Source organism: Actinoplanes rectilineatus, assembly GCF_000962825.1.
GTDB lineage: Bacteria > Actinomycetota > Actinomycetes > Mycobacteriales > Micromonosporaceae > Actinoplanes > Actinoplanes rectilineatus.
In genome coordinates this window covers 1-54,374 of the sequence record NZ_JZKF01000050.1, presented here as the reverse complement: position 1 = coordinate 54,374, position 54,374 = coordinate 1, and the positions used below count along the sequence as shown (strand labels likewise).

At 71.1% G+C, this 54,374-nt stretch carries 61 protein-coding genes (1 of these 61 running past the window's edge); 28 read left to right on the top strand and 33 right to left on the bottom strand.

Annotated features, from left to right (window positions below):
- The 5 genes from WH85_RS30510 to WH85_RS30490 all read right to left on the bottom strand — a co-directional run.
- On the bottom strand, nt 1-1,110 hold the 5' portion of the coding sequence (locus WH85_RS30510) for an MFS transporter (protein ID WP_083449375.1). Its footprint begins 126 nt before the window's first position; 1,110 of the gene's 1,236 nt are visible here — the first part of the coding sequence; the start codon lies at nt 1,108-1,110; the stop codon falls past the left edge of the window.
- A gap of 207 nt (nt 1,111-1,317) precedes the next feature.
- A complete protein-coding gene (locus WH85_RS30505; RefSeq protein ID WP_045745495.1) occupies nt 1,318-1,893 on the bottom strand; it encodes an NADPH-dependent FMN reductase in 576 nt (191 codons plus the stop codon).
- A 135-nt stretch (nt 1,894-2,028) separates the two neighbouring features.
- Entirely contained in the window at nt 2,029-2,736 is a 708-nt protein-coding gene (locus WH85_RS30500) for a hypothetical protein (protein ID WP_045745494.1), read from the bottom strand.
- Complete coding sequence (locus WH85_RS30495; RefSeq protein ID WP_045745493.1) at nt 2,733-3,614, bottom strand: ATP-binding cassette domain-containing protein; 882 nt, start codon at nt 3,612-3,614, stop codon at nt 2,733-2,735. The genes WH85_RS30500 and WH85_RS30495 overlap by 4 nt, the downstream gene beginning before the upstream one ends.
- Nucleotides 3,611-3,994 carry a GntR family transcriptional regulator gene (locus tag WH85_RS30490; protein ID WP_342669809.1) on the bottom strand — a complete coding sequence of 128 codons (384 nt, stop codon included), beginning with the start codon at nt 3,992-3,994 and terminating at the stop codon, nt 3,611-3,613. Before WH85_RS30490 ends, WH85_RS30495 begins: the two co-directional genes overlap by 4 nt.
- Before the next feature lie 423 nt (nt 3,995-4,417).
- On the opposite strand from WH85_RS30490, the gene WH85_RS30485 reads away from it, so the two are divergent.
- The gene (locus WH85_RS30485; protein WP_157411303.1) at nt 4,418-4,933 is read left to right on the top strand and encodes a hypothetical protein; all 516 of its coding nucleotides are present in this window, start codon (nt 4,418-4,420) and stop codon (nt 4,931-4,933) included.
- On the opposite strand, the gene WH85_RS30480 is transcribed toward WH85_RS30485, so the two are convergent.
- Both WH85_RS30480 and WH85_RS30475 read right to left on the bottom strand, forming a co-directional pair.
- Nucleotides 4,858-6,435: an FAD-dependent monooxygenase gene (locus tag WH85_RS30480; RefSeq protein ID WP_045745490.1), complete on the bottom strand. Its 1,578-nt coding sequence runs from the start codon at nt 6,433-6,435 to the stop codon at nt 4,858-4,860. The two genes, WH85_RS30485 and WH85_RS30480, sit on opposite strands and share 76 nt — an antisense overlap.
- 66 nt (nt 6,436-6,501) lie before the next feature.
- On the bottom strand, nt 6,502-7,122 hold the full coding sequence (locus WH85_RS30475) for a TetR/AcrR family transcriptional regulator (RefSeq protein WP_045745489.1): 621 nt from the start codon (nt 7,120-7,122) through the stop codon (nt 6,502-6,504).
- A 131-nt stretch (nt 7,123-7,253) separates the two neighbouring features.
- Here WH85_RS30475 and WH85_RS30470 point away from each other — a divergent pair, with 131 nt between their 5' ends.
- The 4 genes from WH85_RS30470 to WH85_RS30460 are packed head-to-tail and all read left to right on the top strand — an operon-like array spanning nt 7,254 to nt 10,298.
- On the top strand, nt 7,254-8,690 hold the full coding sequence (locus WH85_RS30470) for a SulP family inorganic anion transporter (protein WP_045745488.1): 1,437 nt from the start codon (nt 7,254-7,256) through the stop codon (nt 8,688-8,690).
- A 19-nt stretch (nt 8,691-8,709) separates the two neighbouring features.
- On the top strand, nt 8,710-9,123 hold the full coding sequence (locus WH85_RS30465; protein WP_063775559.1) for a MerR family transcriptional regulator: 414 nt from the start codon (nt 8,710-8,712) through the stop codon (nt 9,121-9,123).
- Nucleotides 9,124-9,126: 3 nt separating this feature from the next.
- On the top strand, nt 9,127-9,252 hold the full coding sequence (locus WH85_RS53840; protein WP_281179098.1) for a hypothetical protein: 126 nt from the start codon (nt 9,127-9,129) through the stop codon (nt 9,250-9,252).
- 17 nt (nt 9,253-9,269) lie between these two features.
- On the top strand, nt 9,270-10,298 hold the full coding sequence (locus tag WH85_RS30460) for a hypothetical protein (protein ID WP_045745486.1): 1,029 nt from the start codon (nt 9,270-9,272) through the stop codon (nt 10,296-10,298).
- On the opposite strand, the gene WH85_RS30455 is transcribed toward WH85_RS30460, so the two are convergent.
- On the bottom strand, nt 10,281-11,009 hold the full coding sequence (locus tag WH85_RS30455) for an SDR family NAD(P)-dependent oxidoreductase (RefSeq protein ID WP_052720910.1): 729 nt from the start codon (nt 11,007-11,009) through the stop codon (nt 10,281-10,283). The genes WH85_RS30460 and WH85_RS30455 overlap by 18 nt on opposite strands.
- A 30-nt stretch (nt 11,010-11,039) precedes the next feature.
- On the opposite strand from WH85_RS30455, the gene WH85_RS30450 reads away from it, so the two are divergent.
- Nucleotides 11,040-11,636, top strand: a complete 597-nt coding sequence (locus WH85_RS30450) for a hypothetical protein (protein WP_157411302.1) — start codon at nt 11,040-11,042, stop codon at nt 11,634-11,636.
- On the opposite strand, the gene WH85_RS30445 is transcribed toward WH85_RS30450, so the two are convergent.
- The gene (locus WH85_RS30445; protein WP_045745484.1) at nt 11,595-12,434 is read right to left on the bottom strand and encodes a helix-turn-helix transcriptional regulator; all 840 of its coding nucleotides are present in this window, start codon (nt 12,432-12,434) and stop codon (nt 11,595-11,597) included. The genes WH85_RS30450 and WH85_RS30445 overlap by 42 nt on opposite strands.
- Between WH85_RS30445 and WH85_RS30440 the strand changes: the two genes are divergently transcribed.
- Nucleotides 12,433-13,146, top strand: coding sequence for an NADPH-dependent FMN reductase (locus WH85_RS30440; RefSeq protein ID WP_245674153.1), 714 nt, complete (start codon nt 12,433-12,435; stop codon nt 13,144-13,146). The two genes, WH85_RS30445 and WH85_RS30440, sit on opposite strands and share 2 nt — an antisense overlap.
- 6 nt (nt 13,147-13,152) lie before the next feature.
- A complete protein-coding gene (locus tag WH85_RS30435; RefSeq protein ID WP_045745483.1) occupies nt 13,153-14,115 on the top strand; it encodes an aldo/keto reductase in 963 nt (320 codons plus the stop codon).
- A 95-nt stretch (nt 14,116-14,210) separates the two neighbouring features.
- On the opposite strand, the gene WH85_RS30430 is transcribed toward WH85_RS30435, so the two are convergent.
- Nucleotides 14,211-14,540, bottom strand: coding sequence for a hypothetical protein (locus tag WH85_RS30430; RefSeq protein WP_157411301.1), 330 nt, complete (start codon nt 14,538-14,540; stop codon nt 14,211-14,213).
- Nucleotides 14,541-14,664: 124 nt separating this feature from the next.
- Here WH85_RS30430 and WH85_RS47545 point away from each other — a divergent pair, with 124 nt between their 5' ends.
- On the top strand, nt 14,665-15,393 hold the full coding sequence (locus WH85_RS47545; protein WP_342669808.1) for a dihydrofolate reductase family protein: 729 nt from the start codon (nt 14,665-14,667) through the stop codon (nt 15,391-15,393).
- Here WH85_RS47545 and WH85_RS52415 read toward each other — a convergent pair.
- From WH85_RS52415 to WH85_RS30410, 3 genes are read right to left on the bottom strand one after another with little or no spacing between them, the layout of a single operon-like run.
- The gene (locus WH85_RS52415; RefSeq protein ID WP_045745481.1) at nt 15,390-16,181 is read right to left on the bottom strand and encodes a cysteine/serine endopeptidase inhibitor; all 792 of its coding nucleotides are present in this window, start codon (nt 16,179-16,181) and stop codon (nt 15,390-15,392) included. The genes WH85_RS47545 and WH85_RS52415 overlap by 4 nt on opposite strands.
- On the bottom strand, nt 16,181-17,296 hold the full coding sequence (locus WH85_RS30415; RefSeq protein WP_083449372.1) for a chitinase: 1,116 nt from the start codon (nt 17,294-17,296) through the stop codon (nt 16,181-16,183). The genes WH85_RS52415 and WH85_RS30415 overlap by 1 nt, the downstream gene beginning before the upstream one ends.
- 42 nt (nt 17,297-17,338) lie before the next feature.
- Nucleotides 17,339-17,947: an HAD family hydrolase gene (locus WH85_RS30410; RefSeq protein WP_045745480.1), complete on the bottom strand. Its 609-nt coding sequence runs from the start codon at nt 17,945-17,947 to the stop codon at nt 17,339-17,341.
- Between the two features lie 223 nt (nt 17,948-18,170).
- Here WH85_RS30410 and WH85_RS30405 point away from each other — a divergent pair, with 223 nt between their 5' ends.
- Nucleotides 18,171-18,989, top strand: coding sequence for an MBL fold metallo-hydrolase (locus WH85_RS30405; protein ID WP_045745479.1), 819 nt, complete (start codon nt 18,171-18,173; stop codon nt 18,987-18,989).
- Here the strand turns inward: WH85_RS30405 and WH85_RS30400 are convergent.
- Nucleotides 18,930-19,868: a LysR family transcriptional regulator gene (locus WH85_RS30400; protein WP_045745507.1), complete on the bottom strand. Its 939-nt coding sequence runs from the start codon at nt 19,866-19,868 to the stop codon at nt 18,930-18,932. The two genes, WH85_RS30405 and WH85_RS30400, sit on opposite strands and share 60 nt — an antisense overlap.
- A gap of 72 nt (nt 19,869-19,940) precedes the next feature.
- Here WH85_RS30400 and WH85_RS30395 point away from each other — a divergent pair, with 72 nt between their 5' ends.
- Nucleotides 19,941-20,795, top strand: a complete 855-nt coding sequence (locus tag WH85_RS30395; RefSeq protein WP_045745478.1) for a dihydrodipicolinate synthase family protein — start codon at nt 19,941-19,943, stop codon at nt 20,793-20,795.
- On the opposite strand, the gene WH85_RS30390 is transcribed toward WH85_RS30395, so the two are convergent.
- The gene (locus WH85_RS30390) at nt 20,764-21,897 is read right to left on the bottom strand and encodes an ankyrin repeat domain-containing protein (RefSeq protein ID WP_045745477.1); all 1,134 of its coding nucleotides are present in this window, start codon (nt 21,895-21,897) and stop codon (nt 20,764-20,766) included. The genes WH85_RS30395 and WH85_RS30390 overlap by 32 nt on opposite strands.
- Before the next feature lie 93 nt (nt 21,898-21,990).
- Between WH85_RS30390 and WH85_RS30385 the strand changes: the two genes are divergently transcribed.
- From WH85_RS30385 to coaD, 3 genes are all read left to right on the top strand, one after another.
- On the top strand, nt 21,991-22,806 hold the full coding sequence (locus WH85_RS30385) for an SDR family oxidoreductase (RefSeq protein ID WP_245674152.1): 816 nt from the start codon (nt 21,991-21,993) through the stop codon (nt 22,804-22,806).
- Between the two features lie 42 nt (nt 22,807-22,848).
- A complete protein-coding gene (locus WH85_RS30380; protein ID WP_045745475.1) occupies nt 22,849-23,214 on the top strand; it encodes a DUF6204 family protein in 366 nt (121 codons plus the stop codon).
- 240 nt (nt 23,215-23,454) lie between these two features.
- Nucleotides 23,455-23,889, top strand: coding sequence for a pantetheine-phosphate adenylyltransferase (coaD, locus tag WH85_RS30375; RefSeq protein ID WP_045745474.1), 435 nt, complete (start codon nt 23,455-23,457; stop codon nt 23,887-23,889).
- Here the strand turns inward: coaD and WH85_RS30370 are convergent.
- Complete coding sequence (locus tag WH85_RS30370; RefSeq protein ID WP_045745473.1) at nt 23,879-24,328, bottom strand: MarR family winged helix-turn-helix transcriptional regulator; 450 nt, start codon at nt 24,326-24,328, stop codon at nt 23,879-23,881. The genes coaD and WH85_RS30370 overlap by 11 nt on opposite strands.
- Here WH85_RS30370 and WH85_RS50820 point away from each other — a divergent pair.
- The 4 genes from WH85_RS50820 to WH85_RS50815 all read left to right on the top strand — a co-directional run bounded on the left by WH85_RS50820 (nt 24,328) and on the right by WH85_RS50815 (nt 26,870).
- The gene (locus tag WH85_RS50820; protein WP_157411300.1) at nt 24,328-24,777 is read left to right on the top strand and encodes a hypothetical protein; all 450 of its coding nucleotides are present in this window, start codon (nt 24,328-24,330) and stop codon (nt 24,775-24,777) included. The two genes, WH85_RS30370 and WH85_RS50820, sit on opposite strands and share 1 nt — an antisense overlap.
- A gap of 131 nt (nt 24,778-24,908) precedes the next feature.
- Nucleotides 24,909-25,136, top strand: a complete 228-nt coding sequence (locus tag WH85_RS30360) for a hypothetical protein (RefSeq protein WP_157411299.1) — start codon at nt 24,909-24,911, stop codon at nt 25,134-25,136.
- A 621-nt stretch (nt 25,137-25,757) separates the two neighbouring features.
- Nucleotides 25,758-26,714: a tyrosine-type recombinase/integrase gene (locus WH85_RS30355; RefSeq protein ID WP_083449371.1), complete on the top strand. Its 957-nt coding sequence runs from the start codon at nt 25,758-25,760 to the stop codon at nt 26,712-26,714.
- A gap of 12 nt (nt 26,715-26,726) precedes the next feature.
- On the top strand, nt 26,727-26,870 hold the full coding sequence (locus WH85_RS50815) for a hypothetical protein (RefSeq protein ID WP_157411297.1): 144 nt from the start codon (nt 26,727-26,729) through the stop codon (nt 26,868-26,870).
- On the opposite strand, the gene WH85_RS48240 is transcribed toward WH85_RS50815, so the two are convergent.
- Both WH85_RS48240 and WH85_RS30345 read right to left on the bottom strand, forming a co-directional pair.
- Nucleotides 26,867-27,304, bottom strand: a complete 438-nt coding sequence (locus tag WH85_RS48240; RefSeq protein ID WP_045745470.1) for a GNAT family N-acetyltransferase — start codon at nt 27,302-27,304, stop codon at nt 26,867-26,869. The genes WH85_RS50815 and WH85_RS48240 overlap by 4 nt on opposite strands.
- Before the next feature lie 3 nt (nt 27,305-27,307).
- Nucleotides 27,308-27,958 (bottom strand): pentapeptide repeat-containing protein, encoded by a 651-nt coding sequence (locus WH85_RS30345; protein WP_045745469.1) that lies wholly within the window; start codon nt 27,956-27,958, stop codon nt 27,308-27,310.
- Nucleotides 27,959-28,045: 87 nt separating this feature from the next.
- On the opposite strand from WH85_RS30345, the gene WH85_RS53835 reads away from it, so the two are divergent.
- Nucleotides 28,046-28,888, top strand: a complete 843-nt coding sequence (locus WH85_RS53835; protein ID WP_052720908.1) for a class I SAM-dependent methyltransferase — start codon at nt 28,046-28,048, stop codon at nt 28,886-28,888.
- 108 nt (nt 28,889-28,996) lie between these two features.
- Nucleotides 28,997-29,491: an RBBP9/YdeN family alpha/beta hydrolase gene (locus WH85_RS49140; RefSeq protein ID WP_169792500.1), complete on the top strand. Its 495-nt coding sequence runs from the start codon at nt 28,997-28,999 to the stop codon at nt 29,489-29,491.
- Between the two features lie 436 nt (nt 29,492-29,927).
- On the opposite strand, the gene WH85_RS30330 is transcribed toward WH85_RS49140, so the two are convergent.
- The 9 genes from WH85_RS30330 to WH85_RS30290 form a co-directional block, all read right to left on the bottom strand.
- Nucleotides 29,928-30,935, bottom strand: a complete 1,008-nt coding sequence (locus tag WH85_RS30330; protein ID WP_045745467.1) for a DUF3626 domain-containing protein — start codon at nt 30,933-30,935, stop codon at nt 29,928-29,930.
- Nucleotides 30,936-31,772 (bottom strand): undecaprenyl-diphosphate phosphatase, encoded by an 837-nt coding sequence (locus WH85_RS30325; RefSeq protein WP_045745466.1) that lies wholly within the window; start codon nt 31,770-31,772, stop codon nt 30,936-30,938.
- 56 nt (nt 31,773-31,828) lie between these two features.
- Nucleotides 31,829-32,782 carry a tyrosine-type recombinase/integrase gene (locus WH85_RS30320; RefSeq protein ID WP_045745465.1) on the bottom strand — a complete coding sequence of 318 codons (954 nt, stop codon included), beginning with the start codon at nt 32,780-32,782 and terminating at the stop codon, nt 31,829-31,831.
- A gap of 4 nt (nt 32,783-32,786) precedes the next feature.
- A complete protein-coding gene (locus WH85_RS30315; protein WP_045745464.1) occupies nt 32,787-34,403 on the bottom strand; it encodes an ABC-F family ATP-binding cassette domain-containing protein in 1,617 nt (538 codons plus the stop codon).
- Between the two features lie 268 nt (nt 34,404-34,671).
- Entirely contained in the window at nt 34,672-35,523 is an 852-nt protein-coding gene (locus WH85_RS30310) for a sigma-70 family RNA polymerase sigma factor (protein ID WP_045745463.1), read from the bottom strand.
- A gap of 120 nt (nt 35,524-35,643) precedes the next feature.
- The gene (locus tag WH85_RS30305; protein WP_045745462.1) at nt 35,644-36,255 is read right to left on the bottom strand and encodes a response regulator transcription factor; all 612 of its coding nucleotides are present in this window, start codon (nt 36,253-36,255) and stop codon (nt 35,644-35,646) included.
- On the bottom strand, nt 36,252-37,337 hold the full coding sequence (locus WH85_RS30300) for a sensor histidine kinase (RefSeq protein ID WP_045745461.1): 1,086 nt from the start codon (nt 37,335-37,337) through the stop codon (nt 36,252-36,254). Before WH85_RS30300 ends, WH85_RS30305 begins: the two co-directional genes overlap by 4 nt.
- Nucleotides 37,318-38,043, bottom strand: coding sequence for an ABC transporter permease (locus tag WH85_RS30295; RefSeq protein WP_045745460.1), 726 nt, complete (start codon nt 38,041-38,043; stop codon nt 37,318-37,320). Before WH85_RS30295 ends, WH85_RS30300 begins: the two co-directional genes overlap by 20 nt.
- Entirely contained in the window at nt 38,040-38,948 is a 909-nt protein-coding gene (locus WH85_RS30290) for an ABC transporter ATP-binding protein (RefSeq protein WP_045745459.1), read from the bottom strand. Before WH85_RS30290 ends, WH85_RS30295 begins: the two co-directional genes overlap by 4 nt.
- A 58-nt stretch (nt 38,949-39,006) precedes the next feature.
- Between WH85_RS30290 and WH85_RS30285 the strand changes: the two genes are divergently transcribed.
- Nucleotides 39,007-39,228 (top strand): hypothetical protein, encoded by a 222-nt coding sequence (locus WH85_RS30285; protein WP_045745458.1) that lies wholly within the window; start codon nt 39,007-39,009, stop codon nt 39,226-39,228.
- Nucleotides 39,229-39,315: 87 nt separating this feature from the next.
- Here WH85_RS30285 and WH85_RS30280 read toward each other — a convergent pair whose 3' ends face one another.
- Both WH85_RS30280 and WH85_RS30275 read right to left on the bottom strand, forming a co-directional pair.
- On the bottom strand, nt 39,316-40,401 hold the full coding sequence (locus WH85_RS30280) for an erythromycin esterase family protein (RefSeq protein ID WP_045745457.1): 1,086 nt from the start codon (nt 40,399-40,401) through the stop codon (nt 39,316-39,318).
- A gap of 85 nt (nt 40,402-40,486) precedes the next feature.
- Nucleotides 40,487-41,422 (bottom strand): AraC family transcriptional regulator, encoded by a 936-nt coding sequence (locus WH85_RS30275; protein WP_045745456.1) that lies wholly within the window; start codon nt 41,420-41,422, stop codon nt 40,487-40,489.
- Nucleotides 41,423-41,500: 78 nt separating this feature from the next.
- On the opposite strand from WH85_RS30275, the gene WH85_RS30270 reads away from it, so the two are divergent.
- Nucleotides 41,501-42,169: an NADPH-dependent F420 reductase gene (locus WH85_RS30270; RefSeq protein ID WP_045745455.1), complete on the top strand. Its 669-nt coding sequence runs from the start codon at nt 41,501-41,503 to the stop codon at nt 42,167-42,169.
- Nucleotides 42,170-42,183: 14 nt separating this feature from the next.
- Nucleotides 42,184-42,531 carry a PH domain-containing protein gene (locus WH85_RS30265; RefSeq protein ID WP_045745454.1) on the top strand — a complete coding sequence of 116 codons (348 nt, stop codon included), beginning with the start codon at nt 42,184-42,186 and terminating at the stop codon, nt 42,529-42,531.
- 1,158 nt (nt 42,532-43,689) lie between these two features.
- Here the strand turns inward: WH85_RS30265 and WH85_RS30260 are convergent.
- From WH85_RS30260 to WH85_RS30250, 3 genes are read right to left on the bottom strand one after another with little or no spacing between them, the layout of a single operon-like run.
- On the bottom strand, nt 43,690-44,355 hold the full coding sequence (locus WH85_RS30260) for a nucleoside/nucleotide kinase family protein (RefSeq protein WP_045745453.1): 666 nt from the start codon (nt 44,353-44,355) through the stop codon (nt 43,690-43,692).
- Nucleotides 44,352-44,906: a hypothetical protein gene (locus tag WH85_RS30255; protein WP_045745452.1), complete on the bottom strand. Its 555-nt coding sequence runs from the start codon at nt 44,904-44,906 to the stop codon at nt 44,352-44,354. Before WH85_RS30255 ends, WH85_RS30260 begins: the two co-directional genes overlap by 4 nt.
- Complete coding sequence (locus tag WH85_RS30250; RefSeq protein WP_045745451.1) at nt 44,903-47,347, bottom strand: LuxR C-terminal-related transcriptional regulator; 2,445 nt, start codon at nt 47,345-47,347, stop codon at nt 44,903-44,905. The genes WH85_RS30255 and WH85_RS30250 overlap by 4 nt, the downstream gene beginning before the upstream one ends.
- A gap of 161 nt (nt 47,348-47,508) precedes the next feature.
- Between WH85_RS30250 and WH85_RS30245 the strand changes: the two genes are divergently transcribed.
- The 5 genes from WH85_RS30245 (at nt 47,509) to WH85_RS30225 (ending at nt 52,995) form a co-directional block, all read left to right on the top strand.
- A complete protein-coding gene (locus WH85_RS30245; RefSeq protein ID WP_045745450.1) occupies nt 47,509-48,981 on the top strand; it encodes a dynamin family protein in 1,473 nt (490 codons plus the stop codon).
- Nucleotides 48,978-50,747 (top strand): dynamin family protein, encoded by a 1,770-nt coding sequence (locus WH85_RS30240; protein ID WP_045745449.1) that lies wholly within the window; start codon nt 48,978-48,980, stop codon nt 50,745-50,747. The genes WH85_RS30245 and WH85_RS30240 overlap by 4 nt, the downstream gene beginning before the upstream one ends.
- The gene (locus WH85_RS30235) at nt 50,744-51,178 is read left to right on the top strand and encodes a hypothetical protein (RefSeq protein WP_045745448.1); all 435 of its coding nucleotides are present in this window, start codon (nt 50,744-50,746) and stop codon (nt 51,176-51,178) included. Before WH85_RS30240 ends, WH85_RS30235 begins: the two co-directional genes overlap by 4 nt.
- Nucleotides 51,179-51,250: 72 nt before the next feature.
- A complete protein-coding gene (locus tag WH85_RS30230; RefSeq protein ID WP_045745447.1) occupies nt 51,251-52,639 on the top strand; it encodes an MFS transporter in 1,389 nt (462 codons plus the stop codon).
- The gene (locus WH85_RS30225; RefSeq protein ID WP_045745446.1) at nt 52,639-52,995 is read left to right on the top strand and encodes a GntR family transcriptional regulator; all 357 of its coding nucleotides are present in this window, start codon (nt 52,639-52,641) and stop codon (nt 52,993-52,995) included. Before WH85_RS30230 ends, WH85_RS30225 begins: the two co-directional genes overlap by 1 nt.
- 229 nt (nt 52,996-53,224) lie before the next feature.
- On the opposite strand, the gene WH85_RS47535 is transcribed toward WH85_RS30225, so the two are convergent.
- Nucleotides 53,225-54,025 carry a DUF4184 family protein gene (locus WH85_RS47535; protein ID WP_052720905.1) on the bottom strand — a complete coding sequence of 267 codons (801 nt, stop codon included), beginning with the start codon at nt 54,023-54,025 and terminating at the stop codon, nt 53,225-53,227.
- Nucleotides 54,026-54,374: the final 349 nt, after the last annotated feature.

Here is a 54,374-nt window from a genome sequence, read left to right as displayed (position 1 = left end):
GGCGGACGCGGCGATCTGGCCGAGAGGTAAGGCCAGGAACGACCAGAACTCGTCGTGGGCGCCCACCCGGGAGAGCAGACGTTCCGGGATGTGAGTGTTGGTGACGGTCACCCAGACGACGGTGAAGAACTCGGCGACGACGCCGGCGGTGAACGTGGCGGCCGACAGCCAGGCCAGGTTCGTACCGGTGCCGAGCAGCAGGAGCGGAAGGGCGGCCAGCGCCATGGCCGTCAGGGCCGGTGTCATGGGCCGCCGCATGAGCGGCACCCTCACCAGGATCAGGCCGGTGCTCAGCGCCCCGGCCCCGCGGGCGCTGAGCGCGAGTCCCCACCCGGTGGGTCCGATCGTGTCGCTGGTGAGCACCGGGCCGAGGACCTGCCAGAAGCCCATGGTGGTGGCGTTGAAGACGGCGAAGGCCAGGGTCACCGACCAGATCCACGTCCGGGTCCGGAAATAGGTCCAGCCCTCGGCCAGGTCGCCCAGCATGGACCCGGCCTGTGGCGGTGGGCCGGGCAGGGCGATCCGCGCGAAGCAGGCGGCCGCGACGAGGAAGGTGACGGCGTCGACGGCGATCGCCCAGCCGCCGCCGACCGAGGCGGTCAGCAGCCCGGCGGCGCTCGGCGCGAGGATGCGGGCGGTGTTGCCGGCGGTGGCGAGCAGCGAGCCGGCCTGCTGCAGGGCGCGGCCGGACACCAGGTTCGCGAGGATGCCGCGCAGGGCGGGCGTGGTCAGGCCCTGGAAGACGCCGTTGAGCGCGGACAGTGGTAGCAGCAGTGCGGGTGGCTGGTGGGTGAGCAGGACGACGGCGACGCCGGCCTGGGTGACGCCGGCGCCGAAGCTGGTCAGGCGGAGCACGGCGTCCCGGGGGTGGCGGTCGGCGACGGCTCCGCCGATCAGCATGGTGGCGACCATCGGGATCACGGCGGCGGCGAGAACCGCGGACAGCCAGGTGCTGCTGCCGGTGAGGTCCAGAACCCCGAACGCGAGAGCGACCGGCGCCATGAAACTGCCGACCGTGGAGATCGAGCGTCCGGCGAAGAACCACCGGAACGCCGGCGTGCGCAGTGGCCACTCGGCACTGCGGTCCGCTGTCGTCTCGAGTCCGGGCACGAGGACTCACCCTGCCAGCACGAAACGGACGCATCAATCCGATTGCCCGGCCCTACGAAGGAATGCCGGGGCCACATCCAGTACGTTCCCGCGCAGCCGGCTGGACTGGCGGCACCACCCGGAGACCATCTTCTCCGGCGACGGATGCCTCGGTCTCCGGGTGGTTACCAGCCGTTACAGCCGGCCGGCTGTGTCGCCGGCGAGGAGTCAGGGTGCCGGGGTGGCGGGTGGGCGCAGGGTGGCCAGAGCGGTGCTCCAGGAGACGACCTCGTCGAGGAGCGTGGCGAGTTGAGGGAGCTGGTACGCGCCGGGCTTGAACACGCTGTAGTTCTCGAACTCGCTGTTCAGGGCGAGTGTCACCTGCTGCCTCACGTCGGCCATCTTCAGCTCGCCGGCGATCAGCCGCAGGTGCTCGACCGCCCGGGCGCCGCCGACCGACCCGTACGAGACGAACCCGACCGCTTTGTTGTTCCACTCGGCGAACAGGTAGTCGAGGGCGTTCTTCAGCACCCCGGAGGTGCTGTGGTTGTACTCCGGGGTGACGATCACGTACCCGTCGAACGAGGCGATCTTCTCCGCCCATTTCTTGGTGTGCTGATTCTGGTACTGGCCCATCGACGGCGGGATCGGCTCGTCGAGGTGCGGCAGCGGGAAGTCCAACAGGTCGACCAGTTCGAAGGCGGCGTCGCTGCGCTGCTTGGCGTTGTCGAGCACCCAGGTGGCGACCTGTTCGCCGTTGCGCTGGGGGCGGGTGCTGCCGAGGATGATGCCGATGCGGATCATGATGTGCTCCCGGGTTCCGGTGACTGGCCTTACCCGGACGTTACGTAGCCGTGGTGGCGGCCTGGCCGGTTTCGGTGAACCCGGCGGCTGCTGACCAGCCCACAAGTAGTCGGGGCGGATCAGCAAGCTGATTCCTCAGGACGTCCGGGTATGCAGTGGCATGTCCCGGGCGATCGCCCAGCACAGGACGGCAGCGACGACGGTGCCGCCGGCGGCCAGGGCCAGCGCCACCGGCACGCCGAGGTCCTGATGCCACTGACCGGCGTCGACGATGGGAAGGTCACCCGTCGCGTTCGCCAGGAGCAGACCCAGCGCGACCGGCAGGGCCAGCACACCGCCGACCTGGAAGCGGTAGAAGGCGGCGCCCAGGAACCACCCGGTCACCATCCAGCCCAGCAGCATCGTCCAGTAGTTTCCGAAGATCAGAAGGTAGTCCCCGGTGTTGTCGTAGAGCCGGTCCTGCGCGAGCTGGTGGGGCCAGCCCGCGGCACGGTAGAGCACCGTTTCCGCCGCGTAGCCGAGCGTCGTCATACCGGCCAGCACAGCGGTGGTGACGAGCTGGAACACCGGAACCTGGAGCAGGTATTCGCGGCGTGTCCGACCGTGCACGAGGAAGGTCGGCAGCATCGTCGCGAGCAGGTGGTAGCCGTAGCCGAGGGCGAGCCATCGCAGGAACGGGCCGCCGACGTCCAGGGCGCTGATGCGTACCGAGCCGAAAGCACTCACCCCGCCGAGTATCAGCCAGGCCAGCAGGATCAGGCCCGCCAGGCAGACCGCCAGGAACGGCAGGTGGGTGGTGAGCAGCAGGTGAGCGATCGGCCATCGCCGGGCCGGCCGGTTCATCGGGTGGCTCCGGTGGGCTGGGTGAGGTGGATGAAGAGGTCCTGTACCGCGACCGGTCCGATCTCCAGGCCGGCCGCTTCGGCGGCGCGGCGTACCTCGTCGGGTGCGCCGGACACGGTGACTGACTTCGTCGGTCCGAGTTGCTGCTGGTTCAGTATCGTCAGCCCGGCGACGACGCCGTCGACCGTTGCCGCCGGCCCGGTCAGCGACATGCCCTGGGCGCGGAGGTCGTCGAGGTCCTCGTGCACCAGCAGCCGGCCCTCCCGCAGGATCAGGACCCGTTCGAACAGGGGGCTGTGCTCCTCCACCAGATGGGTGGAGATGATGATCGTCCGGGGCCGGGCGATGAAGTCTCTCAGCAGTTCGTCCTGGAAGGCCTGCCGGGTCGGCGCGTCCATCCCCAGGTGGGCCTCGTCGAACATGGTGACCGGGGCTCGGGAGGCCAGCCCGACGGCGACGCCGAAAGCGGAACGCTGCCCCAGCGACAGCTCACTGACCCTCTTCCGTGGCGGCAGCCCGAACAGCTCGATCAGGGTGGTGGCGTACCCGGCATCCCAGCCGGGCCGCAGCCGCCGGGCGACGTCAAGCGTGTCCCGGACGCTGTCGGTGGGGTCGCCGACGATGCCGCTCTCCCGGATCAGGCAGACCTGCCGGGTGATCCGGGAGTTCTCGAAGACCGGCAGGCCGTCGACGGTCACCGTGCCGGCGGACGGCTTACGGAACCCGGCGAGGACCGCGAGAAGGCTCGTCTTCCCGGAGCCGTTACGGCCGAGCAGACCGTAGATCTTGCCGCCCGGCAGTTCGGCGCTGAGATCCTGAAGGCCGACAGTCTCCCCGTACCTCACCTGAAGATCGTTCACTGTGATGGTCAACGTCATCGTGCCTCCCCCGTGGCGTCGGTCGGCTGCTGAATGTGGTCGACGATGTCGGCGAGCGGGATCCCGATCGTCTGCGCCTCGGCCACCATCGGCCGGACCACATCGGTGAAGAACCGCTTGCGGCGCTCAGCGCGCAACGTCTGCTGGGCGCCGGGACTCACGAACATCCCGACACCGCGGCGTTTGTAGAGAAGCCCCTCGTCGACAAGCTGCTGAAACGCTTTGGCAGCCGTCGCCGGATTGATCCGGTAGAACGCCGCGTACTGGTTCGTCGACATGATCTGCTCGTCGGCGTGCAGCACCCCGCGCAGTACGTCGTTCTTGATCTGCTCGGCGATCTGCCGGTAGATGGGCCTCCGCTCGTCAAACACGCCCCACATCCAGCCTCTTCGGTTCCTTACTTCAGTAACGAACCATATCGGCAACCGCCGTTCCCCGTCCATCCTGGACCGCGGTCAGATAGCCCTCGGGTTGCCATATGGCCGGCGCCCGGGCGTGACGAAGTCCAGCTCCCACAACGGGAGCGCCGCGCGGATCTGTGCCGGATCGATCACCCTGACTCCTCGGTACGGCGGAACAGCCGTTAGCGCCTCCGGCTTGCGTTCAGCCACGAGGAGACACCTTGCCAGCGCAAAACGGACGCATCAACCCGATTGCCCGGGTCGTTTCGCAGTCGGGGTCTGCCTGCGAAAGGTGTCCAGACGATCTTGTCGCTTTCCCGTAACGGGCTCCACACCTCGCCTGCATTCGTCTACTGTCGACGGTCATCGATCATCGTGGTCGGTGACGGCGAAGGAGACGATGTGCGGAGACTGATCACCGCCGGCCTCGGGTTCGTGACCGCCCTGGCCGCCTCACTGGCGTTCCCCGGCCCCGCCTCGGCGGTCGACAACGTCCAGGACTGGCGGTGCACCCAGACCACCACCAGCCTCGGGAAGATCTGCGTCGAGGTGATGTTCGACAACACCAACTGTGACCGGTTGACGACGAACAACTGCGTGGGCCTGAACGGTGCCACCGTCCGGTACGTCTACATCTGGCTGATCGGCGCCACCGGTGAGGTGGACACGTCGGCCACGCTGCGGGTCGCCTACGACGTCTACGGGGACGGCACTTCCGCATACACCCGCAAGGGCACCGCGGCCTTCCGTGAGGAGGGCAGCGCCTGGATCTGGTACCCGCCGACGCCGCAGCACGACATCAACCGGGTCTGTGTCCGGGTCCGGTCCGCCACGGCCGCCACCTACGACTCCGGGGTCAACGTGGGTGGCATCAACCCGTACGGGCTCGTCGACGACGGCGCCTGCGGACTTCCGTGAAACCGGGTGAGCGCGGCCCGCAACCGGTCCGCGCTCACCGTCGCACCGGTCTCTGCCTCGGCTGACCAGGCCACGAAGCAGTCGGGGCGGATCAGCAGCGCGGACGCGGTCGTGCCGTGCAGCGTGCCCGTGACCACGTCGACCCGGTCTTTCCACGGGGCGGCGATCTCCGCGTACGCCCCCACGGAGTCCAGCAGCAGCGGCCGGGCCGTCCGCGTCAGCTCGGCGAGCCGGACCGGCCCCGCACCGCTGTCGACGGTCACGTCGGGGGCGGTACGGCCGGCGAGCGGGTCCGCCGGGTCGGCCGGGTAGCGGACGTCCGCGCCGGACATCAGCGCGGCGATGTGCCCGGTCACCTCCGGTTTGGTCAGCAGTTCGGCGAACAGGTCCCGCAGGCCGGTGACGTCGTCGCCGGGGGCGATCAGCGCCGACTGTGCCCGGGTGGACATCACGACCCGTTCGGCGATCGGGCGGCGTTCCGTCTCGTACGTGTCGAGGAGTCCTTCCGGCGCCCACCCGTGGACCGTGGCGGCGAGTTTCCAGCCCAGGTTGACCGCGTCCTGCAGGCCCAGGTTGAGGCCGGGGCCGCCGATCGCCGGGTGTACGTGCGCGGCGTCGCCGACCAGCAGCACCCGGCCGTCCCGGTAGCGGGCGGCGATCCGGGTGTTGCCGCTGGTCAGCCGCCGCAGCAGGCCGGGGCCGTCCGGTGCGGTCAGGGGCAGTTCGGCGCCGAGCACCCGGGTGACGCTGGACCGTAGCTCCGCCAGGCTCATCGGGGTGTCGTCCGTCTGGGGTGCCGCCGGCCATTCGGTGGTGCTCAGCAGTGCCGGGCGGTTGGGGAACGGCGCCCAGGCGATCAGGCCGTGCGGGGTGCGGGTGTGCTGGAACGGCGGGACCAGGCCGTACCCGGGGACGAGTAGCCCGCCGGTCTGCGGGTCGACGAAGGACGCGGGCACGGTCACGGTGGCGGACCGGGAGACGGACCGGTCGTGGGTGACGCCGGGGAAGTCGATGCCGGCCAGGCGGCGTACGACACTGTGGCCGCCGTCCGCGCCGACGAGGTACCGGGTGGTGAGCCGGGTGCCGTCGGCCAGCACCGCCTCGACGGTGTCGGTGTCCTGCCGCAGGTCGACGAGGTCCCGGCCGCGGCGCACGTCGACGCCGAGTTCGGCGGCCCGTTCGGCGAGGACGGTCTCGAGCCGGGCCTGCGGCACGCCGAGCACGTAGTGCGGGTTGTCCGCGAGCATTGTCAGGTCCAGGGGGAACGCGCCGAAGACGAAGGCCGGCAGGGGCTGCGGCGGGGTGTCCGTGCCGCTGAGCCGGGCGTGCAGGCCGCGCCGGTCGAGCAGCCGGACGGCCTGGCCGACGATGCCGTTGGCGCGGGGTTCACCGGTGGCTTCGCGGCGGCGTTCCAGGACGACGGGGTGCAGGCCGGCGAGGGCGAGTTCGCAGGCGAGCATCAGGCCGTTGGGTCCGGCGCCGGCGACGATGACATCGATCATGGTCGTGATCCCTTCAGGGCGTACGGCATCGACGCGTGACCGTCGACGGGTGGCGCGGGGGATGCTTCAGCGGGTAGGTGCGGGCAGACCTGCGGCGATCTGGGCGAAGGCGCCGGTGATGAGGGCGTCGATCGGGGTGGGCGGGTCGCCGCTGTCGAGGTGGTGCTGCATGGCGACGCCGACGGCGGCGGTCGCGGCGGCGGCGACGAGCCGCGGGAACATGTCGGTGGCGAGGTCGGTGCCGGTGCGGTCGGCGACGGCTGCGGCCAGTTCGGCTTCGGCCGCGGCTGCGGCGCGCAGCCGTTCGCCCTGCAGGGCGGGTTCGGCGAGCATGGTGCGGATGCCGGCGGCCCAGGAGGCGTGGTCGGGTGACGGCATCGCCTCGACCTCGGGTCCGCGGGTGAACTGTGCCAGTGCGGCCACGGTGAGTGCTGTCCAGAGGGGTTCGGCGGCGGGGCGTTCGCGCAGGGTGGCGGCGGTGCGCAGGCTGCGGTCGAGGTGGCGGGAGGCGATGGCTTCGGCCTTGCTGGAGAAGTAGTTGTTGAAGGTGCGCGGGGAGACGCCGGCGGCTTCGGCGATGTCTTCGACGCGGACGTTGTCGTAGCCGTGTTCGGCGGTGAGGTGGATGGCGGCCCAGCCGAGCGCCGCCCGGGTCTCGGCTTTCTTGCGTTCCCGCAGTCCGCTCATGCCCCCACGGTAGCTATTTTTGCGTGTCCCGCAAAGATGCGTGGCGCGCAATTTTTCAGCCCGGCGGAAATCTACCCTTACCGGAGAGTAGAGTCGCCCGGCCCGCTCCGCTCCACCGACAAGGACACCGCATGTCACTCACCTCACCCCGCGTGCTGCGTACCGAGGTGCTCGCCGGCCTGGTCGTCGCCCTGGCGCTGATCCCGGAGGCGATCTCGTTCTCCATCCTGGCCGGGGTCGACCCGCGGGTGGGCCTGTTCGCCTCGTTCACCATGGCCGTCACCATCGCGTTCTGCGGCGGCCGGCCCGCCATGATCAGCGCGGCCACCGGCGCGATCGCCCTGGTCGTCGCCCCGCTGGTCGCCTCGCACGGCCTGAACTACCTGATCGCGGCGGTGATCGCCGGCGGCCTGCTGCAGATCCTGCTCGCGGTGCTCGGCGTGGCCCGGCTGATGCGGTTCATCCCGCGCAGCGTGATGGTCGGCTTCGTCAACGCCCTCGCGATCCTGATCTTCACGGCGCAGGTGCCGCACCTGATCGGCGTGCCGTGGGCGGTGTACCCGCTGGCCGCCGTCGCGCTGGCGATCATGGTGTTCCTGCCGCGGCTGACGACCGCCGTACCCGCGCCGCTGGTCGCGATCGTGCTGCTCACCGGATTCACGGTGCTGACCGCGGTGACCGTGCCGACCGTCGGCGACCAGGGCACCCTGCCGGACAGCCTGCCCACCTTCGCCCTGCCGGACGTCCCGTTCACCCTCGACACGCTGCGGGTGATCGCCCCGTACGCCCTCGGCATCGCCCTGGTCGGCCTGATGGAGTCGCTGATGACGGCCAAACTGGTCGACGACATCACCGACACCGGCTCGGACAAGACCCGCGAATCCTGGGGCCAGGGCGTGGCGAACATCGTCACCGGCCTGTTCGGCGGCATGGGCGGCTGCGCGATGATCGGCCAAACCATGATCAACGTGAAGGCGTCCGGCGCGCGGACCCGGCTGTCGACCTTCCTGGCCGGGGTGTTCCTGCTGATCCTGGTGGTGGCCCTCGGTGACGTGGTCGCGCTGATCCCGATGGCCGCCCTGGTCGCCGTCATGGTCATCGTCTCGGTGTCGACGTTCGACTGGCACAGCGTCGCCCCGGCCACCCTCCAACGGATGCCGGCCGGCGAGATCGTCGTCATGCTGGTCACCGTCGCCGGCACCCTCGCCACCCACAACCTGGCCGTCGGCGTGATCCTCGGCGTGCTCACCGCGATGGTCGTGTTCGCCCGCCGGGTCGCCCACTTCACCCGGGTCACCCGCGACGGCGACACGTACCGCGTACACGGCGAACTGTTCTTCGCCTCCAGCAACGACATCGTGCACCAGTTCGACTATGCGAACGACCCGGATGCGGTGACCGTGGACCTGTCCGCCGCGCACATCTGGGACGCCTCCTCGGTCGCCGCCCTCGACGCGATCAGCACCCGGTACGCCCAGCGCGGCAAGACCGTCACCTTCACCGGCCTGAACGAGGAGTCCGCGGCCATGCACGGCGCACTGGCCGGGCAGCTCAAGGTCGGACACTGACACCGGGCAGGATGGTGCGATGACCGCAGGACTCATGCAGATCGGCGAAGCGGCCGATCGTGTCGGCCTCAGCATCCGGACCATCCGCCACTACGAGGAGGCCGGCCTGGTCCTGCCGTCGGCCCGCAGCGACGGCGGGTTCCGGCTCTACACCGAACCCGACCTGGACCGCCTGCGGGTCATCAAGCGGATGAAACCGCTCGGCTTCACCCTCGACGAGATGCGCGACCTGCTCACCATCCTGGACGCCCTGAGCGACCCGGCGGTCACCGGCGCCGACCGGGGCGCCCTGCAGGACCGGCTCGGTGGGTTCCACACCGCCGCCCAGGACCGGGTGCGCACCCTGCGCGACCAGCTGGCCATGGCCGAAGGTTTCGCCACCCAGATCGAGGAACAGATCCACCGCCACGGCGGCGACCACACGGAGGCTTAAACCATGGCTACGGTACGTTCGGAGATCCGTCTCGACGTCCCCGCGGCGCAGGCGTGGGAGGCGGTCGCCGACGTCGGCGCCGTCCACCACCGGATGCTGCCCGGCCGGGTCAGCGCCGCGGGCCATTGATCAACTAGCATGCGGCGGTGCTTTTCACCGTGCGTTACCTGATCCGCAGCGTCCTCGACGGCGGGATCCCACCCGAACCGGAGATCGACCCCGACAACGCACTGCCCCATCCAGCCCTTCTGCGGGTACGCGAACTCGCCCGCGCCGGACGGTGGCAGTCCGCCCGGGAACTCGTCGACGAGACCGCGCCCACCGACTGGGACCTGCGTCAGGGGCTGCTCGGCGAGATGACCAGCGTGGCCGTCGAGGACGGTCACGGGTTCGACACGTGGGTCGCGTCCCACCCGGACGACCCGACCGTGGTGCTGATGCAGGCCGAGGTGCTGGACCGGCGTGCCGGCGACGCCCGGGGCGGGGCGCCCGCCTCGGAGACCTCCGCCCAGCAGTTCGCCGACTTCCACGCCCTGTCCACGTCGGCGAAACTGGTCGGCAAGCGGGCGATGGAGGTAGCCCTGCCCGGCGATCCGCAGCCGTGGACGCTGATGCTCTCCACGATGTTCGCCGACTCCAGCGCCCTGCGCACCTCGTTCGGCAGCGTCTACGCCGAAGGCCGGCGCCGCGACCCGCACAACTTCGCCCTGCACTCGACCGCGATCACCCTGCACTGCCAGAAGTGGTTCGGCTCGCACGAGCAGATGTTCGGCATGGCCCGCACCGCCGCCGCCGAAGCACCACCCGGCCACAAGACCGCGCTGCTGCCGCTGTACGCCCATTTCGAGTACGCGATGCGCGAATACTCGTGGAACACCTTCACGTCGAAGTCCCTGCGCGACTGCAAGCGCTACTTCCGGCGCCGCGAGGTGCGCGCCGACATCGACCAGTGGATCGCGAAGTTCCGGGCCGCCCCGCCCACCTCGGTCCGCATCCACGGCGTCCGCCAGTGGATGGCCATGTACTACAGCCTGTCCGGTCAGCACCGGCAGGCGAAGGTGGTCTTCGCCGAACTGGGCACCCCCGTCGCGCCGATCATGGAGTGGGCCTGGTTCTGGGGCAGCCGCAAATACGGTTTCACCTGGTCCTGGTGGCGGTCACTCGGCATCCACTGAGCTTTTCGGTGGTGGGCCACCCCACATCTCGACGACCGTCCCGGCGGTGCCGTCCGCGATCAGATTCAGGACGGTGGCGACGACGTCGGCCGGCGGGATCAGCGCCCGCTCCTTGACGGCCAGCCGGCGCCACTGCTCCTGGGCCCGCGGCAGCCCGATCCAGTCCGGCGCCACACACATCACCCGGGTCCGGTGCGTCTGCGCCAGCCCGGCCACACTGCTGGTGAAACGGATCAGGCCGGCCTTCGCCGCACCGTACTCGGGCGAACCGTACGGGGCGGCACCCAGACCGCCGCTGGAGGCGATGTTGACGATCGCGCCGCCGCCCAGCTCCCGCATCGGCTCGAGAACAAGCTGACCGAGCATCATCGGCGCGATCAGGTTCAAGGTGATCGTCGCGGTCCAGGCGCCGGCGTCGGCCTGCGGATACTGCTGGTCCGGGGTCCAGCCGCCGGCGTTGTTGACCAGCACGTGCGGCCCGCCGAGCCCGCGCGCGGCCGCCACGATCCGGTGCAGATCCGCGGGCTCCCGCACGTCGGCACGCAGCGCCCGGGCCGGCACGCCCACGGCCGCCACCCGGTCCGCGCAGTCCCGGGCGGCCGCCGCGTCGACGTCAGCCACGACAACGCCGTAGCCGGCGCCCGCCAGACCGATAACGATCTCCCGGCCGAGGCCGTCCCCGCCCCCGGTGACGATAGCGATCCTGGTCATGGTCACAGTCCTTCCCTTCCCGGACGTCTCGTGATCAACCCTGGGTGCACGGTGGACCGCAACGCCTCCGTGTTCTGCGTGCTCGAGATGTTCCACACCGGGCTCAGGCACCGCGACATCTTCGCCGCGGTCTCCGACCGCTGGTCGGATCCGCGCGCCCGGCTGCTGACCGGAGCACGCCGGGCCGAGGCGAAAACCACCGCACTCGGGGCGCTGGAACTACCCGAGGATCCGGACGATCTGCTGGCCAGGCACACCGCGGACCTCGATGCGGCGTGGCGAGCCGTCAGCGACGGGATCGTCCCGGACGGGCCGGTCAGCATCGACGCCGACGGCCGGCTGCACGTGGTCAGGGACGACGCCCGCGACACCCCGCCCAGTCTGATCGACCTGCGCAACCGGGCGGGTGCGATGCTGCCCGGCGTCGATCTGCCCGAGGTGATCCTGGAGGTGATGACCGAGTACCCGGCCTTCGCCGGGGCGTTCACCGCGGTCTCCGGCGGGAACACCCGTCTGGCGGACCTGCATGTGTCGATCGCGGCGCTGCTGACCGTCGTAGCTTCCCACGGCCGGAAGCGCCCGGTGTCAGACAGCGCGGAGGGCGGTGCGGTGCGGGCGCTCGCGTAGGTGATCCAGCGCTGTGGCGGTGGCGTCATCAGCGGGTAGCAGAAGGATCAGTTGCTGGGCGTCCGAGGGAGGCAGCTCAAGGACCTCCCGATTCCATCGCAGTTGATGCGCGCGCGGGTGAGTCATCCTCAGCGGGACTCGGGCAGGAGGGATGTGGCGGTGCAACCGCCGCGTGAACTCGGTGCCGGCTACGGTCGCGAAGTCTGCCGTGAACCATGCGAACGTCTCGGTCGAGGGCCCGAGCCACAGGTTGAAGACCTGCTCGTCGGCGATCTGGTCCCAATCGACGAAGATGGTTCTGGCCCGAGGATGGGTGAAGACATACCGGGTGAGGTTGGGCTCCTCGGCGTCCAGCAGGCCGGTGTCGCGCATGACCGTGCCGAAGCCGTCGGTGTGGGCAAGCACGTCACCGAGCCGGTTGGTGACGAAGGCGATGCCCGGCTCGAGGAGGGTGAGTATCTGGCGCACGGCCGGCCGTATGGTCCGCTCGGGCGGCGCCGGCCGGACATGTCCGGCGCATGCCCCACCAGTGATCTTGGCGAGGTAGCCCAGATGGGTGCGTTCGGCGGTGCCGAGGTCGAGCGCGTCGGCGAGGGCGTTGACGACCGAGCGGGACGGGTTGCGGTCGCGGCCCTGTTCGATTCTGGTCAGATACTCGACGCTGACCCCGGCCCGTGAGGCCAGCTCCGAACGTCGTAGCCCGGGGGCACGTCGTCGCTGGTGTGCCGCAAGGCCTAAGTCCTCTGGCCGGATGCTGTCGCGTTTGGCCCGGACGAAGTCTCCTAGCGGCGTACCCATGCTGCGAGCCTACGGCCCCGCGCGTACGGCCGGCGGGGTGCAGGGTGGCCCTGTGGGGGCCAGCCTGCACCCGGTCTGGCTGCTCGGCCGGAAACGACGGATCGTCGACGGCATGAGCGACAAGAGCAGACTCGTGGTCATCGTCGGTAGCGTGCGGGAGGGCCGGTTCGGGCCGGTCGTCGCCTCCTGGGTGGCGGACCAGATTCGGGCACACGGCGGTTTCGACGTCGACCTCGTCGATCTGGCCGGGGTCGACATCCCGCTGACGCTGCCGGCCGCGTCGCCGAAGTTCGCCGGGGATGACTACCCCCGTCCCGAAGGCATGAAAGACCTCACCAGGAAGCTATCGGAGGCCGACGCCTTCATCATCGTCACCCCGGAGTACAACCACAGCTATCCCGCGTCGCTGAAGGCGCTCATCGACTGGCACTTCACCCAGTGGACCGCCAAACCGGTGGCGTTCGTCAGCTACGGCGGTGCGGCCGGTGGCCGGCACGCGGTGCTTCACCTGGAGAACGTGCTCACCGAACTGCACGCGGTGACCATCCGCGACGGACTGACCTTCCCCAATTACTTCACCGCCTGGAAGGACGGCACCCCGCTGGACGCCGCGGCAGCCGGCTACGCCAAGACGCTCCTGGAACAACTTTCCTGGTGGGCGCAGGCGCTGCGTGCCGCCCGTACCGCTGTCCCGTACCCGGGTGGGGCGTGACGATCGATGGACTACACCAGTCTGGGCTCGTCGGAGCTGCAAGTGAGCCGGATCGCGCTCGGCTGCATGGCTCTGGCCCAACCCACCGACAGGCACCCGTGGACGCTGGACGAGGACACCGCTCAGCCCATCTTTCGGCGAGCGGTCGAATTGGGCATCACGCTCTGGGACACCGCGAACGTCTACGGACACGGCACCTCCGAGGAGATCCTGGGCCGGGCCGTGCGCCGTTTCGCCCGGCGTGAGGAAGTGGTCATCGCCACGAAGGTCGGCCTCCCGATGCACGATGGGCCGACCGGCTCCGGCCTGTCCCGTCGGGCGATCATGGAGCAGATCGACGCTTCGCTGCGCAGGCTCGGCACCGACTACGTCGACGTGTACCAGATCCACCGCTTCGACCCGAAGATCCCCGTCGAGGAGACGATGGAGGCCTTGCACGACGTCGTTGCCGCGGGCAAGGCGCGCTTTCTCGGTGCCTCGTCGATGGCTGCCTGGCAGTTCGCCAAGATGCAACATGCTGCTCAGCTACATTCCTGGACCGGGTTCGTCTCGATGCAAAACCAATACAGCCTCGTGCAACGCGAGGAGGAACGGGAGATGTTCGGGCTCCTGGCCGATCAGGCCGTATCCAGCCTGCCTTGGTGTCCACTCGCCTCCGGCCGCCTTGCCCGTCCCTACCGCCAGCAGACGTCACGCTCGGTCAACGACCAGATCGGCAGGCACTTCTTCGACGACGCCGACCGCCGCATCATCGACGCGGTACAGACCGTCGCAAGCGCCCAGGACGTCACCATGGCACAGGTCGCGCTCGCGTGGGTTCTGAGCAATCCGGTCGTGGCCGCACCCATCGTGGGTGCCACCGCGCCACACCACCTCGATGACGCCGCCGCAGTGACGGTCACGCTGGGCGAGCAGGAGCACGTCATGCTCACCGCTCCCTACACTCCACGGCAGCCGACCGGCTATTAGCGCCGTGGGCGAAGTCCCATCCGAATGTGTGTCGCCCCGGCTCGGTGTTCACGGATGGGTGAGGATCACCGTTCGGACGACGCCGATGGTCACCATCAGCGGACGTGGCAGTGCACCTCGATGCCGGTGCGGCCGGATGCCGGGACGACGACGGGTGCCTCCGAGGCGCAGGCGGAACGGTCGCCGGTGACCTGGTACGTCCCGGGCGGCACTGTGACGTGGAACCGGCCGGACGTGTCGGCGACCGCGGAGGTGATCGTGCCGTCGGCGGCCTGCAGGAGCACCGTGCCGGCGATGCCCTGGTCCGCGGTTCCGGCCGGTCCTCCGGTGCGCAGCAGCACACCGCTGACGGCGGGCTGTGACGCGGGGACGACCAGCGGGGCCAGGGCCACGACGGCGGCCAGAAGGTACTTGATCTCGGGCATCGGGTTCTTCCTGCGCGGTCCGTGACGGTTCCCGGCCACCATCGCCGGAGCCGGGCCCGACGCGGATCAGCCGTCCGGCCGCTGTCGGCAGCCCGGCTCCGGGCCCGGCTCCGCCGTCCGGCTGGTGTCGGCGGCCGGTGGGCTCCGCGCGTACCCCCGCAGGGGTTTGATCTGGCAGAATGCGCCGGTGAGCAGGCCGCGGGTGGTATTGCATGGCAGCGTGAGCGTCGACGGGCGCCTGGCCGGCTTTCCCGTCGACCGTGATCTGCACGAGGAGATCGGCGCGCGGATCGGGGCCGACGCGGTGCTGGCCGGCAGTGGCACGATGCTGGCGGTGGCCGCGGCGCACGGTGTGGATCTGAGCGGTGAGGACGCCGGGCGCCTGCCGCCGGCGGTCGACGGGCGGCCGCTGCTCGTGGTGGCCGACGGGCGGGGGCGGCTGACCCGGCTGCGCTGGCTGCGTGACCTGCCGCGGTGGCGTGACGTGGTGGTGTGGTGTTGCGCGGACACGCCGCCGGAGCACACCGACCGGCTTCGCCGTCTCGGGGCCGGGCATGTGGTCACCCGGGGCGCACGCGTTGATCTTGCTGCGGGTCTGGGCTCTCTCGCTGTGGGGTACGCGGTGAGTACCGTTCGCGCCGACGCCGGGGGGATGCTCGCCGCGCGGCTGGCCGAGGACGGCCTGGTCGACGAGCTGAGCCTGATCGTCGCGCCGCACGTGGCCGGTGCCGCGAGCAGCCGGGCCGGGGATACGGCCCGGCTGCTCGATCAGGTCTCAGCGCGGCGTCTGATGCTCGCCGACGTGCAGCCGTTGCGTGACGGTCACGTCTGGCTGCGGTACGCCCTGCCCTAAGGGACCGTCCATTTCTGGGCGCCGGTGCCGTTGCACGTCCACAACTGCACCACGGTGAAGTCCGCCGACGAGCCGCCCGTCAGGTCCAGGCACTTGTTCGCGTTCGGGTTCACCAGGTCGCGGGCGCTGCTGTACGCCCACTGCTGCGCGCCGGTGCCGTTGCAGTCCCACAGCTGGATCCTGGTGCCGTCGGCGGTGCCCGAGTTGGACACGTCCAGGCATCGCCCGGCGGTGCGGATCGTCCCGTCGCCGGGGAACGTCCACTGCTGGGTGGCGTCGCCGACACACGAGTACAGGTCGACCGCCGTGCCGCCCGCGGTGTTGCCGCCCGCGGCGCCGATGCACTTGCCGGCCAGGCCGGTGATCGGGCCGGTGCGGCCGCCTCCGCCCCCGGTGGAGCTGACGAATTTCCAGGTCAGGTTGAGGACGCCCGGGGTGTCGGCCGGGTCGGTGGAGGCGAACTGGGCGAACGCCGCCTGGCTCAGGTCGATGTGGGTGGCGGCGCAGGACGGGCACTTGTCCTTCACCGGCACCGTGATCGTCCTGCCGTTGTAGGTGACCTCGACCGAGATGCCCTGGCACAGTGGGTCGAGGTTCGGGTTCGCCGTGGTCCAGTAGGTGTGGGAGACCGCGACGAGCATCTCGGTGGCGGCGTTGATCGGGGTGCCGCACGCCCCGTACCCGGCGTCGTTGTAGAAGGTCGCCTTGCCGGCGATCGGCTGGCCGATCGGGATCGCGGCGGCCGCGAACGTCATCATCGCGGCGAACAGCGCCTTGAGGATGACCATCAGCAGTACAGGTTGGTGCCGGCCGCGACACCCAGGATCTGGGTGAACCGCAGGTACGCGTCGACCCGGCTCTGCACCTGGCCGGGGTTGCGCCCGTCGCATTCCAGGCTGCCGTTGATGGTCCGGATGGTCTGCCCGAACCCGGCGCTGGTGACCATCGCGTTGTGGCCGGTCATGCTGCCCGCCCCGGTGGAGGTCATCCAGAACCAGAGGCCGGTCTTCCAGGAGACGGCGGCGTCGTTCTGCACCAGCCACGGGTTGTTCAGCAGGTCGATGCCGAGGGCGTCACCGGCCGCCTTGTAGTTGTAGTTCCAGGACAGCTGGATCGGCCCGCGCCCGTAGTAGGCGGACTGGCCGGCCGGGCAGCCGAACGGTTGTCCCCAGTCGCAGTAGTGCGGGTAGTTCGCGGTGTTCTGTTCGACGATGTACACCAGTCCGCCGGTCTCGTGGCCGACGTTGGCGAGGAACGCCGCCGCCTCCTGCTTGCGGACGGTGTCGCTGCCGGTGCCGGCGAAGCCGGGGTACGCGCTGATCGCCGCGACCAGGCCGCTGTAGGTGTAGAAGCCGTTGCGTCCCGGGAACATCTGGTTGAACTGGGCCTCGGTGACCACGAATCCGCTGCCGGAGCTGGTCGGCACGGTCCACTTCTGGGCGCCGGTGCCGTTGCACGTCCACAGCTGCACGACGGTGAAGTCGGCCGACGACCCGCCGGTCAGGTCGAGGCACTTGTTCGCGTTCGGGTTGACCAGGTCGCGGGCACTGCTGAAGATCCACTGCTGGGCGACCGTGCCGTTGCAGTCCCACAGCTGCACCTTGGTGCCGTCGGCGGTGCCGGCGTTGGACAGGTCCATGCACTTGCCGGCGGTGCGGATGGTGCCGTCGCCGGGCAGGGTCCACTGCTGGGTGGCGTCGCCGACGCACGAGTACAGGTCGATGGCCGTGCCGCCCGCGGTGTTGCCGCCCGCGGCGCCGATGCACTTGCCGGCCAGTCCGGTGATCTGCCCGGTCGCGGCGGCGGCCGCCGGCCCGGTGGTGAGGGTGAGCAGGCCGACGGCGGTGACCAGGCTGAGGAGGGCAGCGAGCAGGGTTCTGCTCCTGCGATCAGGGGAGCTCATACCGTCAATGCAACACCGCCTCGCATTGACGTGTAAAGATATCTAAGGTTTGTTAATTTTTTCCGCGAGTTCACTCACGACCCGCGCCGGGTCATCCATCAGCACGGCCTGCATCCCGAACGCCCGCGCACTGTCGACCAGCCGCGGCACGTCGTCGACGAACACGACCTCCCGCGGCGCGCAGCCCATCCGGCGGCAGGTCAGCTCCCACAGGGCCGGATCCGGTTTACGCAGCCCCACCTCGTGCGAATAGATCAGCTCGTCGACCAGGTCCCCGAAGCCGTACCGGGCGTGTTCGCGCTCGCGGGCACCGACGAAACTGTTACTGAGGATCCCGGTGCGCACGGCCGGGCGCAGACTCCGGGCGTACTCGATGATGGTGGTTTCGGCGACACCCAGGTACTGCGTCCACATGTCGGCCATGATCGCGTCGACCTGCGGCGCGGTGAGCCCCAGCCGGTCGGCCATCGCCCGGTGCACCTCGTCCTCGGTGACCCGGCCGACCTCACCGGCCGTCCAGACATCCGCCATGGTCGTGCCGATCGTGCCGCCGGCCAGCCCGAGCCGCGCCTCCCAGATCCGGTCGAAGTCCATCGGCGTGACCCTGGCCAGCACCCCGCCGACGTCGAAGACCACTGCCCGGATCGTCATGCGCGTCCTCCCTCTTCCGCAACCTGCGTCACCACCGGGATCTCCCGTCCTGGAGCGATCTCCACGTCCACCGGCACCATCGCATGCGGGTCAACGACGTGCTGCGCCGCCCCGGCGTCTACGACCGGTGCCCTCAGCCCACGTAGCCAATCTCGGTGAGGTCGTCGGCCAGACGGAACCGACAGCGTGCGCCGGGGCCGGTTTTCGGCCAGGGTGGACGACGATGAACGAGCACACCGATTTCCGGGAGATCGCCGACCGGGTGTACGTCCTGCGCCACCCGGTACTGGACGTCAACGTCACGCTGGTCACCGCGCCCGGCGCCGCCCTCGTCGTGGACACCCTGTCGACCGTGGTGCAGGCGCAAGAACTGGCCACCGCGATCCGGCGGATCACCCGGGATCCGGTGACGATCGTGAACACGCACCACCACTTCGACCACTGTTTCGGCAACGCCACCCTCGCCGGGCCGGGAACACCGGTGTGGGCGCACGAGGACGCCGCCCGGCAGATCGCCGAGATCCGTCCGGAACTGCTGGCCGGAGAGTGGCAGGCGAGCCATCCGGAGCTGGCCGCCGGGCTGGCCGGGGTCACCGTGCGGGTGCCCGACCGGCTGATCACCACGGAGAGCACGCTCGACCTGGCCGGGCTGCGAAGCGTGACGGTGCGGCATCTCGGGCGCGGGCACACCTCCGGCGACCTGGTCGTCGTGATCGGCGACGCGGGCGTGGTGCTCGCCGGGGATCTGGTGGAGCAGGGCGCACCGCCCGCGTACGGCGACGACGCGTACCCCCTGGAGTGGCCGGGCACGGTCGCCGCCCTGCTGGATCTGGTCCCGCCGGACGGGACGGTCGTGCCGGGGCACGGCGCGCCGGTGGACCGGGCGTTCGTGGCCGCGCAGCAGGAGCAGCTGCGCGACCTCGAGCAGCTGATCCGAACCGGGCACGCCGACGGTGCCACCGTGGAGGACACGGCAGGCCGGTCACCGTTCGGCGTGGAGGCCTCCCTGGTTGCCGTGCGCCGCGGCTACGCCGCTCTCTGACAACGAGACGTCTCCTGGAAAACGCGGCGCCGACGAGAGCAGGGCGCCGATCACCGCGGCGACCGCCGGGCGGGTGGCGTCGCCGCGTCGGCAGGCCGCCCGGGTACGCCGCCGCGTCTCCAGCGCCGTCAGGCGTACCCCGTCCGGCGGATCGGCCGCTGCCAGCGCCGGCACGAGTGACACGCCCTGACCGGCGGCGACCAGGGCGAGCACGGTGCCGAAGTCGTCGGCGTGATGCCGGGCCCGGGGTGTGAACCCGGCCGCCGCGCACACCCGCAGGGTCACCTCGTGGCACAGGGTTCCCGGCGTCGCCAGAATCCATGGCATGACCGACATATCCGAAATGTCGGATGTAGACGCGAGAAACACCGTCTCCGACAACAGTGGCACCTGCTCCAGCAACGGATCGTCCGGAGCGGGCACCACGTCGTAATCGTGGATCAGCCCCACGTCCAGGGTCCGGTCGCGCAGCGCGCCCGGCACCAGAAACGGATCGAGTTCGGTCACCGCCAGTTCCAGTGCCGGATGCTGCGTGCCGAGCGCGACCAGAACCCGGGGGAGCAGGGTCCGCATCGCGCTGGGGAACGCGCCGATCCGGATCGGTCCCGCCGACCCGGACCGCACCGCGGCCAGCGCCGCGTCGGCCTCCTCCAGCGCGGCCAGCACCGTAGCGGCGTGCCGCACCAGGACCCGGCCGGCGGCGGTCAGCCGCACACTGCGACCGGTGCGTTCCAGCAGCGGCACCCCGGCCTCGCGCTCCAGCGCGGTCAGCTGCTGGGAGACCGCCGACGGCGTGTAGGACCGGGCCTGCGCGACCCGGGCGATCGTCCCCAGCCGGTCGAGGTCGTGGAGCAGTTGCAGCCTGCGCGCATCCAGCATCAGCACAGCTTACGGTCGAACCCACGAATCGGAACTGGACCTTACGCTGACGGTTCCGGCACGGTGAAAGGCATGAACGGAATCCACGTCCCGCTGATCACCCCCTTCGACGAAACCGGGGACGTCGCTCTCCGCGTACTCGACAGAGAAGCGCACGATGCTCTCGCCGCCGGCGCCGCGGGGTTGGTGGGCCTCGGGACCACCGGCGAACCCGGCTCGCTCAGCGCCGCCGAACGAACGTCGATCCTCGACGTCCTGACCGGCATCGGCGCACCGCTGACGATCGGCGCGAACACCCGGGCCGAACTCGACGAGCTGCGCGGACGTCCCACGGTGACGGCCGCGCTGACCCTGGTCCCGCCATTCCTGCGGCCCGGCGAAGACGGTGTGGTGGCCCATTTCGAGGCCCTGATCCAGGTCAGTCCGGTGCCGATCGTCGTCTATCACGTGCCCTACCGCACCGGACAGCAACTGTCCGCGCACACACTGCGACGACTGGCCGCGATCGACGGGATCATCGGGGTGAAATACGCAACCGGCGGCGTCGACCCGGACGTGATCGACCTGCTCGCCGACCCGCCGCCGGACTTCGCGATCCTGTGCGGCGACGACGCCGTGACCTCGCCGATGCTCGCACTCGGCGCCGCCGGAGCCATCCTGACCTCCGCAAACGTGGCACCCGGCGCGTTCACCGACCTCGCCGCGGCCTGGCGCGACGGCGACACCACCCGGGCCCGCACACTGGGCGCACGGCTCGCGCGGATGTCGGCCGCACTGTTCGCGGAACCCAACCCCGCCGTGGTCAAGGCAGTCCTGCACGCGACAGGCCGCATTCCCACCCCGGCGGTACGCCTACCGTTGCTTCCCGCCACCGCCGCGTCCCTCCGCGCCGCTCTCAGTGCCGCAACTCTTCCAGCACATCGATGAGCCACAACCGGTCCACACCATCCGGAAGCGGACGCGGCGTACCGTAGGCGAGCTCGGCGAGCGCCCACCGGGCCGCCGCGAACTCACCCGCACCGACATCCACCTGATACCACGACGCACCGTCGGCCGGCACCGGCTCACGCAGCAGCGCCGACACCGCGCGGGCCGTCTCCACCGCCAGACCCGAACCGGCCTCCCACTCGGTGTCACCCATCTCGGCCACCGCCACGTCGACGACCCCGGCCAGCAGCGCCAGCATCGACGGATCCCCGGTCAGCCGGACCCCGGTCGGGATGGTCCGGACCACGGTCCGGGTGATCGGCACGTTCGCCGCACCGGCCCGGTTCTCGCCGAGCCGGTACTGCACGCTCTGATGCTGCCAGCCCTGCGCCAGACGCAACGCGGTCATACCGTCCTCACTGACCACCGCGGCATCCGCACCGGCGGTCAACAGCACCGCGACCACCCGCTGCTCGTCGCGTTCGGCCGCGTGCATCAACGCGGTCCGGCCCTGCGGATCCCGGGCGTCCACATCCGCACCGGCCTGCACCAGCACATCGACAGCGGCATGATCACCACGACGGGCGGCCACCACGATCGCCGGAGTCCCGTCGGAGCGCCGCACGTCCGCCCCGGTCCCGTGCTCGAGCAACAGCCGCAGCACCGCCGGCGGAGTGGAGGTCATCGTCGCGGTGACGATCGGATCCTCCTCACCCGGCGCCGGAATCGCCCCGGCGCCCAGCAACACCCGCAGCGTCGCCAGAGCGGCCGGGCGGGGCCGGAACCGGGCCTGCGCGACGGCATCGACCAGCACACTGGGCCGGGTGTCGTCACCGGCCAGCGCACCGTGCCGGACCAGGAGCCGGGCCACCTCGGACCGGCCGTTGACGACCGCACCGCGCAACACACTGGGCAGGATCCGGGCGCCCGCGCCGAGCAGCAGCCGCACGATCTCCAGGTGCCCGGCCCGGGCCGCCTCCACCAGGACCGTCCCGGCGAACGTGCCGGGGGAGTCCGGGTTGGCACCGTCGGCAAGCGCCCGCCCGGCGGCCGCCTCGTCACCGCCCGCGACCGCGTCGGCCAACCGCTGATCAGCGGTCATCGTGCACCTCCCGGATTGTCTGGCTTCATGCGATCCTGCCCCAGGGCGATGCCGCCGTCCGGGCCGGGGGTCCGTGTCATTAGGGTCGGTCCGGTGAAACGGCGCATGGTGATCACCGGCGGCAGTGGTTCCCTCGGACGACGGCTCGTCGCCCGCGCATCCGCGCAAGGCTGGGACGTCACCGGCACTTACCTGTCCACGCCGTCCCCGACCGCAACCGTGCACCTCGACATCCGGGACCCCGCCCAGGTCCGCGACGTGCTCACCCGGCTGCGGCCGGACGCCGTGGTACACGCCGCCGCGGGCCGCGACCGCAACGACTGGCTGTCCACCGCCGACGGCGCCGGCCACGTCGCCGCCGCAGCGTCCACGATCCGCCTGGTGCACGTCTCCAGCGACGCGATCTTCGCCGGGAGCACCGAAGAATACGACGAGGACGCCCTCCCCGACCCGGTCTACCGATACGGCGCCGCGAAAGCCGCCGCCGAGACCGCCGTCCGGGCAGCCGCCCCGGACAGCACGATCGTGCGAACCTCACTGATCCTCGGCGACGGCAACGGCGCCCACGAGATCCTCACCCGGGACCTGATCGCCGGCCGCGCCCAGGGCGCGCTGTTCACCGACGAGATCCGCAAACCGGTGCACGTCGACGACCTGGCCGACGCCCTGATCGAACTCGCCGGCACCGACCACCACGGGATACTCAACGTGGCCGGCCCGCAGGCCGTCAGCCGCTACGACCTCGGTGTGCTCGTCGCCCGCCGCGAAGGCCTCGACCCGGCACTGATCCCGTCGGCCAGCCTCGCCGGCCTCGGCCTGCGCCGCCCCGCCGACGTGCGGCTCGCCCTCGGCCGGGCCCAGAAACTGCTGTCCACACACCTGCGGCCGGTCTCGGAGTTCCTGGCGTAAATCGGCTGACTGATCGGGACCGCGCTGCCCATACTGTCGGCCATGACGACCAGCCGCACGATCCGCGTCACCGTCCGCGGATCCTTCGACAACCTGACCGACGAGCAGAAGACCGCGCTGATCGCCGCCGGCGCCGACCACGCCGACATCCTGGCCGTGCAGTACACCGAGGACGGCCATCTCACGTACGACCTGGCCGCCCGGCCGTTCTTCACGTTCCGCTTCGGCGAGCAGGTCACCGACGAGAAGGACATCCCGCAGGTGACGGCCCGCGCCGAGGCGAAAGCCGCCGCGTGGATGGCCGACCGGGGATATGCGTTCAAGAAGCTCACCTCGCAGACCGTGGACCTGTCCGAGGTGCCGCTGGGCCCGCGCGGCCGCCGGATCAGCTCGTCGGGGACGCACTGACCACCCGCTCGATCAGCTCTCCGGAGGGCTCGCGCTGACCACCTGCTCCACCGCGGATTTGACGATCCCGAGGCGGCCGAGCACGCCGCCCTCGGGTTCCCCTCACGGACCTGCTCCACCGCGAGCCTCCTGACCGGTGAGCGCCGCCACGGCCAGACTCCCGTCCTGCTCCAGCAGGCCGAGAGCCAGGTACACCGGGCTCGCCGAGGTCGACGAACGACATGACCATAATCTGACCCGATGCCGCACACACCGGCCCGAGCCGTCTACCCCGGCACCTTCGACCCCCTCACCCCAGGGCACCTCGACATCGTGGACAGGGCGCGCCACCTGTTCGACCACGTGACCGTCCTGGTCGCCGTCAACGCCGGGAAACAACCGTCCCAGCCCACCGCAACCCGGGCGACCCGGATCGCGCAGCAAATCCCCGCCGGCTGGACCAACGTCTCCGTCACCGCGTGGCACGGCCTGACCGCCGACTACTGCCACCGCCACGCCTGCCGGGTGATCGTCCGCGGCGTCCGCAACACCACCGACTACCAGCACGAACACGACCTCGCCACCACGAACGAAGCCCTCGGCATCACCACACTGCTCCTACCCGCCCGGCCTCAACTGGCAGCGACGTCCTCCACCGCCGCTCGCGGCGGGCCGTTCATCCGCTTCATTCACTGACGGGGAGCGCCGCCTCGTACCGCAGCAGGGTGTCCACCAGGACACGACGCTCGGCGGGGGAGAGCGGCCCCAAAGCCACCCGCCACGCCCGCGCGCCCGGCGACAGCCACTCCGAGATCGCCGCACGACTGTCCGCGGCGATCTCGACGATCCGGCGACGGCGATCCGCGCCGTCCGCCCGCCGCACCAGCACACCCTTGCGCGCCAGATCACCCACCAGCAGACTCACCGTCGTCGGCGCCACACCCAGGCGCTCCGCCAGCAACGACACCGTCTGCGGACCGTCCAGCGCCAGCAACGACAGCAGCGTCAGATGCCGCGGCGCCAGGTCGAAACCGCGCAGACTCTCCGGCGGCGTCAGGCGCTTGGCCCGCCCCACCAGGCGCGGCATGACCAGCAACAGCTCCCGCACGGTGGCGTCGACGGCATCATCGGGCATTGACACGTACCATCCTCAGAATTAGCTTTGAAAACAAAGACATCGAAACCTTTGAGGGGTACGAGTTGCCGCACCTCACCGTCCACACCCACGACGACGACCTCACCGGCCACGAAAAAGCCCTGATCACGGCACTCACCGACGCGGTCGTCAGCGTGTACGGCGACTGGGCCCGACCCCACGTCGGCATCCGCCTGATCGGACTCCCCGCCGGGTGCACCGGCACCGGGGGAGAGGTCGACACCGTCCCGGCGCCCGCCGTCGACTTCGGCATCCGCACCGACGCCCTGAACCGGCCCGACATCACCGAGATCCTGAAACGCCTCACCCAGGCCGTGACCGACGCCATCGCCGCGACACTGGGGGAGCACCGCCGGGAACAGACCAGCGTCTCCTTCACCCCGACCACCAGCGCCACGACCATCGCAGAAGCTTCCCACCCCGCGTAGCGCCGGGCGAGCCGCCTCGGCCACAAGCCCCAGAGCATCCATCATGACCTGCGAAAATGGGCATTCGGGCGACCGGCCGTGCACCGAACCGTGCCATGCCGATGACATGGGCTGCCGAAGCAGCCGGCCCGGTGGCAGTACTCAACGGCGCCGGGCTGTTCTCTGTGCACGAAGGACCGGACCGGGCTGACAAGATCGCGAGCGTCGGGGGATTCCTTCTCGCGTCGGTGGTCGCCGGCGTCTCCGTGGCTGTCCACCTGCCCGGTCGGAGAGCGGCCGCGCAGGTGACGCGCATGCCGGAACCAGCGGCGAAGGCTGACGGGACCACGGACAACATCTCCGATGCCGGCCTTCGGTGACCGGGCCCGGTGCGGTCATCGACGTCGCGTTCACCGAAGGTCGGCGCAAGGCCCGGAGGAAGAAGTAGGCCCTCGTCCCGGGCAAATATCCCAGGTCGATAATGAGCATTATGTCAACTAGAGCGCGGAGAGGGGCCACGCACGCCCCCCAGCCGTCGTTGACGCACATGCCAAGGCATGAGCTGGTGAGGACCTCCGCCGCCAGCGCGTGCCGCCTCGTCCTGAGCCGCCGAGAAAGCCGCGTCCGATGATCACGCAGGGCCGGGCGTACGCCGGCATACGGACGCGACGGCCCGTCAATCCCGCAGTCGCGCCCGTGTGCCGGCACGAACTTTGGCCGACCGGCGGCGACAGGCCTGAAATGCCCGCCGGAAGCTTCTCCGGGAACCGGGTGGCGGCACTGAACCGCACCACGTCCCGCCGCCCTCCCCGACCGGAGCACGAGGGACCTGACTGGCGGCAGGCGTCGAAACGGGCACCCGGGGCCGATCCTGAGGCCTGCAGCCGCTGCCGAAGTGGCCTGATAAGTCGGAAATATGGCTGTGAAAGCCTATCGGAGGCGAGCGCCTCGCGCAGATGATCAGTTGCCCTACCAGGCTTTACAGTGATATTTGCTGCATAATGGGGCTTATGCAGCAAAACGCGATTACGGCACTGATCGACGACTTCTTGACTGCCCGTGCTGCGCGGAAGCCCTCGGTGCACACGCTCTCCGCGTACAGGAGGGATCTGCATCTGGTGGTGCAGCTGGCCGAGCCCGCGCCGCTCACCGTGAGTGACCTCTCCCCTCGCGTGCTGCGGGGTGCCTTCGCGCGTTTTGCGGCGGACCGCGCACCCGCCTCTGTTTCCCGGGCCTGGTCGTCATGGAATGCCTTCTTCACTTTCCTGGTCGTCGAGGGTGTCGTCGCGGGGAATCCGATGCCCGCCGTGGATCGTCCTCGTCAGGTGCCCCTCTCCCCCAAGCCGTTGCGGGGTGAGGAGACGCCGGAAGAATTGTTACGCGCAGTGAGCACTTCTGATGAGCGGCAGCGTGATCCGTGGCCGGAGCGGGATGTCGCCGTGCTGGCGCTGGCGTTGTGTGCCGGTCTTCGGCTGTCGGAGATGCTGGCGTTGCGGATCGGGTCGATCGGCGGGCGTGACGGCGAGCGGCGGATCGAGGTGTCCGGCAAGGGCGGGCGGCCGCGGACGGTGCCGATCGATGCGGGGCTGGATGCGGCGCTGGTGCGGTATGCCGATTCGCGGCGGGTGCGGTTCGGGCGTGCGGGGGCCACCGCTCCCCTGCTGGTGGACCGGCAGGGTGCGGCGTTGCAGCGTGGTGGCCTGCAGTATCTGGTGCGGTCGTGTTATCAGCGGGCCGGGGTCGGTGACCGGGTGCCGCGGGGTGCGCAGTTGCATGCGTTGCGGCACACGTTCGCGACGCGGTTGGCGGAGGACGGGGCGAACGCGTCGGAGATCATGCGGTTGTTGGGGCATGCGTCGTTGGCGACGACGCAGTCGTATATCGAGGTGACGGCGGATCAGCAACGCGCTGCAGTTTCGGCCAACCGGACAAACAGGGTGTTACGGGAACTGTGCTGAGATGATGCGGGGATGGAGACCGAAGAACGGACGGCGGCGGTGAGTCGCCGATGGTTGTTCCTGGCGGGCGCGGTGGCGGGGTTGGTGACCCTGTCGGGGTGTCCGGGTGGCGACGACGGCGATGACGACGACGGGGATGATGAGGACGACGATTAGTCGTCGAGAGATTTGAGGAAGCGGGCTGCTCTGCCGCAGACGTCCTCGTATCCCAGGAGTTTGTAGAACTCCTGGGTGCGGGTGCGGTATCGGCTGCTGGTGATCTCGAGTTTGATGCAGCCGGCGGCGCGGGCCTGGTCTTCGACGGCTTTGACGAGTTGCTGGCCGACGCCCTTGCCGCGGTATCGCTCGTCGACGACGAGGGCGGCGAGGCGGCCGCTCTTGCCGGTGTACTCGAGCAGGGGCATGACGTGCAGGGCGGCGACACCGATCAGTTCGCCGTCGTCGTCGGCGCCGATGAGCCGGCTGGCGGGGTCGTCGAGCCAGTTGTCGAGGCGCTTGTCGACGTCCTGTGCGGTGGTCGGGTACCCGAGCTGTTCGAGCAGGGGGACGAGAGCGGCGGTGTCCTGGCGGGTCACGGGGCGCAGGTTCAAGGTTCAGTCCTTTACGGTGATGCCGAGGGTCTGGGCGAGGGCGTGGGCGGATTCCATGAGTTGGATGCCGGTGATGGTGGCGCCGTGCAGGGAGTCCCAGCCTTGGGCGATGTCGAGGTCGCGGGCGCCGCGGAGGTCGACTTTCTTGAGGGTGGCCTTGCTGAATCGGGCGCGGCGGATGGTGGTGCCGGGGAAGGTGACGCCGGTGAGGGTGGCGTCGCCGAAGTCGGCTTCGGTGAGGTCGCAGTCGCGGAATTCGACGTCGTGCAGGGTGCTGCCGCGCAGGTTGAGGCTGTCGATTTTGCAGGCTTGGAAGGTGACGCGGCGCCAGGTGCTGCCGTAGGCCTGCAGGCCGGCGAGGACGCTGTCGAGGACGGTGACGTTGAGCATCTGGGTTTCGGACCAGGTGCCGCCGATCCAGCGGGTGCGGGAGATCCAGACGTCGTCGAGGCGGGCGCGGGTGAGGGTGGCGTTGGTGGCGGTGAGGCCGGTGAGGGCGCTTTCGGAGAAGCGGGCGCCGGTGGCCTGGGGTTCGTCGAGGTCGGTGCCATCGAGGTGGATCTCGCTGTAGTGCTCGCCGCGTTCCAGTTCGCCGGTGTGGGGCTGGAGGTAGGGGGCGTAGGGCAGGGCGGCGAGGTCGGTGATGGCGGCCATGGGTGTCATCGTGCCATCAAGCTTAGAGATCAAATTCTTTCGGGGGTACGGGGAAAGTGGCGTGTCCATGGCTGTCCTCGACGTCGCATGTGGACGATGATCGATGGCATGTCGACGGGTTACGGGTTGGGGCGTACGCCGCAGGAGTATGAGCGGTTGCGGGCTCAGGCCCGGGCGTGGGAGGCGGTGACGGGTCGGTTGCTGGATCGGGTCGGTGTGCCGGTGGGGGCTTCGGTGCTGGACGCGGGGTGTGGTCCGGGCGAGACGATGCGGTTGCTGGCGGAGCGGGTGGGGCCGTCGGGGTCGGTTGTGGGGGTGGATGCGGATTCCGCGCTGGGTGCGGCGGCGCAGGAGATGCTGCACGGGTTGGGGCATGGTCGGTGCCGGGTGGTGGCGGCGGAGATCCGTGGTGACGAGCCGGTGGCCGGTGGGCCGTACGACGTGGTTTTCGCCAGGTTGCTGCTTTTTCATCTGCCGCAGCGGGTGGCGGTGTTGGGGCGGTTGTGGGAGGGGGTGGCTGCGGGTGGGGTTCTGGTGGTGCAGGACTACGACCTGAGCGTGGTGGGGACGGCGCCGCCGGTGCCGGCGGTGGAGGCGGTCAATCGGTTGATGGTGGAGGCGTTCGAGGCGCTGGGGTGTGATGTGCGGGTGGGGACGCGGTTGCCGGCGTTGTTCGCGGAGGCGGGTGTGGGGGTTCCGGACGACAGTGACGTGTCCGGGTTGGTGGCGCCGTTGGGGCCGGCGCGGATGTTTCTGGAGCAGGTGGTGCGGGGTGTGTTGCCGGCGGCGGTGGCGCGGGGTGCGGTCGATGTGGTGCGGGCCGAGCGGGTGTTGACGGGGTTGGCGGCGGAGGCGGAGCGCTCCCCCGGGTTGCCGGTGCTGGCGCCGTTGCTGGTGGGTGCGTGGAAGCGGCGGCCGGTCGGCGGGTGAGTGGGCGGCCGGGGATGACGGTCGGGCGGGGTTCCGGGGTGGGGTGAACCTGACCGGCTCCTGTGCCCTCACCGGCAGATATCGACAACGGACGTTACGATCGTCGGGGTGACGCGCTTTCTGCTTGTGCCCGGCCGCGGAGTGCCGTTCCCGAACCACTGGTCTCGGCAGTGGGCCCGCGCCCATCCCGGATACCGATGGGCCCCGGAACCTCCCGGACCGCCTTACCAGCCTGATGAGCGGGTGGCCGCCCTTGATGCGGCCCTTGGTGAGTCCGACGAGCCTGCCGTGTTGATCGCCCACAGCGCCGGTTGTCTCACCGTCGCGATCTGGGCCACCCGTCACGCCGGTCCGGTGCAGGCTGCTCTGTTGGCGACTCCGCCCTGGGTGCCCGAGCTCACGCCGGAGCAGAAGTTGCCGTTCCGGTCGCTGCTGGTCGCCAGTAGCAACGACCCGCACGCCACCCTTGAGCAGTCCGAGCGTCTGGCCCGGGACTGGGGTGCCGAGTTCGTCGACGCCGGTGCGGTGGGTCATCTGGACAGTGCCTCCGGTTTCGGTCCTTGGCCCCAGGGCGAGAAGCTCCTTCAGCGTCTGGTCGACTGACGCGCGGCCGGTCCTGCACAGGGTGTTATGGCCCATCTGCCGGGTCGTTGCTGCTGCGGTGTTCGCGGCCGTGTCGCCTCCGCCCGCGACCCGATAGCTCCGCGACCCCGTCGTGGTCGTCCGGCGCCGGCATGCCGGCCGATGCGGGGCGCCGTCATCGACGGGCGGGGTGGGCGGAACTGGTGGGGTTGCGGGCGGAGGCGAGTGTTGGTGGGCCTCGGTCCGAGGCGGTGGCTCGCAGGAGAAGGATCCCGTCGTCGTTCATGGCGGGAAGTCTGAACCCTGCCCCAGGGGACGACTCAAGAGCCGGTGCCGGGGAATTGTTCTTCGCGTCGCTGCGGGCTGTTTTGCCTGTTCAGCGGGGGTCTTTGTCGTCCGCCGGAGGTGCCGGGGCGTCATTCGGGTTTCGGGGTTGAGTCGTCCCCTGGGGCGGGGTTCAGACTTCTTCGCGAGCGGGCGGCACGGGCCGGCCGCGCAGCACCAGGATGTGCCAGAGGTATTTCAGCAGTTGCAGCACCTCGGCCGGGGCACCGAAGGAGGACCACTCATGCGGAGAGCGCACTACGGACTGCGCTGCCCGGCCGAGCGCCGCGGCGTCGAGCAGCGGCGCGTCATAGCGGGAGGCGAGGGCTGCCGCCAGCAGTGGGGCTTGCGGGCCGCGCAGGTCCGCGGGGAATTCGTCGGCGGGCAGTTGGAAGCCGGGGTGGTACAGCACGGGCGCGCCGAGGGTGTGCAGGGCGGCCACGGATGGGGTGTCTCGCAGGGAGGGGTCGCAGACGATGGCCGCGACGTCGTGGCTCAGTGTGAGGCCGCCGTGGATCTGGGCTTCGATGTATTCGTCGAGGGCGCGTCCGGTGGCCGTGCGTCCGGCGGTCAGTGCGGTCGTCCATTCCTGCGGCGAGGGGGCGGTCAGGGCGAGGGCGCGGCCGGTGTCGGCGACGCGGGCGAGCAGGCCGTCCCAGATTGCGCCGAATGTTGCGGCGGTGCCGACGATGGTCGGTTCGGTGACGCTGTCGTCCAGGCTGAGTGTGGTGCGGGTGAGCACGTGTGGGTGCAGCACGAGGTGGCAGCTGCCGAAGCGGGGTGCGGCGCCGTCGGGGTGGCGGGCCAGGTTCAGGGCGCCGTAGACCGGTCGGCCTGTCGTGGTCGGGCGGCCGGCGGTGACCGGGTAGGCGCCGGGGAACATGCGTTGTTCCCAGCGGTCGCGGTCGCCGCCGGGGTGGGCGGTGAGGCCGCCGTTGGAGATCCGTGTCTCGAATTGGCTGCGGTAGGTGCCTTCGGCTGCCAGGTGTTCGGCGACTGTCCGGTGGTCGGCCAGCAGCCGGTCCGGGTGGAAATGCACGGTTACCGGGGTTGCTGCGAGCAGCGGGCCGAGTTGGTCCGGGCCTGGAGACGGGAAGAGCGCCCGCACGTGGGCGAGCGCTCTTTCCACGGGAGAGGTCATCTACTTGGCGTCGATGGTGCCGGTGGCCAGCAGGACGAGCAGCAGGGAGCCCAGCGCCAGGCGGTAGAAGATGAAGACGCTGTAGGAGTGCTTCGATACGAACTTGAGCAGCCAGGTCACCGAGAGGTAGGCGACGACGAAGCTGACCACGGTCGCGACGATGGTGTTGGTCCAGCCGACGCCGTTGGCGATGTTGTCGGACTCGTCGATGCCCTGCAGGATCGAGGCGCCGGTGAGGGCCGGGATCGACAGGAAGAACGACAGTTTCGTCACTGTCACCCGGTCCAGGTCGCGCAGCAGGCCGGCGGACATCGTGGCGCCGGAGCGGGAGACGCCGGGGATCAGCGCCATGCACTGCACGGTGCCGATGATGAGCGTGTCTTTCCAGGTCACGTCGTCTTCGTGGCGGGTTTGGGTGGCCGCGTGGTCGGCGAAGGCCATGACGCCGGACCACAGGATCAGGGCTCCGGCCACGAACCAGAGGCTGCGCAGTGTGGTTTCGATCGCGTCTTTGAAGAGCAGGGCGGCGATCACGATCGGGATCGAGCCGAGCAGGACCGCCCAGCCGAACCGGAAGTCCGGGTGTGCCCGGTGTTCCTTGTTGAGGAGGCCCTTGAAGAAGGCCGGTACCACCCTCGCGATGTCCTTGCGCAGGAAGAGGATGGTGGCCAGCACCGCTCCCGACTGGATGATCACCGTGAAGGCGGTGATGTCCGGGTCGTCGATGCGGTGCCCGAACAACTTCTCCAGGATGGTCAGATGGCCGGTGCTGGACACCGGCAGGAACTCGGTGATGCCCTCGACAGCACCGAGGATCACCGCTTCGAGAATGTTCAAGACGTGCCCGTCCTTGCCGCAACCGTCGTCACGGGGTCAGAGCATAGGGGGACTAATCACGCCGGACTACGCCGGGCACGGGCGGCCGCGATGCTGTACGAAGGGTCACGGTCCAGGTTGTGGCGGTCACGGTCGTATCGGCGGGTGGTTCGCGGGTCGGCGTGTCCCATGGCGTCCTGGACGTCTTCCAGGGGGATGCCGACGTCGCGGGCGGCGGTGGCGAAGGCGTGGCGCAGTGAGTGTGGTGACAGCCGGTCTGCTCCGGGGATGCCGGCTTCTGCGGCCAGTTTGCGGACCAGCCGGAAGACGGCGTGGCGGTCGAGCCGGCCGCCGGTGGCGGTGGCGAAGAGTGGGCCGGGGTGGGTGCCGCGCTCGCTGAGGTATGCGTCCAGTGCGGTGGATGCGCCTGGGGTGAGGGCTCTGCGGCGGGCGCGGCCGCCTTTGCCGACGAAGCGCAGGGTGCGGTGGCCGCGTTCCCAGCCGACGTCGGTGGCGTCGAGTCCGCATGCTTCGCTGACGCGCAGTCCCAGGTCGGCGAGGAATGTGATCACGGCGCGGTCGCGGAGGGCGGTCGGGCCGTGCTGGCGGTCGGCGGCGGCGAGGATGTCGCCGACTTCTCCCGGGGTCAGGCCCAGCGTGGCGGAGTGGTCGCGGGAGACGTATGGGCGGTCGGCGCCGCTGACCGGGTTGGCGGGGACGGCCTGCAGTTTGACGAGGAAGTCGTACCAGCTGGAGACGCCGGACATCTTGCGGGCGACGGTTGCTGCGGCCATCGGCCGGGCTTCGAGGGCGCGGGCGTATGCGTTGACGTCCAGGAATGTGGCTCGTAGCGGGTCCAGGTTCTGTTCGGTGCACCAGGATACCCAGCCGTGGACGTCGCGCCGGTATGCCGCCCGGGTGTGTTCGGACAGGCGCCGGTTGGCCAGCCATGCCTCGGTGAATTCCTGGGCTCCTCCGGATTTTTCGATGAATCCGCGGGGCTGGGGCACGAGCGACGACATGCCGGTCATCCTGTCAGCTTTCGATCACCTGGCTGTCGGCGACATGCCAGCGGCGGGTGTGTCCGACGGCATCGGCGAAGTACCGGTCGTGGGACACGGTGATCAGGGTGCCGCGGAATCGGCGCAGTGCTTCCTCGACGACGTCCAGGGCTTCGAAGTCGAGGAAGTTGGTGGGTTCGTCGAGCAGCAGCACGCGGGCCGGGCTGTTCACCACCACGGCCAGCAGCAGGCGGCGCAGTTCCCCCGCCGACAGGTCCCGGACCGGGGCGGTCCATTGTTCCGGTTCGAATTGGTGGCCGGCCAGCAGGCGTTCGGCGTCCTCGGCGTACACCGGGACGCGGGCGCGGAAGAAGTCCAGCATGCTGTCGTCGGTGCGCAGGTCTTCGTCGTTCTGTGGCAGCACCGCGACGTCGGGGTGGCGGGCGGTGATCTCGCGCAGCAGGGTGGTTTTGCCGGTGCCGTTGCGGCCGGTGATCAGGATCCGGTCGCCGCGGGCGACGTCGAGGTCCACGTTGGCGAGCAGCTGTCGTTCGCCGAACGCGATCGTGACGTCGCGCAGTTTCAGGACGATCTCGCCCGGGTCGGCGGTGTCGGAGGGGAAGGCGAGGGTCAGGGGTGGCCGGCTCTTCGGTTCGGCGATCCATTTCACCGAGGCCATCTGCCGGCGCAGTCGCCGTTCACGGACCTTCGCCTTGCGGGCCACGAGGCGGGCGACGCGGCGCAGGTGGGGGGCGGTCGCGCCCGACCTCACGGTGTCCTCGACGCCTTTGGCGAAGCCTTTGGTGCGTTCGATGTCGGATTCCCAGCGCAGCCGGTCCTTCTCCTGCGCCTCGTAGTCGAGCAGCAGGCGTTCCCAGCGGCGCTGTTTCTCCTCGCGGTATGCGGTGTAGCCGCCGCCGGGGTATTCGTGGGGTTCCTCGTCGATGCCGTCCAGTTCGACGATCCGGGTGGCGAACTCGTCGAGGAATGCCCGGTCGTGGCTGACGGCGAGGACTCCGCCGGGATAGCCGGCCAGCCAGGTGCGCAGCCAGGCGGCGCCTTCGGCGTCCAGGTGGTTGGTCGGTTCGTCGAGCAGCAGCAGGTCCGGTTCGGCGAGCAGGGCGCGGGCCAGCAGCAGGCGGGCCTGTTCGCCGCCGCTGACCGTGCGGACGGGCAGGTCGTCGTCGAGGTGTTCGATGTCGAGGCGCTGGCGGATCTCGGTCAGGCGGTTTTCTGCGTTCCACCCTTCGAGGGCGGTCCAGCGTTCCTGGACTGCGGCGTATTCGCTGAGGACGTCCGCGCCGGCTGCGAGGCGTTTCTCCAGGTCGCGCATGTCCGTGATGACCTGCGCGAGTTCGCCGAGGCCGCCGGCGAGGAAGGCGCCGGCGGGGCCGTCCGGGTCGGGCATCCGCTGGGGTACGTGAGCGAGCCGTGTGCCCGGGGCGACGGCGACGGTGCCCGCGGTGGGGGTGATCTCCCCGGCCAGGACTCGCAGCAGGGTGGTCTTGCCTGCTCCGTTGGGGCCGACGACACCGATCCGGTCGCCGGGGCGCAGCACCAGGTCGAACCCGGAGAACAGCAGGTCGCCGTCGTGGGCCTGGCCGAGACCGGTGACCTTGAGGTGGGCGTTGGCGGAAAGAGACTGGCGCACGGGAGAACCTCCGGGGGGACGACGCCGACAGGGAACCACCCACGCGCGATCGGGTCGCGGGCGGGGCTGAGGTCGGGTCGAACTCACATGATCGGAGGGTGCTCCTCGCTGTCGGCGGCAGGTCCGGGTACCACCCTGCCCTGCCGCTGCGGAACCCGCAACCACATTGATGATCGGTGGCGCGGCGCGGCGCGGCGCGGCGAGACGGGGACGGGAAGGAGAACGGAGGCGGCGCAGCAGCGCCTGGCGGTGGGGCCTGACGGTGGGGTCAGGCTGCTGCCGAGGCCAGGCCGTACGCGTCGGTCACGCCCAGCCGGGTCGCCATGGTGCTGCGGGCGGCGATCTGCGCCGCGTAGGCCGCCCGCCGCCGTGCCACACAACCGTCTTTCGCCGCCGGCAGGTTCTTCTGTTCCATGTGGGCTGTCAGGCCGTCGCGCAGCAGTGCCAGCGCCTCCGTCCGCAGCTGCGACACCCGGGACTCGGTCACACCCAGAGTCGCCGCGACCTCCGACAGGGGGCGTTCCTGCAGGAACGAGGCCTCCACCACGTAGCGCAGGCGTTCCGGGAGCACGTCCACCGCGTCGTGCAGGTAGCCGAGGCGTTCGCGGTGGAGCAGCATCTCCTCCGGGTTCATCGAGCTCTCCGTCACCAGGTCTTCCGCCGTGCCTGCTGCGAAGCCCTGCAGGGACAGCACTGCCGCTCGTTGTACGTCGTCGTCGACGCTGCTCAGTTCGCTCACTGCCACGCCCAGCAGTTCGGCCAGTTCGTCGGCTGTCGGTGTGCGGCCGAGTTGGGCGGTCAGTTCTTCGCGGGCCACGTCCGCGCGGCGGGCGCGGGCTCGGACCGAGCGGGATGCCCAGTCCATGCTGCGTAGTTCGTCCAGCAGGGCGCCGCGGACCCGGACCGCCGCGAACCGGCCGAACGGGATGCCCCGTTGCGGGTCGTAGGACTGTGCGGCTGTCACCAGGGCCGCGTATCCGGCCGACGCCAAGTCGTCGCGATGTACGTGCGGCGGCACCTTGAACAGCATCTCCCTCACCATGTGCCCGACCAGGGCCATGTTGTCGCGGATCAGGATCTCCTGTGCCCGGGTGACGGACTTGGTGGCGGCTGCGGTCATTTCGATTTCCCCCTGTGTCGCTGACCGACTGACAAGGGGAACCTTTCGCCGTCTCGGGTGCATGATCGGGCAGTCTCGGTTGCCGATCGGTTGCACTCCTGGGCTGCAACCGGGAAAACCTCAGGAAAGCATCCAGCCGTTGTCCACCGCGAGACGGACCGCTTCGGCCCTGGTCCGGGCGCCCGTCTTGCCGATCGCCGACGACAGGTGGTTGCGGACCGTGCCGTCGGAGAGGCGCAGTTCGCGGGCGATGTCGGCTACGGTGCCGCCGTCGCGGGCCGCGCGGAGCACGTCCGTCTCGCGGTCGGTCAGCGGGGAGTCGCCGTGGGCCAGGCTCTGGGCCGCCAGGGCCGGGTCCACCACGCGCAGGCCCTGGTGGACGCGGCGGACGGCGTCGGCGAGTTGCCGGGCCGGGGTGTCCTTGACGATGAAGCCGTCCGCGCCGGCCGCCATCGCCTGGCGCAGGTATCCGGCCCGGCCGAACGTCGTCACCATCAGTACCCGGCATGACGGTACCGCCTCGCGCAGCAGCCGGGCCGCGCTGATCCCGTCCAGTCCGGGCATCTGCACGTCCAGCAGGGCCACGTCGGCGCGGTGGTCGCGGGCCGCCGCCACCACCTGGTCGCCGCGGCCCACTTCGGCGACCACGCTCAGGTCGGCCTCCAGGTCCAGCAGGGCGGCCATCGCGCCCCGTACCAGCGCCTGGTCGTCGGCGAGCAGCAACCTGATCATGTGGGGACCTCCACCCGTACCCGAAAACCCGCAGAGCCCGGCCGGGGACCGGCGGTGAGTTGCGCGCCGTGCTCTTGTGCCCGCCGCCGCAGGCCGGCGAGACCCTGACCGCCTGAGGAGAGCGGCGGCAGCACGGGACCGTCGTCGACGATCTCGACACTGTGCGGGCTGAGCAGGACCGCCGCGTGCTCCGCGCGGCTGTGCCGGACGATGTTGGTGACCGCTTCCCGGATCGTCCAGGCGAACAGTTCCCGGTTGCGGGTCGGGACGTCGTCGGCTGCGCCCGGCAGGTCCGCTTCCACGTTCGCGGCGGCGAGGGCCTCCCGGGCGGCGGCGATCTCCCCCGGCAGGGAGATGCCGCGCATGCCCAGGGCGGTGGCCCGCACGTCGGCCAGGGCGTCGCGGGCCAGCGATTCCAGGTCGCGCAGTTCGGCGCGGGCCCGTTCGAGGTCCACGTCCAGCAGGCGTTGTGCCAGTTCGGCTTTGACGGTCACCACGGTCAGGGAGTGGCCGAGGATGTCGTGCAGGTCGGCGGCGATCCGGGCCCGTTCGTCGGCCACCGCCAGGGCGGCCAGTTCGTGCTGGGCGGCGACCAGGCGGCGCTGCCGGTCCATCGCCAGTCGCAGGCCGCCGGTGGCCGTCGCGCCGAGCACGACGGCAAGGCTGTAGCCGTGTCCGGCGGACGCCCAGCCGGGCTGGGTGCGCAGCAGCACCTCGGCGGTGATCACCAGGGCCACCGCCACGGTGATGCCCTGCGGCCGGGGCAGGCCCATCATCGCGGTCGCTGCCACGTAGACCAGGCAGGTCAGTGCGTGCGGGCCGGCGCCGGGCATCTGCAGGACGGCGAGGGCGAGCATCGCGGTGATGGCCGGCCACAGGAAACGAATCCGGTCGCGGCGGATGGAGGTCAGCACCAGCACGTAGACGGCCCCGAATCCGGCCACCGCGACCAGGCCGACGGTGCGCTGCCAGCCCGGGGTGTCGTGGATCAGCGCTGTCACGTTCTCGGTGAGGTAGAACAGCCACAGTCCGGCGAACAGCCAGCCGTAGCGGTGCCGGCCTTTAGACGCGGGCGGTGTCACGCCGGAACCGCCAGGCCGCGCCGCCGGCGAAGACCGCCGTCCAGATGATCACGTTGGCGGATGCCACCCACAGGTTGCCATCCTGCACCAGCGGGTACCGGGCGATCTCGCCGACCCCGTACACCGGGGTGAACTGGGCGATCGTGGCGAACGTGGAACCGAGCTGGTCGACCGGGACGAACAGGCCTCCGGCGAACGACAGTACGGCCAGGACCGGGCCGAGGATCTGCATGACGTTCTCGCTGGGCAGCAGGTAGCCCATGAACAGGCCGAACGCGGCGAACACCAGTGAGCACACCCAGGCCAGCAGGGCGCAGCCGATCCACGCGTGCAGGGGCAGTTCGGCGCCGGTCAGCGCGCCGGTGGTCATCGCGACGATGACCGACACCGCCCCGACGATCATCGCCAGCACGATCTTGATGCCGATGTACGAGGCCGGTTTCAGCGGGGTCAGGCGCAGCTGGCGGCTCCATCCGGCGGCCCGTTCCAGGCTGACCATCGCCCCGCCGCTGGTGGCCGCCAGCATCGCGCCGTAGACGGCCATGCTGACCAGCACGTACCCGGCGACGTTGCCGCCGTCGCCGATGCGTTCGGTGCGGTAGTCACTGCTGCTGCCGAAGAGCAGGAAGAACGCCGCCGGCATGATCAGGGTGAAGATCACGGTCCGCTTGTTGCGCATCAGCCTGCGCAGTTCCAGGGGGATCATTTCTCGTCCGCCGTCAGGGTCAGGAACGCCTCTTCCAGGTTCCGGGAGGTGATCTCCAGGTCGCGGGCGGGCGTACGGGTGAGCAGATGCCGGGCGATCGCGTCGGTGTCCCGGCCGTGCAGGTAGACCGAGTCGCCGCGCACCTCCGCCGACTCCACGCCCTCGATGCGTGACAGGTCGGCCGGTTGCGCGCCGGGCAGGGTGGCCCGCACGGTCCGGCCGGCCGCGAGGGCCTTGACCTCACTGGCGGTGCCGTCGGCGACGACCCGGCCGCGGCGTACGAAGACCACCCGGTCCGCGTACGCGTCGGCCTCCTCCAGGTAGTGGGTGGCGAACACGACGGTCCGGCCGTCGCGGGCGTCCTGGCGGATCGCGGTCCAGAAGTCGTGGCGCCCGCCGACGTCCATGCCGGTGGTCGGCTCGTCGAGGATGAGCAGTTTCGGGTCGGGCAGCAGCGCCATCGCGAACCGCAGGCGCTGCTGCTGACCGCCGGAGCACTTGCCGACCAGCCGTCCGGCGATGTCGGCGATCCCGGCGCGTTCCAGGGCCTCGCCGACCGCCGAGCGGGGTTTCCTGAACAGCACGGCGATCAGCCGTACGGTCTCCTCGACCGTGTAGTCCTTGAGCAGCCCGCCGGTCTGCATCACCGCCGACACCAGGCCTTTCGCGACCGCTTCGTGCGGGGCGTGCCCGTAGACCCGGACCTGGCCGGTGGTCGGTTCGGCCAGGCCGAGCAGCATGTCGATGGTGGTGGTCTTGCCGGCCCCGTTCGGCCCGAGCAGGGCGACCACCTCGCCCGGGCGGATCCGCAGATCCATCCCGTCGACGGCGGTGACCGTGCCGAAGCGTTTCACCACCGCGTCGAGGTGCACCGCCGGTGCGGCGGAGAGTGCGGTTGTCGTCATACCCTGATCGTCGGCCGCCGGACAGCGCCGCGCCTGCGCCACCCGTCATGATCAGACCATGACATCCGTCAGTGGCGCCCCCGAGACCGCGCTGATCATCCCGGTGCCCGAGGCCGAACCGGTCGTCGGCGACCCGCGGGTGCCGGTCCTGCGGCAGGCGGCCGAACAGCTGTCCGGCCGCCTGCCGATCACGGCCCGGGCGGACACGTTGCGCCTGCTGGTGGGCCGGCGCGAGCCCGGCGATTCCTGGGCACCGATGAGCGACTTCCCGCTGGGGTGATTTTGCTTTCCGGTACGCGTGACGCGCCCCGTGGCTCGTCGATCGGATCCCGGCCGTTCAGCTCCCTGAGGTGAGGACCTCAGTAGATCAACGGACGTCCTTGACGAACACCACGCCGTCGCACGTGTCCAGTTGCGCCGGGTCGAGAGGCGCGTACCCGAACCACGGCGACTCCCGGCGTTTCACCGGCGCCGTGATCGTCGCCGGGGCCAGCACGCCGACGTTCTCGGTCGCCTCCTGGTAGAGCACCCCTTCCAGGGTGTCCCGTGGCGGCTCGCCCACCCCGTGTTCGTGCCGTGTGCCCAGTGCCGTGGCCAGGACCGCGTAGTCCGCCCCCAGCCGGGCACCGGCGAGCGCCCCGGCACTCCACCACTCGAGCAGTTCGTCACCCATCCGCATGCTGCTCGGGCTGCGCAGCACATGCGAGTTGTGCGCGTGCACCAGCAGCGGCCCCCGCTCGGCCAGCGCCAGCAGGTTCGCGGCCATCATCGACGACCGGACCCGGATCAGCCCGGTGAACCGCCGCGGCGACGTGTCCGCCAGCGCCGCGTGATAGCGCAGCAGCCCCACCGCGGTCCGCGCCCGCATCCGCTCCTCGACCAGCGGCGCGACCTCGGCGTCCAGCCGTGCCGTCAGGTCGTCGGCGATCACCCGCAGCCGCTGGGCCGCGGGTGTGGTGCCCACCGCCAGCGCCGGATCCCACATGATCTGCGGGTCCTCCCAGCGGGCGTCGTCGCCGATCAGCTCCTCGACCTCCGGGTCGTCGGTGAGTCCCCGCAGCGCCCGGCGGGGGCTGGCCGCCGCGCTCATCTCCAGCGGACCGTCGAACCCGGCGAACCGCACCTGATCCCCGGCCGGGCGTCCCGTGTTGAACTCCCGCATCCAGGCGACCAGGTCCCGGTTGCCGGCGTCGGCCCCCAGGTCCGGGTGGCTGAACCCGCGGGCCATCACGTCGTCGAGGTCCCCGGCACCGGTCGTCACGTAGGCGTCGACGAGCAGCCCCGCCAGGCAGTCGCTCTCCACGGTGATCGTCCGGTAGCCGTGCTGCTCGACCAGGTCACGGAACAGTGTGTTGCGCAGCCCGAGCAGGGTGTCGCTCCCGTGGGTGGGTTCACCCAGTGCCAGCACTCGCGGCCGTCGCCCGAGGACGGCCATCACCTTTGCAGCATCCATACCCTTGAACAGTAACCCTGAACAGTCGAGTGAAGCTTTTCCGCTCCTACCCCGGCGAATCCGATAGGAAGTTTAAAACGAGCAATCACTGATGCCCGCGGACAGCATCACGGCCTCCGAGGGCGGCGGCGTAACGGCGCGGCGGCGTACCCATGATGCGTTTGAATGCGGTGTTGAACGCATGCTCGGACTCGTAACCCAGCGAACCGGCGATCCGGGCGATGGTGTCGTCCCCGCTGCGGAGCCGGTCCGCGGCGAGCATCATCCGCCACCGGGCCAGATAGGCGATCGGCGTCTCCCCGGCCCGCGCCCGGAAACGCTCGGCGAACGTGGACCGCGACATCCCGGCGACCGTGGCGAGGTCCCGCACCGTCCACGCCCGGCCCGGGTCGGCGTGCATCGCCGCCAGCGCGGCATGCAGCCGCGGATCCGCGAGCGCGGCGAACCAGCCGACGTCGTCGCGGGCGGGCGCGGCCAGAGCCAGCCGCAACGCCTGGACCAGCATCATGTGCGCGAGCTGCTGCACCATCAGGGCCGAACCGGGCCGGGGCTCGCGGAACTCCTCCATCATCAGCTCGATCGACCAGCGCAGCCGGGCCCGGTCGCCGGAGGTCTCGACCAGCATCAGCGGGGGCAGGTCACGCAGCAGCAGCTCGACGTGCGGGCTGCCGGCCTCGAAGCGGCTGCCGACCAGATAGACGTCACCGCCACCGTTGTACGTCACGACCTCCCCGCTGCGGTCCGGGTCGAGCACCACCGACGACCGGGCCGGTGTCACGCCGGGCGCGCTGCCGATGACGGCGGTCCGCCCGGTGGGCAGCACGAAACAGGCGCCCTCCGGAACCGGCACCGGCGCGGCCCCGCCGACCGTCAGCCAGCAGGACCCCTGGACGACCGCATAGCACTTGATCCGCCCGGCCAGGTCGTCGAGCTCCAGCGCCCACTGCCCGCCCGCGTCGAACCCGGCGGTGATGTAGCTGCGCGGCTTCAACAGAGCCAGCACCTCACTCAGCGGATCCACGCCACCCCCGGACGATCGCGAACACATCAAAGACTTTCCCGCATAGAGGGTACGACCGGAGCGCCCTACATTCGGATCATGACAACGATCGGATTCATCGGCACCGGCCGTATCGGCGGCGCCCTCGCGCAGCTGGCCGTCGACGCCGGACACCACATCGTGCTGAGCAACAGCCGCGGACCGCAGAGCCTGCACGACACCGTGGCCCGGCTCGGCCCCCACGCCCGCGCGGCCACCACCACCGAAGCGGCGGCCGCCGGTGACCTCGTCGTCGTGAGCATCCCGGTCCGCGCCTGGCGGCAGGTGCCGGCCGCACCACTGCGCGGCCGGACCGTCGTCGACACCCTCAACTACGACCCGGACCGTCAGGGCGCCGTCCCCGAGATCGAGGCCGGCACCGTGGCGCCGTACCTGCTGCTGCAGGACCATCTGCCGGACGCGTACGTGGTGAAAGCCTTCAGCACGGTCTTCTTCCAGCACCTGCCGCAACTGGCCCGCCCGGCCGGCGCCCCCGACCGCAGCGCCCTGCCCATCGCCGGCGACCACCCGCCGGCCAAGACCGCGGTCGCCGCGCTGATCGACTCGCTCGGGTTCGACGCGTACGACGTGGGCCCGCTCACCGAGAGCCGCCGGTTCGCGCCCGGCACCCCCGCCCAGCTCGCCCACCTCGACCCGGACGGCATGTTCGCCGCTCCACCCCGGCCCGCGTCCGCCACCGAACTGGCCAGGCTCCTCGACCTCCCCTGAAATAGGATGCCCCGGTGCAGACGCAGCGGATCGACGTCACCGACCACGGCATCACCGTGGCGTGGCAGGAGCCGCCGCTGCTGTCGTTCCGGGGCGTCGAGATGCGGCCCGGCACCACCGGCGTCGACGAACTCCCGTGGGACGACATCAGCCGGGTCACACTGACCGTGGACGGGCTGCCACCCGACGGGGAACGCTGGACGGAACTGGTGGTCGACCTCACCTGGGGCGAGTTCCTGCCCGTGCGGGCCGACGCGGACGGTTTCGCCGAGGCGGTCCGGGCCCTGTGCGCCCGCTCCGGAACCCCGCTGCCCGACCCGGCCGCCGCGACCACCACCGTCTGGAGCCGCGGCGGCTTCTGACGTAATCAGCGTATTCCCCGCCGGTCACCGCGCGGTCCGGGCGGGCGTCTTCGGCGAGCGCTATCGCTGTCTCCCCTCGGCGTGAAGTCCCAGCTCGCGGCCTTCGCCGAGGTGAGCTTCGCCGAGGTGAGCTTCTTCGACGGGCGAACGACCGTGAACGACCAGCAGCCCCTGAGCCGTCGTTGAGGGTTTCGCCAGTCAGGCAGCCGCCCACGACGGCTGAGCCCGTCGAGCCGTCGTGGGCGGCTGACCCCGGTCCTCCCGTTGACCACCGGCGACGGCTGGTAGGTCGCCGGCCGCCGTTCACGGTCGTTTTCGCCACGCTGATGAACCACTGCCGACGGCTGAGGCGACCGGACCGTCGACCAGGGCTCTCCGGAAGCCGGAAAGACAACCCGCTGCGACGGCCGGCGGCCATTCACCGCAGATCACTCATGACACCGTGAGTGCCGGCGGCAACATTGTTGATCAACTGATTGGTGTGAGCGGAACGGTGGCCCGGTCGGACGATCACCAACGCGCCGCGCCCCTCCACGGTCGGTCATCCCACGCGACGTTGTGTCAGCCCCTCGCGACGGCGCGTCCAGCCCAGCCGTCGGCCACGGTCCGCCCGCGAGCCGAAAGCAGCCGTGGCCGACGGCCGGGTGGCCCCGAGCCGTCGCCCACGGCTGATTTCCGCTCTCCGAACAGCCGTCAGCGACGGCTCAGCCAGTCCGGCCGTCGATCGCGGTCCGTCCGGGAGGGTGGGTTTCAAGGAGCCGAAAGCAACCGTGGGCGACGGCCGGTCACGGCTGGACTCCGCGGGGGTAGCCGTGGGCAACGGCCGGTCACGGCTCGACTCCGCGGGGGCGTTCAGCCGTGGGCGACGGCCGACCGGCTTGAGCTCCCGGATCGGCTCGTCACCCACGGCACGAGGTGGATCGATCGGCCGCCGGATCGCCGCGGTCTCGAGCACCAGGGGACGACAGCTCAGCGGCGGCCGATATCGCGGGACGGCCCTGAACGAGGGCCGCCACTCTCGGCCTCTGTCGACCAGGAGCCGGAACAGGAGCTTTGCGCCGGCGGTCATCGCGCACACCGAACGGCGCCTTCGCCGTGTGACCACTGGCAGGCCGCCCGAGATACGCCGCGCGCGGATCACCTCTTTCGCCGAGGCGATCAGGGGTGGGCGTACACGATGAACGGGTTGGAAAGATCTTGATTGTCGATCAGGATGTCGGCGTGGGCGGCCGGGTCGATCTCGTTCAGGTACAACCGCTCGCCGGGGATGTAGTAGGTGCGGTAGCGAGTGGCGGCGGCCTCCGCGGACGGCATCCATGCCTGGTCGCGATGGGTGCCGCGGCGCAGCACCTCGTCGAGGGTGATGTGCAGGTGGATGCGCAGGTCCCACAGGCCGTCGTAGTCGGGTTTCTGCAGGAAGGCACCGTCCGCGATCAGGATCGCATCGTCGGGGGCCTGCTGCCAGGGCGAATCGACCGGGGTGCGGCCGGTGATGTCGGTGATCCCGGTCCGGTATCGCCGGGTGCCGCCCGGGCCGAGCGGGGCCAGCAGCAGGTCACGGACCGCCCCGGTGTCGAACATGTCGTGGTAGTAACTCTCCGGCGTGCCCGCGGGGTGGGCGACGCGGTCGTGCACGGGCCGTTTGAAGTGGTCGATGCCGACGCGGATGACCGGGCGCGGGGTACGCGTTCGCAGGTGCGCGGCCAGGTTGTCGGCGAGGGTGGTCTTGCCGGCGGCGGAGCAGCCGTCGATGCCGACGCGGGTCGGGTGTGGGGTGTGCGCTGCCAGGATGCGGTGGGTGAGCTCGGTCAGGAGCCCGGTCATTCCGGCCGGCGCTGGCGCAGGTAGGCGAGGACGGCCTCACGGGTGGTGCGGACGCCGAACAGGGCGCGGGCCTCGGCGATACGGCGGTTGGCGGTCCGCAGGGAGAGGAACTCGGCGGCGGCCGCGGCGGCGATCGTGTCGCCGGCGGCGAGGCGGTCGAGCAGGGCGCGTTGTTCGGGGATGAGGCTGGCGACGGCTTCGCCGCTGCTGGTCGTGGCGGCGGGGGCGGCGCCGTCCAGGTCGGCGTTGAGCGGGCCGAGGCGGGCCAGGTCGTCGATGAGGGCACGGCCGGCCGGTGAGGCCGTGTCGCAGACGGCGACGACGCCGGCGCCGCGGGCTGCGGCGAGGACCGCGAGCTGGACGGTCTCGGTGTCGTCGTCGGCGATGCGGCCGTGCAGGACCAGGCGGGCGGCGCCGACGTCCCAGGACGGGTCGGGCAGGGCGAACCCGGAGCGGGCCGTCCATCCTTCGCGGGCCAGGCGGCGCAGGAGGGTGTCGGCCTCGGCTGAGGAGGCGACTACGTGGCGTGGTGCTTCGGTCTGTCTGTTCACCGGCCATCCTCGCTGGGTTCGTAGGGTTCGGGCCGTGCAGGGGGCGCGGCGAAGGCCACGGCGGCGGCTTCGGTACGGGTCCGGGCGCCGAGTTTGCGCATGCTGGCGCGGATGTGGGTGTCGACGGTCTCGGCGGAGATGCCCAGTTGCCCGGCGATCCGGCGGGTCGGCTCGCCCGCGGCGACCAGCGTCAGCACGTCGATCTCGCGTTGGGTGAGGCGGCCGGCGGAGCGGGGGCTGCGGGTGTCGCGCTGGATCTGGTGGCGGCGCAGTCCGCGGCGGGCACGGCCGGCCAGGACGACCAGCCCGGCCTGGTCGGCGAGGGTTTCGGCGTGCAGCAGTGCCGCGACGGCCCGGTCGCGGTCGGGGTCGGTGAGCCCGGCGGCGATCAGGCAGCGGATCTGTTCGCGCAGGACCAGGGGCTGCCAGGCGTCGGCGGCGGTGGTGAACCCGCTGCCGACGGTCCAGGCGGTCAGGGTGCGCCGGGCCGGCCCGGGCAGCGCGATCGGGACGGCGGCCGCGCCGGGGGTGCCCAGGTCGTGGGCGGCCCACCGGGCGGTGATGGCGTGCAGGCCGCCGAGCAGTCCCGCGCCGGTGGTGTCGCCGGCGGCGCGTTCGGGCTGGCCGTCGAGCCAGGCCGCCTCGCGGGTGACCCACGACGGCGCCGGGTGCGCGGGGGCGGTGGCCAGCCGGGACCGGGCGGCGGCGAGCAGGCCGGTGTCGGCCTCGATGAGGGCGGTCGCGGCGGTCGCGTAGGCGCGGGCCTCCGGCGGCAGCGCCCGGTCGGTGAGGTTGCCGGCGCGGCGCAGGACCCCGTCGGCGCCGTCCCAGTCGAGGCCGGCGGGCTGCTGGTGGCCGTGCAGGGTCAGGGCCCAGTCGGCGGCGGCCAGGAACCGGGTCTGCCAGCCGTACGCGAGGGCCTGCGCGGCGGCCGCCGCGGCCCGCAGCGCGGTGGTGGCGGACTCGACGAGACGCCCGTCGGCGGCCAGGTGTTCGACGAGCAGCCAGGCACTGTGCCGGGCGATCTGCGGGTCGGCGGTGGTTGCGGCCGCGGCGAGCGCGGTGTCCCAGCCGGGCAGGCGCTCCGCTGCGGCGACGGCGGCGAGGGCCGCGGCGACACCGGGCGGCGGGTGCGGGTGCCGGACGGCGATCTTGTCGGCGAGTTCGCGGGCCCGGTCCGGTTCGGCGGCCTGGGTGGCCAGGAGCAGGACCCGGTCGCGGGCGGCGAGGACCGGGACCGCGGCGGTGTCCGGGACGATCCGGACGGCGGTGCGGGCGCCGTGCGGGTCACCGGCCTGCAGCAGGGCCTCGCCGCGCAGGGCGGCGGCCTCCAGGTGGTCACCGGCGATGGGGTGCAGCACGTCGGCGGCGTCGGCCGGGCGCCCGGTGGTCAGGGCGGCGTCGGCGGCGGCGAGCCGGACCCGCGGGTCGACGGTGGTCGGCAGGCCGCAGGCGAACAGCAGCAGTGCGGCGCGTTCGGCGCCGGCGGCCCGGTCCGCGGCGGCCAGGGCCTGCCGGTAGGCGCCCGCGGTGTCACCGGCCGCGGCGAGGTGCCGGGCGGCTTCGGCGGGCGGGGTCAGCGCGGCCAGCCGGGTGTGCAGGTCGGCGCGGGCCGTGTCGTCGAGCAGCCCGGCGGCGGTCTCGGCCACGAAGGTGGAGACCGGCAGCAGGGAACCGCCGGGTTCGGCGGTGACCAGACCGGCGGTGAGCAGGTCCGCGGCGCCGGTGCCGAGCAGCGCCGGGCTGGCCGGGCGGCCGAGCAGCCCGAGCGCGGCCATCGCGGTGCGGGCCGGGCGGGGCAGGTCGGCCAGGGCCGCGGCGATCGCGTACGCGACCTGGTCGGTCTCCTCGCCGATCGGGCCACGGCCGGAGGCGGCCTGCCGGGCCAGGGCGATGACCGCGAGGGGGTTGCCGCCGGCCCGGGACGCGACGGCGGACGCGGCGATGTCGTCGAGACCGGCGGCGGTGCGCCGGGCCAGGGCCACCGCGGACGGCGGGTCCAGCGGCGGCACCGGCAGCCACAGGGTGGCCGCCTTGCGCAGCGCGGTGTGCAGTTCCTCGGGCAGCCGGTGCGGGGTCCGCACGGCGACCAGCACCCGGCAGTGGCGGGCCAGGTGCGCCACGGCGGCGACGGTCGCCGGGTCGGCGTGCTGCAGGTCGTCGAGGACGAGCAGGCCACCGCGGACCCGGGACCGGACGGCCTCGGCGAGCAGGTGCACGTCGTCGGCGGGCAGCCGGGCCCGGACCGCCCGCGACAGCGCGAGGGCCGGGACGCTGGACAGCATGGCCAGGCCGCCGCCGAGGTGGGCGGGGCCGGGAACGGCGGCGGCGACCCGGCGCAGCAGAGTGGTGCGGCCGCAGCCGGGTGGGCCGGTCAGCACGACGAGGGCCGGGCCGTGGCGCAGTGCAGTGCGGGCGGCCACCTCTGGCTCGTCCGTCACCTGCGCTCCCCCTCCCCTGGTCCGCAGCCCTTGCCTGGCACGAAGCCGGGATCCCCCGCCCGGTGCCGGTCCGTAGGCTGTGCTGCATTGCTGCAGCTCCGACGGAAAGGTCCCTTCGTGACGTGCTCATTGTCGCCGACAGCATGGTCGGCTGACGAGTCGTGGTGACCGGGCCGCTGACTACCGGTGTCGCGACGCTCTGTCACGAGATCGTCTCCAGGATCTCCTCCGACGCTGGTGGGCAGGTACGACAGATCGGCGAGCGCCTTCACGATCCGCTACGAGTAGCGATCGCGGGCCGCTTGAAAGCCGGAAAGTCGACACTAGTCAACGCATTGATCGGCCGTCGAGTCGCCCCCACCGCGGCGGGTGAGTGCACACGGGTGGTCACCCGTTTCCGTTACGGCCCGGCCGACCGCATCGACGTGGTCGCCCGTGACGGCGCCCGCACCAGTCTGCCATTGGACGAGGACGGCATGGTGCCCCGTCGTCTGGGCGTGCCCGCGGCGCGGATCGCGTACGTGGACGTGACCCTGACCAGTGACCGGCTGCGGGACCTGACCGTGGTGGACACGCCGGGGCTGGCGTCGACCGACACGGCCGGCAGTGCCCGCGCCGAGGAGGCCGTCGGCATCGACGAGGACTCGGCGGTGGAGGTCGCCGCGGCCGAGGCCGTCGTGTACGTGTTCACCCAGGCGGTCCGGGCCGACGACCTGGCCGCGCTGGAGGCGTTCCACGCGGCGTCGACCCGGATGGCGACCAGCCCGATCAACGCGATCGGCGTGCTGGCGAAGGTGGACACCCTGGTCGGCGGGGCCGCCGACCCGTGGCCGGTGGCCGGCCCGCTCGCACGCCAGCAGGCGCGGCTGCTGGCGCGCACGGTCGCCGACGTGGTGCCGGTCGCCGGTCTGCTGGCCGAGACCGCCGGTGCGGGACGGCTGACCGCCGCGGACCGGGCGGCGCTGGCGGCCCTGGCCGGGTTGCCGGTCGACGAGCTGGGCCTGCTGCTGCTGTCGGTGGACCTGTTCCGTTCGCGGCCCGCCCCGGTCGGCGCCGAGCAGCGCGAGCGGCTGCTGACCCGTCTCGACCTGTACGGGATCGGGTTCGCGTGCGCGCAGCTGGCGGCCGACCCGCGGATCGGCACGGGTGAGCTGGTCCGGCGGGTCGAGGCGGCGTCCGGGTTCGACCGGCTGCGCCACACGGTCGACGCGACGTTCCGGTGGCGCTCGGACGCGATCAAGGCGGGGTGGGCGCTGACCCGCCTGGAACGGCTCGCCGGGCGGACCGCGGACCCGCGGGACCGGGAGGCGATCCGTGACGGTCTGGAGCGGGCGTTGCGGGATCCGGCGTACCACCGGCTGCGGCTGCTGGACGCGGCGCAGCGGGCGGCGACCGGGGCGGTGGTGTTGCCGCAGCCGTGGGAGCAGGAGTTGATCCGGCTGGCGACCTCCGACGATCCGCGCTGGATCCTGGGCCTGCCGGAGGGCGACGCCGGTGAGCTGACGGCGGCCGCGGTCGCCGCGGCCGGGCGGTGGCGGGCGTACGCGGTCGACGGTGCCGGGCCGGCCCAGGCGCGGATCGCGCAGGTCGCCCACCGCGGGTTCCACCTGCTGGCTCAGGAGGTACGGGCGTGAAGGAACTGACCGGCGCCCTGGACAAGGCGGTCCGCGATGCCCTGTCGTATCTGCGGACGGCCGACCCGGACGCGGCCGCCGACCTGGCCGAGCTGCGGCGTACCCATCTGACCCGGCCCGGTGTGGTGGTGGTCGGCGAGACCAAACGCGGCAAGAGCAGCCTGATCAACGCGCTGCTCGGCGCGCCCGGCCTGTCCCCGGTCGACGTGACCGTGGCGACCACCGCCTACCTGCACTTCCAGCCGGGGCCGGCGTTCACCGCGAAGGCGTACCTGCCCGGTGTGGGTGAGCCGATCGACGTGCAGGATCTGTGTCAGCCGCGGGCCCGCCGCATCGAGGTCACCCATCCGGCGCCGATGCTGCAATACCTGAGCCTGCTGGACACCCCCGGCGCCGGGGGCCTGGACCCGGTGCACGCGACGATCGCCCTGGACGCGGTCCGCCGGGGTACGGCGCTGCTGTTCGTCGCCGACGCCTCGGCGCCGCTGTCGAAACCGGAGCTGGACTTCCTGGCGGCGGCGACCGAACGGGTCGACGCGGTCGTCTTCGCCCTCGCCAAGATCGACGCGTATCCGCAGTGGCGCACCATCCTGGAGGACAACCAGGGGCTGCTGCAGAGCCACGCGCCACGGTTCGCCGCCGCACCGTGGTTCCCGGTCTCCAGCCGCCTCGCCGAACTGGCCCTGGGCAGCGACGGCGCCACCCGCGACGCGCTGGCGGAGGAGTCGCGGATCCCCGGCGTGCAGCACGCCCTGGTGGAGCTGGCCGGCCGCGGTCACCAGCTGCAGCTGGCCAACGTGCTGCGGGCGGCACGCAGCGACCTGCACCGGCTGCACCGGGCGGCCGAGGCGCGGGTGGAGGCGGCCGCGGCGGACCCGGCCCGGCAGGCGGAGGCCCGCGCGGAACGCTCCGCGCTGGCGGCCCGTAAACGCACCGAGTCCCGGCAGTGGACGCTGAAACTGAGCACCGAGATCCAGCGGGCCCGGGTGGAGACCGTCGGGCACCTGCGGACCCGAATCGGCGAGGTGCAGCAGGACTGTGCCCGGCACATCGACAGCGCCCGCGGCGAGGCCCTGGCCGCGCTGCCGGACCAGGTCGACACCCGGCTGCAGGCCGTGGCCGCGGACCTGGCCGGACGGCTGGAGGACACGTTCCGCGACATCGCGGAGAAGGTCCTGGCCGACGCGTACGACGCGGACCGCCTGCACCTGGAGACGAAACTGCGGCACAGCCTGGCCGCCGGGCCGCCCCGGGACGGTTCCGGCGACAACATGCTGATCGCGTTGTCGGCCGGGGGCATCGCGTTCATGGCGGGCCGCGGGGCGATGCTGGGCATCTCCGCCCTCGGCGCGGCCGGCCCGATGCTGCTGCCGTTCGCCGGGATCGGACTGGGCCTGGCCGCCGGCGGGTACGTGTTGTGGCGGCGCCGGGTGCACACCGACCGGCGGCACGCCCAGACCTGGCTGCGGGACGTTCTCGCCGAGGCGCGGGCCGCGCTCACCGACGAGATCAGCCACCGGTTCACCGACCTGCAGTACGCGCTGTCGGTCGCCCTCGACGACGCCATCGAACGGCGGCTGCGGGACCTGGACGCGCTGATCGCCGAGATCGACGCGGCCCTCGCCGAGGACACCGCCGGACGCGCCCGCCGCCGGGCGGCAGCGGTCACCGAACGCGACGCGATCGCCGCCCGGATGCGGCAGGCCGACGAGGCCCTGCTGCGCGCCCGTGCTCTCACCCCGACACCGCTGGAGGACCCCGCATGACCGACCACTGGGACGACGACGATTTCGACCTCCCCGCAGCGGAACACGATGCCTTCCACGATCACCACGAGGAGCATTTCGAGCTGCCCGGGTACGACCACGACCACGACACGCCCGACTGGGAGGAACCGGCGGAGATCGACACGGAGGCCGTGGCCGCCGTGGACGACGACACGATGTTCCCGGCCGCCGTGGACATCGGTGAGCTGCCCGAACCCGTCGACGGCTTCCCGTGGATCGACACCGCGACCCTCGGGATCGCCGACCCGGGCGGGTTCACCGCGCCGGTGGAGGCGGTGACCGCGCAGGAGGTCGCCGCGTACGCGGGCGTCGACGTACCCGACGGCGCCGACGCGTGGACGGTGCTGGCAGCCGCCGAGGACCCGGCCACGAGTGCGCTGGCGCGATGGTGGACTCCGGATGAACAGTGATCCACGTCTCCCGTGAACGGCCGCCGGATGGCATCATGACCGCGCACCGATCGACACCCAGGAGCGCACCCGATGGCCGTGACCGGCACACCACCCGTCCCTGTTCCCGCCGGTAAGCGGGAACGATCCGGCTGGTACCTGTACGACTGGGCCAACTCGGCGTTCTCCACCACGGTGATCACCGTTTTCCTCGGCCCGTTCCTGACCAGCGTCACCGAACAGGCCGCCGGCTGCGCGCTCACCGACGACGACTGCACCGGTGTGGTGCACCCGTTCGGCATCACGGTGGCCGCCGGCTCCTACTACGCCTACCTGGTGTCGCTGTCGGTGCTGCTCACCGTCTTCGTGCTGCCGGTCATGGGCGCGATCGCCGACCGTGCCCCGCGTAAGAAGCCGCTGCTGGCCACCGCCGCGTTCATCGGCGCCGCCGCCACCGTGTCGATGGCGTTCGTCACCGGCGACCGCTATCTGCTCGGCGGTCTCCTCTTCATGATCGCCAACATCGCGTTCGGCGCCGCGATCGTGGTCTACAACTCCTTCCTGCCGCAGCTGGCCGGCCCCGACGAACGCGACAGGATCTCCAGCCGCGGCTGGGCGATCGGCTACCTCGGCGGCGGCGTCCTGCTGCTGCTCAACCTGATCGCCGTGATGAGCCTCAGCGAGGACGGCAACCCGCAGCGCACCCTCGACCTGGCCCGCTGGTCGATCGTCTCGGCCGGCGTGTGGTGGGCGGTGTTCACCCTGTTCCCGCTCTTCTGGCTGCGCGAGCACCCCGGCGGCTCGTCGCCGGCGGCCACCGGCACCGGCGGCAACGTGCTCACCGACGGGTTCAAGCAGCTCGGCCACACGATCCGGCAGATGCGGGCGTACCCGCTCACCCTGGCCTTCCTCGGCGCGTACCTGATCTACAACGACGGCATCCAGACCGTGATCGCCCTGGCCAGCCAGTTCGGCACCGAGGAACTCCACCTCGACCAGTCCACCCTGATCATCACCATCCTGATCGTGCAGTTCCTCGCGTTCGGCGGCGCGCTGCTGCTCGGCGCCCTGGCCAACCGGATCGGCGCCCGCAAGACCGTCCTGCTCTCCCTGGCGCTGTGGCTCGGCGTGGTCGTCGCCGCCTACTGGCTGCCGGAAGGCGAACCGGTCCCGTTCATGCTGCTCGGCGCCGGCATCGGCCTGGTCATGGGCGGCAGCCAGGCCCTGTCGCGGAGCCTGTTCTCCCAGCTCATCCCGGAAGGCAAGGAAGGCGAGTACTACGGCTTCTACGAGATCAGCGACAAGGGCACCAGCTGGCTCGGCCCGCTGTTCTTCGGCCTGATCTTCCAGATCACCGACAGCTACCGGGCAGGCATCGTCTCGCTCGTCGTGTTCTTCCTGATCGGCGGCATCCTGCTCGCCCTCGTCCCGATCCGGCGGGCCATCGTCGCGGCCGGCAACACACCGCCCAGACTGCTCTGATGGACATCACGATCGACCACGACTCGCCGGTCGCCCCCTACGAACAGGTCCGGCTGCGCATCGCCGCCCTCGCGGCCGACGGCACGCTGGCCGCGGGGGCGAAACTGCCGCCGGTGCGTACCCTCGCCACCGATTTGGGTCTGGCGGCGAACACGGTGGCGCGCGCCTACCGCGAACTCGAGCAGGCCGGTCTGGTCGCCACCCACGGCCGCGCCGGCACGGTGATCACCGCCAAGGCCACCGGCACGTCCCTGCGGGCCCAGCGCGCCGCCACCACCTATGCGGAACAGACCCGGGCGCTGGGCATCCCGGCCGACCAGGCCTTGGCGCTGGTCAAGGCCGCTCTAGAAGCCTGAGGGGTACGCACGGGCGGGCCGGCCGTGACCCGCGGCCGTCGCCCGCGGTCGCTTCCGGCTCACGGATGAACCACCACCGACGGCCGGGACAGCCGAGCCGGCCGAGATGCCACCGGACCGAGGTGACGGCCCTGCTGGAAACCGACGGCAAGGCCGAACAGATCCTGGTCGAACACGTCAAAGTGGCAGCGCAACGCCGAGGGCCGCTACGCCGGCGTGCTGGGCATAGTCAGCGCCCGGTTCCGCTCCTGAACGGGTCCGGCTCCGCAGTACGCGCCGACCGGGCCGTCCACCACACGGCATAGACCAGCACTCCGACGGCGAAGCCGGACATGCCGCCGGTCACCACCTGGCGCAGTGCCACCAGTGAAAGTGAAGAAGTGACCTCGGTGCCCACTTTCAGCAGTGCCCCGGCGACGCCCGCGACCAGCAGCAGCGCCACGGTCACCAGACGTCCCGCCGTCCCGAGGACCGTGTTCGGCGCGACGGTGTGGCGGGGGGTGCGGCGTACCCGAACCCCCAGCCACACGGCGATGGCGAGCATCCCGCCCAGGGTGCTCGCCCACCACAGCGCCTCGGTGACCGCGGGCGTGTCCGGCAGCGGCGACCACTCCCCCGACCCGCTGTCGTGCACCAGTCCGTCCCAGACGAGGTGGGTGCCCACACCCACCAGGGCCGACACGACGATCCAGCCCAGCCGCGCACCCGGCAGCCAGCGGAACCGGCCCACCCCGTCCGGCAGACGAGCCACCACACCCTGCGGAAGCAGAGCACGCAGCGGCCGTACCAGCAGGTGGTGAAAGAGCGCGAGCAGCAGGAGCGCGACGACGGTCCCGGCCACCAGCCCGGTGCCGACCCGATGCGTGTAGGTCAGGTTGAAATCGCTGTAAGGCCCCCATTCCGCGGAGGTGGCCTGCGGAAGCAGATAGGGCAGATCCGGCGCCACAGTCCCGGCGACCACCGCCGATACCACCAGCGGCGTCGGCCCGAACAGCAGACCCGCAGCCGCATGACTGACAGTGAACGGCATTCGACACTCCCGTGCTTCCCGTCGATCTCGGCCGGAGCTTACGGGGCGTGCGGTGCAGCCGTGACGGGCAGGCGGAAAGAGCTGCCGGCGCCGGCCAGACCGGCGGCCCGGTGACATCTCAGCATGAGTCACCCGGCCGGCGCGGAAAGCGGGGATCACGGTGACCGGAGACAGCGGCCCGCGGCGGTGGGACTCAGGAAACCAGACACGTTTCGTGGTCAGGGTGCGAAGCCCGTCCGCGTGGTGATTTCGGGCGCGCTGGACGCCCGAAATCACCACGCTGTTGTGGGTGTGGTGAATACGGGCGTGCTGAGCGCCCGAAATCACCACAGAGGCAGACCCTGACTGC

Excerpts from the sequence above, each read along its gene's own strand:
- WH85_RS30505 (WP_045745495.1), bottom strand. The coding sequence starts at position 1,893 with ATGATCCGCATCGGCATCATCCTCGGCAGCACCCGCCCCCAGCGCAAC.
- WH85_RS30500 (WP_045745494.1), bottom strand. The coding sequence starts at position 2,736 with ATGAACCGGCCGGCCCGGCGATGGCCGATCGCTCACCTGCTGCTCACC.
- WH85_RS30495 (WP_045745493.1), bottom strand. The coding sequence starts at position 3,614 with ATGACGTTGACCATCACAGTGAACGATCTTCAGGTGAGGTACGGGGAG.
- WH85_RS30490 (WP_342669809.1), bottom strand. The coding sequence starts at position 3,994 with ATGTGGGGCGTGTTTGACGAGCGGAGGCCCATCTACCGGCAGATCGCC.
- WH85_RS30480 (WP_045745490.1), bottom strand. The coding sequence starts at position 6,435 with ATGATCGATGTCATCGTCGCCGGCGCCGGACCCAACGGCCTGATGCTC.
- WH85_RS30475 (WP_045745489.1), bottom strand. The coding sequence starts at position 7,122 with ATGAGCGGACTGCGGGAACGCAAGAAAGCCGAGACCCGGGCGGCGCTC.
- WH85_RS30470 (WP_045745488.1), top strand. The coding sequence starts at position 7,254 with ATGTCACTCACCTCACCCCGCGTGCTGCGTACCGAGGTGCTCGCCGGC.
- WH85_RS30465 (WP_063775559.1), top strand. The coding sequence starts at position 8,710 with ATGACCGCAGGACTCATGCAGATCGGCGAAGCGGCCGATCGTGTCGGC.
- WH85_RS53840 (WP_281179098.1), top strand. The coding sequence starts at position 9,127 with ATGGCTACGGTACGTTCGGAGATCCGTCTCGACGTCCCCGCGGCGCAG.
- WH85_RS30455 (WP_052720910.1), bottom strand. The coding sequence starts at position 11,009 with ATGACCAGGATCGCTATCGTCACCGGGGGCGGGGACGGCCTCGGCCGG.
- WH85_RS30440 (WP_245674153.1), top strand. The coding sequence starts at position 12,433 with ATGCTGCGAGCCTACGGCCCCGCGCGTACGGCCGGCGGGGTGCAGGGT.
- WH85_RS30445 (WP_045745484.1), bottom strand. The coding sequence starts at position 12,434 with ATGGGTACGCCGCTAGGAGACTTCGTCCGGGCCAAACGCGACAGCATC.
- WH85_RS30435 (WP_045745483.1), top strand. The coding sequence starts at position 13,153 with ATGGACTACACCAGTCTGGGCTCGTCGGAGCTGCAAGTGAGCCGGATC.
- WH85_RS30430 (WP_157411301.1), bottom strand. The coding sequence starts at position 14,540 with ATGCCCGAGATCAAGTACCTTCTGGCCGCCGTCGTGGCCCTGGCCCCG.
- WH85_RS52415 (WP_045745481.1), bottom strand. The coding sequence starts at position 16,181 with ATGGTCATCCTCAAGGCGCTGTTCGCCGCGATGATGACGTTCGCGGCC.
- WH85_RS30415 (WP_083449372.1), bottom strand. The coding sequence starts at position 17,296 with ATGAGCTCCCCTGATCGCAGGAGCAGAACCCTGCTCGCTGCCCTCCTC.
- WH85_RS30410 (WP_045745480.1), bottom strand. The coding sequence starts at position 17,947 with ATGACGATCCGGGCAGTGGTCTTCGACGTCGGCGGGGTGCTGGCCAGG.
- WH85_RS30405 (WP_045745479.1), top strand. The coding sequence starts at position 18,171 with ATGAACGAGCACACCGATTTCCGGGAGATCGCCGACCGGGTGTACGTC.
- WH85_RS30400 (WP_045745507.1), bottom strand. The coding sequence starts at position 19,868 with ATGCTGGATGCGCGCAGGCTGCAACTGCTCCACGACCTCGACCGGCTG.
- WH85_RS30395 (WP_045745478.1), top strand. The coding sequence starts at position 19,941 with ATGAACGGAATCCACGTCCCGCTGATCACCCCCTTCGACGAAACCGGG.
- WH85_RS30390 (WP_045745477.1), bottom strand. The coding sequence starts at position 21,897 with ATGACCGCTGATCAGCGGTTGGCCGACGCGGTCGCGGGCGGTGACGAG.
- WH85_RS30380 (WP_045745475.1), top strand. The coding sequence starts at position 22,849 with ATGACGACCAGCCGCACGATCCGCGTCACCGTCCGCGGATCCTTCGAC.
- coaD (WP_045745474.1), top strand. The coding sequence starts at position 23,455 with ATGCCGCACACACCGGCCCGAGCCGTCTACCCCGGCACCTTCGACCCC.
- WH85_RS30370 (WP_045745473.1), bottom strand. The coding sequence starts at position 24,328 with ATGCCCGATGATGCCGTCGACGCCACCGTGCGGGAGCTGTTGCTGGTC.
- WH85_RS30355 (WP_083449371.1), top strand. The coding sequence starts at position 25,758 with ATGGGGCTTATGCAGCAAAACGCGATTACGGCACTGATCGACGACTTC.
- WH85_RS50815 (WP_157411297.1), top strand. The coding sequence starts at position 26,727 with ATGGAGACCGAAGAACGGACGGCGGCGGTGAGTCGCCGATGGTTGTTC.
- WH85_RS30345 (WP_045745469.1), bottom strand. The coding sequence starts at position 27,958 with ATGGCCGCCATCACCGACCTCGCCGCCCTGCCCTACGCCCCCTACCTC.
- WH85_RS53835 (WP_052720908.1), top strand. The coding sequence starts at position 28,046 with ATGTGGACGATGATCGATGGCATGTCGACGGGTTACGGGTTGGGGCGT.
- WH85_RS30330 (WP_045745467.1), bottom strand. The coding sequence starts at position 30,935 with ATGACCTCTCCCGTGGAAAGAGCGCTCGCCCACGTGCGGGCGCTCTTC.
- WH85_RS30320 (WP_045745465.1), bottom strand. The coding sequence starts at position 32,782 with ATGACCGGCATGTCGTCGCTCGTGCCCCAGCCCCGCGGATTCATCGAA.
- WH85_RS30310 (WP_045745463.1), bottom strand. The coding sequence starts at position 35,523 with ATGACCGCAGCCGCCACCAAGTCCGTCACCCGGGCACAGGAGATCCTG.
- WH85_RS30305 (WP_045745462.1), bottom strand. The coding sequence starts at position 36,255 with ATGATCAGGTTGCTGCTCGCCGACGACCAGGCGCTGGTACGGGGCGCG.
- WH85_RS30295 (WP_045745460.1), bottom strand. The coding sequence starts at position 38,043 with ATGATCCCCCTGGAACTGCGCAGGCTGATGCGCAACAAGCGGACCGTG.
- WH85_RS30290 (WP_045745459.1), bottom strand. The coding sequence starts at position 38,948 with ATGACGACAACCGCACTCTCCGCCGCACCGGCGGTGCACCTCGACGCG.
- WH85_RS30285 (WP_045745458.1), top strand. The coding sequence starts at position 39,007 with ATGACATCCGTCAGTGGCGCCCCCGAGACCGCGCTGATCATCCCGGTG.
- WH85_RS30280 (WP_045745457.1), bottom strand. The coding sequence starts at position 40,401 with ATGGATGCTGCAAAGGTGATGGCCGTCCTCGGGCGACGGCCGCGAGTG.
- WH85_RS30270 (WP_045745455.1), top strand. The coding sequence starts at position 41,501 with ATGACAACGATCGGATTCATCGGCACCGGCCGTATCGGCGGCGCCCTC.
- WH85_RS30260 (WP_045745453.1), bottom strand. The coding sequence starts at position 44,355 with ATGACCGGGCTCCTGACCGAGCTCACCCACCGCATCCTGGCAGCGCAC.
- WH85_RS30235 (WP_045745448.1), top strand. The coding sequence starts at position 50,744 with ATGACCGACCACTGGGACGACGACGATTTCGACCTCCCCGCAGCGGAA.
- WH85_RS30230 (WP_045745447.1), top strand. The coding sequence starts at position 51,251 with ATGGCCGTGACCGGCACACCACCCGTCCCTGTTCCCGCCGGTAAGCGG.
- WH85_RS30225 (WP_045745446.1), top strand. The coding sequence starts at position 52,639 with ATGGACATCACGATCGACCACGACTCGCCGGTCGCCCCCTACGAACAG.
- WH85_RS47535 (WP_052720905.1), bottom strand. The coding sequence starts at position 54,025 with ATGCCGTTCACTGTCAGTCATGCGGCTGCGGGTCTGCTGTTCGGGCCG.